The sequence below is a fragment of the Pseudomonas sp. PMCC200344 genome (assembly GCF_030053095.1).
Lineage (GTDB): Bacteria > Pseudomonadota > Gammaproteobacteria > Pseudomonadales > Pseudomonadaceae > Aquipseudomonas > Aquipseudomonas svalbardensis.
Map to the genome: position 1 here is coordinate 5,581,425 of NZ_CP125618.1, position 56,103 is coordinate 5,637,527.

Genomic DNA, 56,103 nt, shown 5'->3' on the forward strand with positions numbered 1-56,103 from the left:
TTTTTTCATGCAATACATAAGTACCCCCAAAACCAGCGCGCAGTATGGCGCACTTGGCTTTACCGCAAAACATCGACGACGATCGCAGCCATAAGCAGCCATAGCCCCACGCTGCTGGTATGATGCGCGGCTTTTTCCGACCCACAGAAAACTACCAGGCGCCAGCAGCGGTCTGTGCTTTGCTGTTGAGGTCGATACATTCACGGCGCCTGGCGCGCCACGGGGAGCAGACATGCTGGAAAGGCTGTTTCAACTCAAGGCACACAACACCAACGTGCGGACCGAGATTCTGGCGGGCGTCACGACCTTTTTGGCCATGGCCTACATTCTGTTCGTCAACCCGAGCATCCTCGGCGAGACCGGCATGGACAAGGGCGCGGTGTTCGTCGCCACGTGTCTGGCAGCCGCCATCGGCTCCACGGTGATGGGCCTGATCGCCAACTACCCGATCGCTCTCGCGCCGGGCATGGGCTTGAATGCCTTCTTTACCTACACCGTGGTCCTGCACATGGGCCACACCTGGCAAGTGGCGCTGGGAGCGGTGTTCATTTCGGCGGTGCTGTTCTTCCTGCTGTCGATCTTCCGCATCCGCGAATGGATCATCAACAGCATCCCGTTGCCGCTGCGTTCGGCGATTGCCGCCGGTATCGGCCTGTTCCTGGCCCTGATCGCCCTGCATAACGCGGGCATCGTGGTGAGCAACCCGGCCACCATGGTCGGTCTCGGCGATTTGAAACAACCGGCCCCGATCCTCGCGACCCTTGGCTTTGCCCTGATCGTGGCGCTTGAAGCACTGAAAGTGCGCGGCGCGGTACTGATCGGCATTCTGGCAGTGACCATCGCTTCAATCGTGATGGGGTTCACCCCGTTCGGCGGCGTGATGTCGATGCCACCGTCGTTGGCCCCGACCTTCCTGCAACTGGACATCAAGGGCGCCCTGGACATTGGTCTGGTCAGCGTGATCTTCGCCTTCCTGTTCGTCGATCTGTTCGACAACTCCGGCACCCTGATCGGCGTCGCCAAGCGCGCGGGCCTGATGGGCAAGGACGGCCACATGCCGAAAATGGGGCGCGCCCTGATCGCCGACAGTACCGCGGCCATGGCCGGTTCGCTGCTGGGCACTTCGACCACCACCAGCTACATCGAATCCGCAGCTGGCGTCAGTGCCGGTGGCCGCACCGGCCTGACCGCCGTTGTCGTGGCGATTCTGTTCCTGTTGGCGCTGTTTTTCTCGCCATTGGCGGCCAGTGTTCCAGCCTTCGCTACCGCACCCGCACTGCTGTTCGTCGCGGTATTGATGACATCCGGCCTGGCCGAAATAGACTGGGACGACATCACCGTCGCCGCACCGGTCGTGGTCACTGCTCTGGCCATGCCGTTCACTTATTCCATCGCCAACGGCATCGCCTTCGGTTTCATCTCCTGGACCGCAATCAAGTTGCTGTCCGGTCGCGGCCGTGAGCTGAACTCGGCACTGGTGATTCTGTCGATTCTGTTCGTGATCAAGTTGGGTTGGTTCAACGCATGACTTTTGATTCCAAGACTTACGCCGTTCAGCTCGAAGAGAAGGTCACGCGCCTGCGTGACCTGTTGGCCCCGTTCGGTGCGCCAGAACCTGCGGTATTCGACTCGCCGCTGAAAAACTTCCGCCTGCGCGCCGAATTCCGCCTGTGGCGCGAAGCCGGTGAGCGTCACTACGCGATGTTTTCCCAGGAAGACAAACGCACGCCGATCCTGATCGAAGAATTCCCGATCGCCAGCCTGCGCATCAACGAGTTGATGCCGCAGCTGAAGGCGGCGTGGCAAGCCAGCGCGGCCCTGAGCCACAAGCTGTTCCAGGTGGAGTTCCTGACCACCCTGGCCGGCGATGCGATGATCACGCTGTGCTATCACCGCCCGCTGGACGAGCACTGGCACGCGGCGGCGTCGAAACTGGCAGCCGACCTGAACGTCAGCATCATCGGCCGCTCCAAGGGCAAACGCGAAGTGATCGGCCTCGATTACGTGGTCGAGCAGATGGGCGTCGGCGGTCGCACCTTCAGCTATCGCCAGCCGGAAGGCGCGTTCACACAGCCCAACGGCACCGTGAATCAGAAGATGCTCAACTGGGCTTACGACTCACTCGGCGATCGCTCCGACGATTTGCTGGAGCTGTATTGCGGCAACGGCAACTTCACTTTGCCGCTCGCGACGCGCGTGCGCAAAGTGCTGGCCACCGAAATCAGCAAGGCGTCGGTCAACGCCGCGCTGAGCAATCTCAGCGAAAACGCTGTGGATAACGTCACCCTGGTGCGCTTGTCCGCCGAGGAGCTGACCGAAGCCCTGAACGAAGTTCGTCCGTTCCGTCGTCTGCACGGAATCGATCTGAAGAGCTACGAGTTCGGTAGCGTCTTCGTCGATCCGCCTCGCGCCGGCATGGACCCGGACACCTGCGAGCTGACCCGTCGCTTCGACAACATCCTCTACATCTCCTGCAACCCGGAAACCCTGGCGGCCAACATCGCCCAGTTGCACGACACCCACCGCATCACCCGATGCGCAATGTTCGATCAGTTCCCGTGGACCCACCACATGGAATCCGGGGTGTTGTTGACCCGTCGTTGATTGCCGTTGGCAGAAACAAATCAGCCGTCATCACGACGGCTTTTTTGTGCGTGCTTAAAGGGTGATATCTGTCTTGCGCGGACGCCCGCCCTTACGGCCATTGGCCCGCGCAGCCTCTGCTTTGGCGGCGCTGCTTTGGCGACCATTACGCGAGGCGATGACCGACGCGGCCATATCCATCAGCGGCTTGCTGGCCGAAACCATCCCGGCGATGGAGACCTGCAGATCCTTGCCCTCATGGCAAAGGGCTGTCCCGGAAAAGCCGACTTTCAGGTCTGCGAAATCCTCGACGTCGAAATCATCGAACTCCGGATAGTGCTGCACGGGCAACAGCACGCCACTGCCATCAATGAAATTGACCGCCAGGCACGGTTCCACAAAGGTCACCGAAGTCGCCCGCAGACCGCCTTTGTGGCGCACTTGGCCACGCTGGATGGCTTCATCCAGCACGGCTTCGGTTACGGGCCGATCCACCAACATTTTTGCTGTTATCGTTTTCATAGTTCGATCTCCACGCCCTCCGGAACGCCCATCAGCGCCAGTAGGGTCTTGTTCGTCTCGGGCTCATAGCAAGCCGAGCCAATCATGCAGGTCGTACTGGCGACCCTTTTTACCACTACGACTTCGCTGGTTTGCCAGTCCCATATCTGATGATCGAGGCAGACCGTGTGCAGCTTGTCCCACCAGATACACCGAGCGCGGCGCAAATGAGCGGATTGTCCGAGTGCGTGACGCAACCCTTCCAGCACCGCCACAGGTGGCCTGCGAGAATGAGGAACCACGTCCCACAGCTCGACACTGTTGTGCCAGAAGCTGAATTTAAAGCGCGCACTCCAGGTTCCGGCATCCACATGTGCATGCGGCGGGCAGTGCTCATCGCGCAACATGATCACCATTGAAAACCCTTTGTAGCTGAATAATCTCATGCTAACCCATCCGTTAGGTTAATGAGCCCGAAGACCCGACATTCCCTGGAAAATCCGATAACTGGCGCTGTGTTGAATCATCACTGCGACTTTTGAGACTAGCGCCAAGGCTCGGCTCGGGCCGGTAGATAACACCGCAAAATGGTAAGCAATCCTTTCCTCGCGCCTAAAAAAAAGCCGTCCCGAGGACGGCTGTCTTGGCTTGTCAGGAAATCAGTCCGACTGGTTTTTTCGATATTCGGTGGTGGTGATGCCCGCATACCCCCAGTTATCCGTGTCGACTTCCTCGATCACAATGTGGGTCAGCTCCGGAGGCTTACCAAGGACGCGCTTCAAGGTGTCGGTGATTTCAGCGATGACCTGGGCTTTCTGCTCCCGGGTCACACCATCGCGGGTAATACGTACGCTGACGAAAGGCATGCTGGTTCTCCTGCTTGGTGGTTAAGAAAGGCTTAGTGCTTGCCGCTGCTCATCACGAACTCACTGTATCTGTGTGCAGGCATCTGATAAATACGACTCACACACTTCATTTGATCCCCGGTGTAATCAATCATGCAGCGACAATTCGACGATCTTCAGCTGGGCAGCATCGAACTGTTTTGTCTGGCGGCCGAGGCTGGCAGCTTTACCGCCGCCGCGCTGGTGGCTGGCGTGACGCCCGCAGCCGTGAGCCGCTCGGTGTCGCGCATGGAGGAACGGCTGGGCGTGCGGTTATTCGCCCGCACCACCCGCAGCGTCAAACTGACCGACAGTGGTCGGCGGTATTACGAGGAATGTCGTCAGGCGCTGGCGCAACTGGTCGAGGCCCAGCGCGAGGTCATGGGTCAGCAGCAACAGCCTTCCGGCACCTTGCGCATCAGCATTCCCACCACCTATGCCCATCACCGGATTCTGCCGTTGTTGCCGGCTTTTCGGGCACGCTTTCCAGCGGTGAAGGTCGAGTCGCACATCAGCAATCGCAATATCGACTTCGTCGGTGAAGGCTATGACATGGCGATCCGCGTGCGGGCGATTCCGGATTCCGGCCTGATCGCCCGACAGTTGGAAGACGCCGCGCTGGTGATGATTGCCAGTCCTGACTACCTCAAGCACGCGGGCATTCCACAAACGCTGGATGATCTTAAACAGCACGAGTGCATCCAGTACGAATTGCCCAGCAGCGGTCGGCGAATTGCCTGGCTGTTCAACGACAATGGCGTGCACCGGGAGATTCTGGCCGAGGGCAATCTCAGTTGTTCCGACGACGTACTGGGCGGCGTGACCCTGGCCAAACACGGGGCGGGACTGTTTCAGACCTATCGCTTCATCGTCGAAAACGAACTGGCCGATGGCTCGCTGGTGGAAGTGCTCACGCCTTATGGCGGACGCTCGCGACCGTTCACCCTGCTCTACCCGCAAAGCCGCCATATGCCGCTGCGATTGAGGGCGTTTATCGATTTTCTGGTGGAGCATCTGCCCCGCTGAAAAGCCGCAACCGTCCGATCACCGCACACAATAACCCTGGGTTGCCGAACACGATCTTTTAAAATGAATCAGGCCTGCAGATACCGCAAAACCGACTCGCAAATCATCTCTCGATGACGCTGCTTGATGCTTTCGTCCGGCAAGTCGACCTGAAATATCTCACCGAAGGTATGGCGGTTCGACACGCGATAGAAGCAGAACGAGCTGATCAACAGATGCACATCCAGCGGTTCAAGCCCTGCACGAAACACACCGTCCTCAGCACCGCGACGCAAAATCTCGCCCAGTGAATCGAGGATGGTGTTGTTCATCGCCTTGATCGCATCGGAGCGCTTCACGTATTCAGCGTTGTGAATGTTCTCGATGCTGACGATACGCACAAAGTCCACGTTGCGATCATGGTGGTCGAAAGTGAATTCCACCAGCCGCCGAATCGCTTCCACCGGCGCCAGTTCGGCCAGGTGCAGACGGTTTTCGGTGCTGCGGATATCGCCGTAGAGTTTCTCCAGCACCTCGACGTAGAGCTGTTCCTTACTGCCGAAGTAGTAATAGATCATGCGCTTGGAGGTGTGGATACGCTCGGCGATCGCATCGACGCGAGCGCCGGAAAGCCCTTGCTGGACGAACTCGACAATCGCCTCTTGAAGGATATTCTCGCGGGTCTTTTCCGGGTTGTTCTTGCGACTCTTGCGCGGCTCGACAATCGGCTCGTCGGGCGCGGCGGAGAGTTCTGAAGATATCGTCATTGCGGGCTCACGGCCATCACTGCACAGGCTGGCGATTATGGGCCGCACCGCACAGTGAAGGAAGCCGCGCGGCAGCGGTTTGTACCCGTGCTTACGATTTTCCTACAACTTTGCCTGACGTACGGCGCCACGGGATTTGGCCATGGCCGCCAGCCGCACCGCGACCCGGCTCACTTCGGCAAAGATGTCGTCGCAATCGAAGGCGATGTGATGCACGCCAGAGCCGCGATAACTCGACAGTGCATGTGAGATTGCGGTGTTGCGGTTCTCGGAAATATTCAGCGGCAAGCGGATCGAACTGTCCCGGCTGCGCAGCGCCCGACTCTTTACCAGACCGTACGGGTCAGGCAGCACCACTTCATCGTCGGCCTCAAAATCCAATAGGCTTTTATAGAACAGCACCCAACTGTCGAGGCTGTCGGCCGGCAGCGCCATGGCCATGTGGTCGATGCGCTTGAGGCCGCCACTGGCCACGGCGGCGGATTGTAGATTGAAGTCGGTGCCGTAGACATCGGCATCCTGGTCCACCAGATAAATCAGGCTGCCATTCGGCGCGCGCACCGCGGCGAGTTCCAGTTCAGTCGGGCCAACCAGCCCGCGATACGACTGGCCTTGTCAGCCATCCAGGTCGAGAGGCCGACCTGGCGGCACTCGACGCAAATCTGGATGACGAAGACCGAACGCTGATCGCCGGTTTGTCCAAGCGCGAACGTCAGGTCAATCCAGACTTTGCGCCGGTGTGGGATGCGTTCGACCGGTGATTCCCTCGAAGCAGGCGGTCGCCTGCTCGATATAAACCCGTCGCCTGAAGGAATTAGATGGGTTGTCCGTGTTCAATACGAGTCTGGAAGACTCCCGGTCACCCACCACAGGTTGCCGGGAAGGCTGCTGTGCGCAACAAAAGATGGACGACCGGACTGGCGCCGCTCCCACTCAGCAGCAACACTCATCCCCACGGACAATCAGAGGATTCCCACATGCTATGGAAAAAAGGCCGACGCAGCGACAACGTGGTCGATGCCCGTGGTGGTGGTGTCGGCGGTGGCGGGATGCGCTTCGGTGGCGGCAAGGGTCTGGGCCTGGCGGCGATTATATTGATCGTCGGGATCGGCTGGATGACCGGCCAGGACCCGCTGCAAATCCTCGGGCAACTGACAGGTCAGATGACCGAGCAATCGGCACCGACCACCTCAGAAACTCGCAAGGCGCCGCCGGCCACTGATGAAGGAGCCGAGTTCGTGCGCTCGATCCTCGGCGATACCGAAGACACCTGGGGTCAGATTTTCCAGCAGGCCGGTCGTCAATATAAGGAGCCGACCCTGGTGCTGTTCAGCAACCGCGTCAACTCGGCCTGTGGCCTGGCGACATCGGCGACCGGTCCGTTCTATTGCCCGGCGGACCAGAAGGTCTACCTGGACATGAGTTTCTTCCAGGAAATGTCCCAACGTTTTTCCGCCGCAGGCGACTTCGCTCAGGCCTACGTGATCGCTCACGAAATCGGACACCATGTGCAGACCTTGCTCGGTGTGTCGGCGAAAATTCAGACCGCCCGCCAACAGGGCCGGCAGATGGAGGGCGACAGTGGTTTGCTGGTACGACAGGAACTGCAGGCCGATTGCCTCGCCGGAGTCTGGGCCAACAATGCGCAGAAACGGCTGAACTGGCTGGAACCCGGTGACATCGAAGAAGCCTTGAACGCCGCCAATGCCATCGGCGATGACCGCTTGCAACAGCAAGGTCAGGGGCGCGTGGTCCCGGACTCATTTACTCATGGTACGTCGGCGCAAAGGGTGCGCTGGTTCAAAACCGGATTCGCGCAAGGCCAGGTCGGCCAGTGCGATACCTTTGCAGCGAAAAACCTATAAATGAATAAGTGGCTGTTAGCTCTACTGATCACCTGCGCAAGCGCCCAGGCTGCCGAGCATGCGGTCAAGGAAGTCAGCCCCGGACGCCTGCTGCTGACTGCAGGTGAAATCGCGGTGGGCATCGGCCCGGCGCCAAAAAAAATCGAACGCGTGCTGATCATCATCCATGGTCGATTGCGCAATGCCGACACCTATCGCAAGAGCGCCATGCACGCGGCCGAACAGGCCGGGCAAAGCGCGAGCACCTTGGTGCTCGCCCCGCAATTTCTCAATGAAACCGACATCGCGACCCATCCCGTGGCTGACAGCGTATTGCGCTGGCAGGGCAATGACTGGATGGCGGGCGGTTTATCCACCGCTCCGTTTTCCCTGAGTTCCTACGCGGCGCTCGACGAAATCATCGCCCGAATCGGCGATCGAAAACAGTTTCCGGACGTGAAGCAGATTGTCATTGCCGGTCACTCCGGCGGCGCTCAGGTGGTGCAGCGATACGCGTTGCTGGGCCACGATCAGCCAGCGCTCAAGGCGGCCGACATACAGGTGCGTTACGTCATTGCCAACCCGTCGTCTTATGCGTACTTCGATGAACGACGGCCAGTGGCGTTCAGCCACGCCGGTTGCCCGAATTTCAATCGCTGGAAATATGGACTGGCGGATTTACCCGCCTATGCCGAAGGGCAAACCGCCAAGCAGTTGAAGGAAAACTACGTCAAACGCGATGTCGTTTACCTACTCGGGCAGCAGGACAGCGACCCGAAGCAGCCGGCGCTGGATAAAAGCTGTGAGGCCCAAGCCCAGGGAGCCAATCGATTGGCTCGCGGGCGCAATTATTTTGCTTCTCTGAAGCGGCTGCATCCTCAAGGATTGAGTCAGCAGCTGATTGAAGTGCCTGGGGTCGGGCATGATGGGGATGGGATGTTTAACTCGCCGCAGGGGCAGAAGGCGTTGTTCGGTCAGTGAGTTGTTGAGGCGCCTGATCTGACGCCATCGCGAGCAGGCTCGCTCCCACTTATGACCGCATTCCAATGTGGGAGCGAGCCTGCTCGCGAAGGGTCCCTCAAGCCGACAACATTTCCCGCAACGCCACGCAATCGGCGGCATGCCAATCCGCCAACTCAGGCCAGGGATTATCCGGCAGGTTCACCAACACCGTCCGCGCCCCTGCCGCCCGACCGCAATCCAGATCAAAGCGGTAGTCACCGACCATCACCATCTCACTGGCCGGTACATGCCAGGCCTGGGCCAACTTCAGCAAACCACCGGGATGCGGTTTTGGCGGTGCTTCATCACGACCCAGCACATCCTCCACCGCGAAGCAGTCGGCCAGGCCGATCGCTTCCAGCGTGACGTGCGCCAGTTCGCGAGCATTGCGCGTGAGAATGCCCAGGCGATAACCGCGCCCGGCCAGCTCACGCACCAGTTCTACCGCGCCCGGTGCTGCTTTCGACCCCAGCGCCAGGTCCCGTTCGTGTTCCAGCAACCAAGCATGTTTGGCGGCGGCTTCATCGGCCGGCAGCGCGGCGAGGTGGGTCAGGATGTCGTCTTCGGCAGGAATCGCCAACGCCACGCGGATCGCCGCGAAGTCATGCACGGCCACCGTCAGGGTGCCGTCCATGTCGAACACCCAGTGCCGCACCTCGGCCAGGCTCATGCCCAATCCTTACGGTGGCGAATCAGGCCTTCCTGAGTGACCGACGCCACCAGTTGCCCGGCACGATTGAACACGCTGCCACGGGAGAAACCGCGCGAGTTGCCCGCCCAAGGACTGTCCATCGCATACAGCAACCAATCATCGGCACGTAGATCCTGATGGAACCACAGCGCGTGATCGAGGCTGGCGACCTGCATGTCTTTCTGCCAGACCGATTTGCCATGGGGCTGCATCGACGTGGTCAGCAGGCCGAAATCCGAGGCGTAGGCCAGCAGGTATTTATGCAGCGCCGGGGAGTCGGCCAAGGCACCGTCGGCGCGAAACCAGACGTACTTGATCGGATCGGACGGCTGCGGGTTGTAGGGATCTTTCTCGGTGATCGGGCGGAACTCGATCGGTTTCGGGCACAGCAGCTTTTCACGCATGTGCTCGGGAATCAGGTGTGCACGTTGCTGAGCAAGCTCCAGCTCTGACGGCAGGTTTTCCGGGCCAACTACGGTTGGCATCTCGGACTGATGCTGGAAGCCTTCTTCGTCGTACTGGAACGAAGCACTGCAGGTGAAAATCGGGTTGCCCTTCTGGATCGCCGTCACTCGACGCGTGCTGAAACTGCCGCCGTCGCGCACCCGATCAACCTGATAAACCACAGGCAACGCGGAATCGCCGGGACGCAGGAAATAACCGTGCATCGAATGCACATGGCGCGCTTCTTCGACCGTCTGACTGGCCGCCGACAGGGACTGACCGATCACCTGACCGCCGAACAGCTGACGAAAACCCAGGTCCTGGCTGCGGCCACGGAACAGGTTTTCTTCAATCGGTTCCAGGGTCAGCAGGTCAACCAGATCATCCAACACTTGGCTCATTCAGACTCTCCTCACACAACGCATGCCGCGCAGTCTTGGCTGCGACGGTCGATTCAATTTCTGGCCAGGGCCCATGGGAGCCATTGTAAACGTCCGTGCCGGCTTATCCATGCAAGGTTTGCAGCCATTGTTCACGGGTGATGCGGTACAGCGCATGGTGACGCAGGGGATGATCGGCCGCGAGCATCGGGTGGTCGAAATCATCGGCTGAATCATTGTGCATGCCGATTGCCTGCATGACTTTCTGCGACGGCATGTTGGTTTCGGTGGTGAAGGACACGACTTCTTTTAGCGCCAACCGGTCAAACCCGCATCGCAGAGCGGTCCACGCCGCTTCACTGGCGTAGCCAAGGCCCCAGTGCTCGCGGGCCAGGCGCCAGCCGATTTCGGTGGCTGGGGTAAAACGCGCGTCGAAGCCGACCTCTGCGAGCCCGGTAAAACCGATAAATGCCCCGGTGTCCTTGCGTTCCAGCGCCCAGAGACCGAAGCCATGCTCGGCGAAATGGCCACGAATCCGTCCGATCAGCGAGGCACTTTCCAGACGACTCAAGGGCGTCGGAAAATATCGCATCACCTGTGGATCGGCGCACATCGCCGCAAACTCCGGCAAATCCTCATCGCTCCACTGCCGCAACAGCAGTCGTGCGCTCTCGAGTTCCAGTATCGGTTCCATCATCTCCCCCTTCCCATGCCGCAAGTCTACAACGCTGGTAGGATCCGTCCTTCATTCCTACAGGCTTTCTTAGATAAACCCGTCATGCCCCTGCCCCTGATCTACCACGAAGACTACAGTCCCGAGTTCCCGGCGGATCACCGCTTCCCCATGGACAAGTTTCGCCTGCTGCGCGATCACCTGGTGGACAGCGGACTGACCCGGGACGCTGACCTGCTGCGCCCCGACCTCTGCCCGCCAGAGATTCTCGCGCTCGCACATGACCCTGCGTATATCGAACGCTACATGGGCGGTGAGTTGTCCCGCGAAGACCAGCGGCGCCTCGGCCTGCCGTGGAGCGAAGCCCTGGCCCGGCGCACGGTTCGGGCAGTTGGCGGCTCTCTGCTGGCGGCCGAGCAGGCGCTGGAGCATGGTTTGGCCTGTCACTTGGCCGGCGGCACCCATCACGCGCATTACGACCATCCCGCCGGGTTTTGCATCTTCAATGACCTGGCCGTCATCAGCCATTTCCTGCTGGAAAGCGGTCGGGTGAATCGGGTGCTGATCTTCGATTGCGATGTGCATCAGGGCGACGGGACTGCACGGATCCTGCACAACACCCCGGAAGCGGTGACCGTTTCCCTGCATTGCGAGAAGAACTTTCCTGCACGCAAAGCCGAAAGTGACTGGGACATTCCACTGCCCAAGGGCATGGGCGATGCCGATTACCTGAAGGTGGTGGACGATGCGCTCAATTATTTGCTGCCGCTCTACCAACCTGACCTGGTGCTGTACGACGCCGGCGTCGATGTGCATAAAGATGACGCGCTCGGCTACCTGAAGCTGACAGATGAAGGCGTCGCCGCTCGCGATGAAAGCGTGATGCGTCACTGCCTGGGCCGGGATATCCCGGTGGTCGGGGTCATCGGCGGCGGCTACAGCAAGGACCGCAAGGCCTTGGCCCGCCGTCATGGAATCCTGCATCACAGTGCGCAACGGGTCTGGCAGTCATCAGGTTGTCATTGAGGTGTGAGTCTTTACCCACAATGCCTGTGGAACTGCCTGTGGATAACCTGAGTGAAAGCTCCTACAGGCCATGCTGCATATAGCCTGCAAAGGGGTGGTTGTTTTTTGATCAGTCACTTCAGCGACTCTCACAATGATTCGTGCTGGTAGAATGCGCGGCTTATTCCGCCACGCCGCAGCTCTCGCCATGACCCAGCCCTCACCCTCCTCCTCTTCTCACGTTGCCATCATCGGTGGTGGCCCCGCCGGTTTGATGGCGGCCGAAGTGCTGAGCCAGGCCGGGATCAAGGTTGATCTGTATGACGGCATGCCTTCAGTGGGACGAAAATTCCTGCTGGCCGGCGTGGGAGGCATGAACATCACCCATTCCGAAGCCTACCCGGCATTTCTCTCACGCTACGCCGAACGCGCACCGCAGATTGCGCCACTGCTGCGTGGCTTCGGTGCCGATGCGCTGTGCCAATGGATTCATGACCTGGGCATCGAAACCTTTGTCGGCAGTTCCGGGCGAGTCTTTCCTAAAGACATGAAAGCCGCCCCCCTGTTGCGTGCATGGCTCAAACGTCTGCGAGACAGCGGCGTCGTTATCCACACCCGCCACCGCTGGCTCGGCTGGGATGACCACGGTGGATTGCGCATCGACAGCCCCGAAGGCGAAAAAACCGTCAAACCTGACGCAACCTTACTGGCCCTCGGCGGCGGCAGCTGGTCGCGCCTCGGCTCGGACGGCGCCTGGATGCTGCCACTGGAACAACGCGGCGTAGGACTCGCGCCGCTGCAACCGAGTAATTGCGGCTTCGAGGTGCAGGCCTGGAGCGAGTTGATGGTCAGCAAATTCGCTGGCGCACCGCTGAAAAACATCGCCATCGGCCTCAATGACGACGTGCCGCGGCTCGGGGAATGTGTGATCACGGCGACCGGGATTGAAGGCAGTTTGATCTACGCCTTGTCGGCGCCGATCCGCGAAGCCATCAATCAGCACGGCTCGGCGACCATTCACCTTGACCTGTTGCCGGGCAGGCCTGTGGATAAAGTGCAGGCTGCGCTGAGCAAACCGCGGGGGTCTCGTTCCATGTCGAAACATCTGCACAGCCAGCTCGGGATCGATGGTGTGAAAGCGACGTTGCTGCGCGAACTCACTCCGGCCGAATGCTTCGCTGATCCGGCGCTGCTGGCCAAAGCGATCAAGGCGTTGCCACTGACGTTAGTGAAAACCCGTCCGCTGGATGAAGCCATCAGCAGCGCCGGTGGCGTGATGTTCGAATCGATGGATGAACGATTGATGCTCAAGCAACTGCCTGGCGTGTTCTGCGCGGGGGAAATGCTGGATTGGGAAGCGCCGACGGGGGGGTATTTGCTGACGGCGTGTTTTGCCAGTGGGAGAGCGGCGGGGTTGGGGATGGTGGAGTGGTTGAAACGTACGGCATGATTTGATTGCCATACGTTCTTCTACAGCCTTCAAGATCCACCCCTCACCCCAGCCCTCTCCCCACAGGGGAGAGGGGAAAGGGAGCAGATCTCCAAGCCTTTCAAATCCTGAGTTCGACTCAGATCTTTCAGGTCGATGCAGCTCTAAGAACAACTCGGTCAGTCCCCTCGCCCCTGTGGGGAGAGGGTTAGGGTGAGGGGCTGGATCTCAAGCCGATCACACCATCAAGGCTTGCGCTTACGCGGTCCGGTATTAAACACCGGCACCTTCCGCACAGGCTTGATCGAAGGTTCCGGCGCCGAAGCATCGCCACTCTCAACCCATTTACCCAAGTTGCGTTTACCGCCACCGGAGGTCTTCGGCTTCTTCGGTTTTTTCGGCTTTTTGACGACCTGACCGCTGGCATCGGTATCCGGCACCCGGTGCTCAGGTTCGAAGTCATGCTCCATCTGGCGAGGCAATGTCTGACGGGTCAACGTCTCGATGGCCGACAGCAGATTCACTTCATCAGCGCAGACCAGCGAAATCGCCTGCCCGGTTGCACCCGCGCGACCGGTACGACCGATCCGGTGGATGTAGTCCTCCGCCACGATTGGCAGGTCGAAGTTGACCACCAATGGCAAATCTTCGATATCCAGACCACGGGCCGCAACGTCGGTGGCCACAAGAATCTGCACTTCACTGGCCTTGAAACGGTCCAGCGCACGCTGACGGGTTGCCTGAGGTTTGTCGCCGTGGATGCCGTCGGCATTAATGCCCAGGCCCTGAAGTTTTTCCACCAATGCGTCCACGCCGTTGCGGGTCTTGGCGAACACCAGCACCTGCTTCCACTTGCCCTTGCGCAGCAAGTGGATGAACAGCTCCGGCTTGCGCTTCTTATCCACCGTCACCACCCATTGCTTGACGGTGTTGGCAGCAACGTTGCGCGGGCTGACTTCGATGCTCAGTGGATCGTTGAGCATTTGTCCGGCCAGCAAGCGGATCGCGTCGGAGAAAGTCGCGGAGAACAGCAGCGTCTGACGTTGCTTGGGCAGCACGCGGTAGATATTCCCCAGTTCCTCGGAGAAACCCAGATCAAGCATGCGATCGGCTTCGTCCAGAATCAGGGTTTGCAGCTGATTGAACTTGAGGGCCTTCTGGCGATACAGGTCGAGCAAACGACCCGGCGTCGCCACCAGCACGTCAACACCTTTGCGCAGCTTCATCATTTGCGGGTTGATGCTGACGCCGCCGTACACCGCGTAAGTGCTCAACGGCAGGTTCTCGGCGTACTGACGCACGGCTTCGTGAACCTGTTCGGCCAATTCGCGGGTCGGCACCAGGATCAGTGCGCGCACCGAGTTAGACGCCACTTTCGGCCCTTCCATGGCCAGCAATTGCAGGAGCGGCAGCGCGAAGCCGGCTGTCTTGCCCGTCCCGGTCTGGGCGGCGGCCATCAGGTCGCGACCGGCCAGCACCGCCGGAATTGCTTGCGCCTGAACCGGCGTCGGGGTCTGGTAGCCGAGCGTCTCGAGAGAGCGCAGCAAGGGTTCGATCAGGCCAAGGGAGGCGAAAGTCATGGGATTACCGTAGGAAAATTCAGCGCGGGTGTGCAAAACGAGTGTGCAATGGCGCGCAGTTTACCCTAATTCATGCTCGATTCTGTCTGCACCACCGCAGCAGGTCGTTCCGGAGCCCGGCGCCACTGCGGCAAACCGATCAACACCACGGCGCTGATGATCACCAACATGGCCAGCGCTTCTTCGATACCGATGGTCTCGCCCACAAACACGATCCCCAGCAACACCGCCACGGCCGGGTTGACGTAGGCATAACTGGTGGCCGCCGCCGGCCGCACGTTTTTCAACAGATACATATAAGCGTTGAAGGCGATGATCGAGCCGAAGAAGGTCAGATAGGCCAGGGCCGCCCAACCTTCGATCGGCGGCATGGCCTCCAGTTGCTCACCGCTCAGTGCACTGCCGATCAACAGGACCACGCCGCCCACCAGCATTTCCACAGCGCTGGCCATCGCGCCCTGAGGCAGCGGCAAGTGTTTGCTCCACACCGAACCGAATGCCCAGGAAGCTGCCGCGAATATCAGCAACGCGGCACCCAACGGGCTCGATTGCAGGTTGGAACCGAGGTTGAGCATGGCAATGCCGATCAGCCCTAGCACAATCCCGGCCCATTCGAGACGGGTATTACGCGCGCCCCAGAAATATCCGCAGAGCAAGGTAAACAGCGGCACCGTCGCCACCGCCAACGCAGCCACACCCGAGGCGACACCCATGTGTTCGGCCACGCTCACCCCGCCGTTACCGCACGCCAGCAGCAAAATCCCGATGATCCCGGCGGCTTTCCACTGCGCCCAGGTCGGTGCCGGCGCCCCGCGCCAACGCAGGAACGCGTACATCAACGTCCCGGCGATCACGAAGCGGATACCGGCGAGCAGCAACGGCGGCCAGTACTCCACGCCGATGCGAATCACCAGGTAAGTCGATCCCCAAATCACGTACAACGCGAAAAAGGCAGCGATCAACGGTAAGGGAAAACGACGTAAGCCAGGCATGGGGCAGCTCGTAGGCAAGACAAGTGAACAGCTATTCTAGAAAGGCCAGCGGCGTAAAATAAGTTACAAAACCTGTTTATACCGCGGGTACACTTTTCAAAACACGGAGATCACCGCTATAAACCGTGTTTTCGAAAGTCAGTCATTTTTCAGGAGTCCGACGATGGACAAATACGACCGCATGCTCCTCAGCGCCCTGTTGGAAAACGGTCGTGCGTCCTACGCCGACCTGGCGCGCAAGGTCAACCTGTCCGCCCCGGCCGTGGCCGAGCGCGTGGCCAAACTGGAAGCCTGCGGGGTGATCACGGGTTACCAGGCGAAAGTCGACATGGCCAAGCTTGGCTTGCCGATCCAGTGCGTGATCGAACTGCGGCTGAACCAGCACGGGAATCAGAAGGCCTACGACGACCTGATCAAAATCCCGCAACTGACCGAGTGCCACCGGGTGACGGGTGATCCGTGCGTGATCATGCAGGCTGCGGTGGGTTCAATGCCGGAGCTGGAAGAGTTGATCAACCGGATCGCCAAGTTCGGGTTCAGCAAGACGTCGATTGTGCTGTCGAGCGCCATCGAAAAGCGCGTGCCGTTGGGGCGCATCGAAGGCAATGGTAAGTAGTGAAGCGACTGACGTCTTCGCGGGCAAGCCTCGCTCCTACAGGATTTCATCGTACCTGTAGGAGCGAGGCTTGCCCGCGAAAGCGATCTCTCAAACGCCGCTGTAGCCTGCTGACAACACACTCGGCATATCCCGCAGACGAACCCAAGGCTCTTTCCGCCAATGCAACAGCCGCAGCGTTCCGCCAGCCCACTCTATCGCCCGCATATGCGGCGCTTGTGTCGAAACGGGTCCCGCCTCCTCCCGCAACATCGGCACCACATGGTGGGTCAACCAACGCCGTAAATGGCGGTTTTCCGGGCAGTAGTGATAGACCAGCATCGCGTACACACCGGACTCGCTCAGCATCAGCGTTTCCTGGGGCTCGTCGCTTCCGGACAAACACACCATCCGACGCTGGTCGGCGTCGAGCTTGAGCGCGTGTCGCCCGTTGATATCCACACCCATCAATCGGCCGATATCGCGGGCACAGAACCACGCCTCGGCATGCAGTAGCAGTGCTCTCAGTTGGATGTGATGACGGATGAATGTTTTGGGTACGAAGTGAGCTTCTCTTGAAGCTGGTTGCGCTATTTCGGACTGATCTGAGTCAGCATTGTTATCAGGGATATTGGGGGTAACTTTGACCATGGGCGAATCTCCTAACCAAGTGTGCCCCTAACGATTTTCGGGCTTGCAGTCTCGGTTACTGCATTGGCAGCGACGTCCCAGAGGTTATCGATGCCGCAGGTACGGGGCAAGACGGACAAATTCCTAATATTTGGTAGGAGCAATCATCGAATTTGAGGCGTGGTTAAACACAAGGATAGAGATCGAACACCGCCCCTGTGGGAGCGAGCCTGCTCGCGATGGCGGAGTGTCAGTCGACATCACTGTTGAAGATGAACCGCTATCGCGAGCAGGCTCGCTCCCACAGGGGATTTGTGGTGTGTCATTCAGAGGATTTGTGGTGTTTTCAGTCAGAACCCGCGATGCCGCTTGAGATGCTCATTGATCTTCGCCGCCGGCACTTTCTGCAAGCTGACCAGCAGATCATGCGACAGCTCCCGCAACCCATGCTTCTGCCGCAGTTCCTGTGCCAGGTGCGCCGTCAGATTGGCCGCCATCTCGGCATCGGCCATGGCCCTGTGAGCCTGACCGGTGTGGGGCAATTTGGCGAACGTGGTAAGCGTGCCGAGTTTGTGGTTCGGCGCGGCGGGCATCAAACGGCGGGCGAGTAGCAGCGAGCAGGCAAAGTTCTGCAAGCGTGTGCGTTTGATGCGACCGAGTTCAAAGTCCCAGAACTTCTGGTCGAACGCGGCGTTGTGGGCCAGCAGCGGTGTGATGCCGACGAATTCGTTGACTTCGTTCATCACCTGCTCGGCTGACGGCGCGGTGCGCAGCATGGCGTTGCTGATGCCGGTGAGTTGCTCGATGAAGGCCGGCACGCGCACGCCGGCATTCATCAGGCTTTGGTAACGCTCGACGATGCGCCCCTGTTCAAGGATCACCACGGCAATTTCCGTGGCCCGGCAGCTGCTGCTCGGGGAGATCCCGGTGGTTTCAAAGTCGATGACTGCTATGCGTTCCAAACCTGTTTCAACTCCGTAAAAATCAATTCTTGAGCAACAACGCGCCTTCGATCGGCACGTAGCGGCTGGCGGCGCGGATCAGCGAGTTGGCCGTCAGGCCCGGCACGCCGTAGGCCACGGCTTGCACCCCGTGCTTGGTGATGATGCGCTCCAGCAACATGTCGAAATCACCGTCACCGGAGGCCAACACCACTTCGTCGACATGATCGGCGGCGTCCATGATGTCGAGGGTGATGCCCACGTCCCAGTCGCCCTTGGCCGAGCCATCGCTGCGCTGGATGTAGGGCTTGAGCTTCACGACGAAGCCGAGGTTGCGCAGGATCTGCTGGAATTGCTGCTGTTTGCTGTCGCCGCGATCGATGGCGTAGGCATAGGCCTCGACGATATCGCCCTGCTTGCTGATATCAGCCCACAGCGCGGCATAGTTGAAGTGGCAACCATAGGCCTGACGCACGGTGTAATAGAGGTTCTGGACATCGGCGAACACTGCGATTTTTTTCACCGGTCATCCTCGTTGGCGCGCCGGAGCGCGGGCAGGATCAGGCACCAGGCCCGAAAAGTTGCCCAGTATGCCAGCCTGAAGGATTGTTCCGCGAATAATCGGTCCGAAGCGCCAGAGCGCTCCGGACGAATGGCGTATCAGACGAAGGAATCGTCGTCGCCGCCGAAGAACGATGAGCTGTCATCGCTATAGTCGGCGTCGGTAAAGCCGCCCTGATCATTGCTGTAAGAATCGTTACCAGCCACGCGCTGATCATCGCCTCCGCCATTGCCACTGTCGCTCTGATCGGCGACCTGAGCCGTTTCTTCCTTGACGACTTCAGCCACTTCCGGCTGCTGATTGTGATGGAACAGGCTGCTGATGCCTTGCGCCAGCATCACGCCACCGGCCACACCGGCTGCGGTTTTCAGCGCACCACCGAGGAAACCGCTGCCGGCAGGCTGTTGCGCAGCGTAATTCTGCTGAGGAGGCGCTGAGCCGAAGTTCTGTTGTGGCGGCTGCGAGTTGAACAACGGCCGCGCCGGTTCACGCCAACCGCCACCGCTCGATGCGGGCGGGCTTTGGGTTGGAGCAGGCTGCGAATCACGGGAGCCGCCACCGAATATGCTCGATAGAAAACCGCCGCCGCTGGTTGCCGGAGCAGCCGGCTGAGCTTTGGCTGATTGCAGTTCGGCCTGCAATTGCTGGACTTGCTGAGCGAGCTGCTTGTTCTGTTCGTCGAGGCTCTTGATGGCAACCTCTTGCACCAGAATCGCCTGGGTCATGAAATAACCTGCCGCTGGCTGGCGAGTCAGGTGTTCCTTGATCCGCGCCTCGGCCTGGGCGTCGCGCGGGGCTGAGTCCGTTTCGGCCTGTTGCAGCCGGGAAAACAGTCCATCGATCAGGGTTTGTTCTTCGCTGTTCATGGCGACCTCGTAGATTGCCGGGAATATCTGCCCTATCCACTGTGGATAAGGGACACCCCTCTAATGGAGGTTGATGCAGGATGTTTCAATGGTCTTTACCGAACGTTTACGTTTGCGCCCCAAAGCGCTTCATCGGTTAAAGTGGGCCACTGCTTTCAACCTGCGATACCGACTGATGAATTCGTTAGATGTGCTGCGTGACTCTCTGTATTTCTTCAAGCGCAATCTGGGCCAGATCGTGCGGCTGTGCCTGCCGCTGGTGATCTTCGAGGCGCTGCTGCAACAAGTGGTCGACCACTCCACCGAGCCGGACAGCTTTCCCGGTATCAGCGTGATGGTCGGCTTGCTGGTGTATCCGCTGTACACCGCCGCGCTGATCCTGTTTCTCGATGCGCGCAGCCGGGGTGAATCGCCGCGCAACCGTGACCTGCTGTCGAGGGCTGCCTACCTGTGGCCGCGCTTCGCCCTGCTCACCGCGCTCAATACCTTGCTGATCCTGATCGGCCTGTCGCTGTATTTCCTGCCGGGCATCTGGCTGATGGTGACCCTGGCGTTTGGCGAGTACCTGCTGGTGCTGCGCGGTTTCGCCCCGCTGGCGGCGATGAAGGAAAGCCTGCGCCTGACCCGCGGCAACTTCCTGCGCATTCTGGTGTGCATTCTCTGTGTGATGGGCCCGTTGTGGGTAATCAAGGGCGCGACCCTTGCGGTCTATCCCGAACCGCAGAACCCGGTGATTTCCCTGCTGATCCACAGCGCCCACAGCTTCCTGCAACTGTTCGTCAGCGTGGTGCTGTTCCGCTTGTTTATGCTGATTGACGATGTGCCCGAGAAAATTGACGGCCCGCTTTGACTGACAACCCACCCCTTGTAGCAGCTGGCGAAGCCTGCGTCCGGCTGCGCAGCAGTCGTAAAATCAGTGCTTACGGTGAACCAGGCAGACCGCGCTCGCCGGATTTACGACTGCTGCGCAGCCGGACGCAGGCTTCGCCAGCTGCTACAGGGTGCGCGTTTCGGCTAATTGATGTGCAGGCCGTTTCACCCTTGGGATTAAACCCGACGCTCGGTTATGCTCGGGGTCAACTTTTGTAACGCTATAAGCCGAGCCATGACCCGTCTACTGCGCTACACCCTGTTGGGCCTGTTGATCGTGACCGGCCTGATGGCCTTGCTGATCTACAACCTGACCTGGCGCCCCGAAACCAAGGAAGCCCTACCGGTCAGTTGCAACGCCCAGGCACCGACGCTGGTGCCCGGTCAGGCGCTGAAGGTAATGACCTGGAACGTCCAGTACCTGGCGGGAAAACGCTACGTATTCTGGAATGACCTGGCGGCCGGCAATGACGAAAAACCCACCCCCGAAGACATGGCCTTCAGCCTCGATGAAGTGGCGCGGGTGATCCGCGACGAGCAACCTGATGTCGTGCTGTTGCAGGAGCTCGATGACGGCGCCAAGGCCAGTGATTACCAACGCCAGTTCAAGCTGCTTCAGGAGCGGGTCGCGGACCTTTATCCGTGCAGCGCTCACGCCTTCGACTGGAAAGCCGATTTCGTGCCTGAGTCGCACATTTTCGGCAGCGTCGGCCGGCAACTGGCCACCCTCAGCCGCTACCAGATCGAACACGCCGACCGCCTGCAATTACCGATCGGACCGGCCAACTTTATCACCCGCCAATTCAAACCAAAAAATGCCTTGTTGGTCACGTATCTGCCGTTGAGCGGCGGCGGTCAGATAGCGGTGCTCAACACCCATCTGGACCGCGTTTTCCCGCCAGACGAAACGCTGCAATCTCAGGTGACGGCTACAGCCAAAGTCCTCGACAAGTTCGAAAGCCGCGGCACGCCGTGGTTGATCGGTGGGGACTTCAACCTCTTGCCGCTGGGGCAATATCGACGCCTGCCCGACGCGCAACGCACGCCCTACTCCGCCGACAGCGCGCTGCATGTGCTGTGGGACAAATACCCGATGATCCCGACCAACAACGAAGCCAGCGGCATCGATCGGGCGCGGTGGCTGACCCATTACCCGAACGATCCGGGCTTGAACGGCCCGGACCGGACGGTCGACTACCTGTTCTACAGTCCGCGGATCAAACGGGTCGAGGCGACGGTGAGACAGGACGACACCTTGCGGATCTCCGATCACTTGCCGGTGATCGCCCGGTTTCTCCTGCCTGCGGCCCCATAGAGCCGGATCAACGCAGAACCTGTGGGAGCGAGCCTGCTCGCGAAAGCGGTGTGCCAGGCAACATCAATGTTGAAGGTACTGCCGCCTTCGCGAGCAGGCTCGCTCCCACAGGGATAGATAGCGCACGGTCAATGCTCTTCCTCCAGTTCGTCGTGCAATAGCCCGAAGATCTTGCGCTTCATGTCGATGAACGAGCGCTCCATGACCATGTCCAGAGTCCGTGGGCGTTCGATCGGCACGTCCAGAATCTGCTTGATCCGACCCGGCCGCGCGCCCATCACGTAGACCCGGTCGCCCAGCAGAATCGCCTCGTCGATATCGTGGGTCACGAACAACACGGTCTTCTTGCTGTTACCCCAGACCCGCAACAACAGCTGCTGCATTTGCAGGCGCGTCTGGCTGTCGAGTGCACCGAAGGGCTCGTCCATCAGCAGGATTTGTGGGTCGTTGGCCAGCGCCCGAGCAATCGCCACACGCTGCATCATGCCGCCGGACAGCTGCTTGGCGTAGTTGTCGGCAAACCCGGTCAGGCCGACTTCGTTGACGTAGTAGTCGACGATTTCCTTGCGCTGAGCGGCGGCCATACCGCGACGCTTGAGGCCGAACTCGACGTTCTGGCGCACGGTCAGCCACGGGAACAGCGTGTAGCTCTGGAACACCATGCCGCGATCTGCACCCGGACCTTGAACTTGCTGGCCACCGACGTAGATCTCGCCTTCCGTGGGCTCATTCAGACCCGCAGTGAGGTACAGCAAACTCGACTTGCCGCAGCCCGAAGGCCCCACCAGCACGGCGAATTGCTGATCCGGCACTTCGAATGACACCTGATCCAACGCTGTGAACACTCCACCGTCGGGCTTTTGATAGCGAAGGCTGACCTTGTCCACTTGCAGCCGTGGCGCGGCGTGTACCGGCGAGGCTTGTGGCGTGACGAAACGAGGGTTGACGGCGCTTACTGAGCCCATGCGGCGATCCTCAGACGGAGAAAACGGAACAGTTGATCGGTGACCAGGCCCAGCAGGCCGATGATCGCGATGGCCAGGAAAATCACATCCACCTGAAAGCCGCGCATGGCTTTAAGGCTCAAGTAACCCAGACCACTGGAAGCCGCGACCAGTTCGGCGACCACCAGGTAAGTCCAGGCCCAGCCCATGGTCACGCGCAAAGTGTCGAGCACACCCGGCAACGACGCCGGGGCGATCACATGCAGCACCGCATCGCGGCGGTTCGAACCCAAGGTGTAAGACGCGTTGATCAGGTCCTTGGAGATGCCTTTGGACACGTCCGCGATCATCACCAGTTGCTGGAAGAACACGCCGAAGATGATCACCGAAACCCGCTGCTCCAGACCGATGCCGATCCACAAAATGAACAGCGGCACGAACGAAGTTACCGGCAGGTAACGGATGAAATTCACCATCGGCTCAAGGAACGCCTGGACGATGCGAAAGCTGCCCATCAGCAACCCCAGCGGCACGGCCACCAGCGACGACACGATGAAGCCGACCATTACCACTTCGAGGCTGGCCCATACATGCAGGCCGAGCGTGCCGTCGCGGCTCAGGCGCACGGCGGCCTCGACCACCGCGCCCGGTGTCGGCAAGAACATGCCCGGCACCACGCCACCGTAAGACAATCCGGCCCACAGGCCGACCAACAACACCCAGGCCAGACCGCTCGCGCTCCAGATCACCGAAACCGGCAAACCGGTCTTGGGCGTGATGCAGCGGCTCAGCCATGAATTGCGCTTGAACATGCAAACCTCCTAGAGCGGGCTGACGAAGCGGTTATCGATCAGGTCGTCATTGCTGACGTTGTAGGGTTTGCCCTGCAACTCACTGGCGGTCTCGTTGGCCAGTTTGATCAGCCGTTCGCTGTCACCCGGTTTGCCTGGCGAGCCGAGGAGTTTTTCGCTCATGGCCTGATCGTAGAAGCGCACGCCTTGCGCGGCAGCGGCCAGTTCCTTCGGATCGGCGAGGTAACCGCCGACGCCTTTGGCCATTATTTTGTAAGCTTCTTCCGGGTGGTCCTTGGTGTACTGGACCGCTTTGTACAGACCGGCCACCAACGCCTTCACATCTTCCGGCTGCTTTTCGATGACCGTGCAGTTGAGCGCGACCACGTCGACAATCACTCCCGGCGTACTGCTGCTGTCGATCAGCACCTTGCCTTGTTGCTTGTTGCGGACCATCGACAGGTGCGGTTCCCAGGTCACGGCGGCCGGCACGCGACCGGCGATGAACGCGGTGGCGGCATCGTCGGCGGTCATGTTCTGCACGGTGATGTCGCTCATTTTCATGCCGTGTTTTTTCAGCAGGTAAGACAGCCAGAACTGCGAGGTCGAACCTTCGTTCACCGCCACGGCTTTGCCTTTCAGCTCCTGCAGACTTTTGACGTCCTTGCCGACCAGAACACCGTCGCCACCATGGCTGTCGTCCAGTGCAGCTACAGCCTTGAAGCAGAATTGCGGACGGTACTTGAGCACTTCGTCGATGGTCGACGCCGAGCCCGACAATTCACCCGAGGCTTGCGCGGCCATGTACATCGAAGCTTCTTCGACGACGGGCAATTCGACGGTCAAACCGTTTTCCTTGAAATAGCCCAGGTCCCGAGCCAGGTAGAGCGTGCCGTAACCGACCCACGTGGTGTGGCCGATAGAGAGGGTGCCGGCCTGGGCGCTGGTAGCGACCGTCGCGACGATGGCGGTGACCGCCAGTGGATGTGCGAAGCTGGTAAGCAAGGACTTGATCATGGAGCACTCCCAAAGCTGTTGATTTAGTTTTGTCATGGGCAGTACGGCCAGCGGCCTTGGAGAAGTGCTGACACCTGAGGTCTCTGGTGGACCTTTCGGCGAGCAGCGTTTGGCTGACTGGCGAGGTCGATGTTGGACCAAGGCCGGGATTAGGAAAATTAGGAAATATGTCGAGGCGAGCGATGAAAAAACTGGGTAGCGTGCACTGCGAAAGGGCGCTGTGGGCGGGGATGCCCAAGGTGGGTGCAAAAGCCGGGAGAGGTGTGTTGGATGTGCCATAGCAATCGCGAGCAGGCTCGCTCCCACAGGGGATCTGTGTCGATCACAAATCCAATGTGGGAGCGAGCCTGCTCCGGGCGGCGTTCCGACGATAAGGTCCGCAGGACCTTCAGACAATCTCAGAGCCGGCCGTACTCCTGCGCCGTACGATCAACCGCTTTCAAGGTTTTGCCGACCAGTTCATCAACCTCTTCACGACTGGCAATCAACGCCGGCGCCATGATCATCCGCCCCAGCGTCGAACGAATAATCACCCCCTCTTCAAAGCCAATCGTGCGGCAACGCCAGGCAATGTCGTTCTCGTTGGCAAAGCGCTTGCGACTGGTTTGGTCTTCAGCCAATTGCAGCGCCGCCACCATGCCGACACCCTGAATATCGCCCACCAACGGGTGCTTGCCGAACACCTCGCGCAAGCACTGTTGCAGGTACGGCCCGATGTCATCCTTGACTCGCGTCACCACCCCTTCATCGCGCAATGCCGTGAGGTTGGCGATGGCCACCGCCGCCGCCACCGGGTGCCCGGAGTAGGTCAAGCCGTGGGCAAACACCCCGCCCTGCTCCACCAGCACCTGAGCCATTTTCTTCGACAAAATCAACCCGCCCATGGGGATGTAACCCGAGGTCAAACCCTTGGCGATCGACAGCGTGTCCGGCTCGAAACCGAAGTGCTCGTGGGCGAACCATTCGCCGGTGCGACCGAAGCCGCCGATCACTTCGTCAGCGCACAACAGCACATCGTACTTGCGGCAGATCCGCTGAATTTCTGGCCAGTAACTCTCTGGGGGAAAGATCATCCCGCCCGCGCCCTGGAACGGCTCGGCGATAAACCCGGCGACCTTGTCCGCGCCCAGTTCGAGAATCTTCACTTCCAGTTGCTGCGCCGCCCGCAGGCCAAATTCAGCCGGGGTCAGGTTGCCCTCGTGGGCGAAAAAGTACGGCTCGTCGATGTGTTCGATGTCGGGAATCATGCCGCCCATTTCGTGCATGAACTTCATGCCACCGAGCGCCGTCGCCGCCAGGGTCGAGCCGTGGTAACCGTTCCAGCGACCGATCATGATTTTCTTCTCAGGCTTGCCAAGAACCTGCCAGTAACGCCGTACGGTGCGGATCAGCACCTCGTTGGCCTCGGAGCCGGAGTTGGTGTAGATCGCGTGGCTGTAGTGCCCCGGCAACAGGCTGAACAGCAGCTCTGACAGCTCGATCACCTGCGGGTGGGTGGTGTGGAAAAACATGTTGTAGTACGGCAATTGCTCCAGCTGCCGAGTCGCGGCGGCGGCCAGGTCCTTGCGCCCGTAACCGAGGTTGGTGCACCACAGCCCGGACATGCCGTCGAGGTAACGCCGACCATCGTTGTCCCACAGGTGCAGGCGCTCGCCACGAACCATCACCCGAGGTCCTTCATTGTTGAGCGCTTTCTGATCGACGAATGCGTGGATGTGGTGCGCAGCATCGGCGGCCTGGTAGTCGCGGGTTTCACGTGGTGTGGTCATCGCCAGTTCTCCGTTTTGTTATTAGCGGCTGTTATGAGCGCAGCTGAAACCAGGTGGTCTTCAACTGGGTGTATTTATCGAATGAATGCAGCGACAGGTCGCGGCCGAAACCGGATTGCTTGCCGCCGCCGAAAGGCACGGTCACGTCCAGCGCATCGACGCTGTTGACCGACACCGTGCCGGCTCGCAATTGCCGCGCCACGCGGTGGGCGCGATTGAGGTCGTCGGTCCACAGCGACGCGGCCAAACCGTAGACGCTGTCGTTGGCCAGTTGCAAGGCGTGGGCCTCGTCATCGAACGCCGTGACCGCCAGCACCGGGCCGAACACTTCATCGCGAAACAGCGGCATGTCCGGGCTCACGCCGGTGAAAATCGTCGGCTGAATGAAGTTGTCGGAACCGTTGAAAATCGACTGTCGGCCACCACAAAGTTTCGTTGCGCCTTGGCGTTCTGCCTGCTGGATAAACGTCATGATGCGCGCGGTCTGGCGGCTGTCGACAATCGCCCCGGCGCGGCTCGACGGGTCCAGCGGATCGCCCGGTTGCCAGCATTCAGCGTGCGCCTTGAGGCGCTCGACGAACTCGTCATGAATCGAACGCTGCACCAGCAACCGCGAGTTGGCCGAGCAGACTTCACCCTGATTGAAGAAGATCCCGAACGCGGCTTTCTCTGCGGCGAGGTCGAGGTCCTGACAATCGGCGAACACCAGATTGGCGCTCTTGCCGCCGCACTCCAGCCACACCTGTTTCAGGTTCGATTGCGCGGAGTACTGCATGAAATATTTGCCGACTTCGGTAGAGCCGGTGAACACCAGGCAATCGACGTCCGGGTGCAAACCGAGAGCTTTGCCGGTCTGTTCGCCGAGCCCCGGCAACACGTTCAACACGCCTGCTGGCAGGCCGGCTTCCAGCGCCAGCTCGGCCAGACGCAGGGCGGAAAACGGTGACTGCTCGGCAGGTTTGAGGATCACCGAATTACCCGCCGCCAACGCGGGTGCGAGTTTCCACGCGGCCATGTCCAGCGGAAAGTTCCACGGCACCACCGCAGCGACCACGCCCAGCGCTTCGCGGGTGATGGTCGCCAGCACGTTCTGCGCACTGGGGGCGATCTGGTCGTAGAGTTTGTCGAGGCTTTCGGCGTACCAGCGAAACACCCCGGCGGCGCCCGGCACGTCGATGTTGTAGGCGTCCATCACCGGTTTGCCCATGTTCAGCGAATCGAGCAGCGCCAGTTCTTCGCGATGGGTCATGATCAGATCGGCCAGGCGCAACAGCACTTGCTTGCGCTCACTCGGCGAACGCGCCGACCAGGTGCCGGCCTCGAACACTTGCCGCGCATTGCGCACCGCGGCGTCCACGTCTTCATCGCCGCACGCGGCCACGTTGGCCAGGCACTGGCCGGTGGCGGGGTTGATCGCGGCGAAGGTCTGCCCCGACTGCGCCGCGCGGGGTTTGCCGTCGATCACGGCTTGATCGGGAAACTGCAGCGCAGCGGCTTTGTTTTGCCAGAATGTAAGCTCGAACACGTTCAGATGCTCCATGGGCTTTCTTGTGGATTGGATGGTGGCCCAGGCCTGTGTCCAGGAAAAATAGTAAAAATGTGTTCGCAGACCATGAAAAAACTGGGCAGCCGATCTCCCCGGTGGCGCGGTATGTGGTTATTGTTCAGGCATAACAACACCGTCGTCAGAACGGATGCGGGCGGCTCGCAATTTGCCTGGATGTCGAAATCATCCACCCCGAGGTTTGCCGTGGCTGCCTACAACCTGCGTCAATTGAAGTATTTCATCACCACCGTCGAATGCGGCAGCGTCGCCGAGGCCTCGCGCAAGCTGTACATCGCGCAACCAGCGATCTCCACGGCGATCAAAGGCCTGGAAGACAGCTTCGGCGTGCAACTGCTGATCCGTCATCACGCCCAAGGCGTGTCCTTGACCCCCAGCGGCGCACGCTTCTACCGCAAGGCCCAGGAACTGCTGCGCATGGCCAAGGAGTTCGAACAGAACGCCCTCGCCGACAACGACGTGGTGGCCGGGCAAATCGATATCGGTTGCTTCGAAACGGTCGCGCCGCTGTACCTGCCGCAGTTGATTGCCGGGTTCTCGGCGCTGTATCCGGGGGTGAAAATCCGTATCCGCGACGGCGAACAGCAAGAGCTGGTGCAAGGCCTGACCTCAGGCACCTTCGACCTGGCGATCCTGTATGAACACGACCTCGACGCCACCATCCAGACCGAACCCTTGATGCCGGCGCAACGGCCTTATGCGTTGCTGCCGGCGGATCATCGCTTTGCCCAGCTCAAGCAAGTGTCGCTGCGTGATCTGTGCCTGGAGCCGATGATTCTGCTGGACGTGCAACCGAGCCGGACCTACTTCGTCAGCCTGTTCGAAGAGTTGGGACTGACGCCGAACATTGCCTTCAGTTCACCGTCGATCGAGATGGTCCGGGGCATGGTTGGGCAAGGGTTCGGCTTCTCGATCCTGGTCACCCGGCCGCATTCGGAATGCACCTATGACGGCCAGAAAGTGGTGTGCGTGGACATCGTCGAAGACGTCACCGGCTCAGGGCTGGTGGCGGCGTGGCTCAAGCGCGGGCAACTGACCAAACCGGCGCAGCTGTTTGCCGATTATTGTCGGGAGCAGCTGACCGCGAAGGCCGCCTCTTGAACATCTTCAGCTTTTACGCGGTTTGATTCGAGCGGTCGCCTCGGCCACCAGCGGATCATCCGGCCAGTAGTGCTTCGGGTAGCGGCCTTTCAAATCCTTCTTCACCTCGGCGTAGGTGCTGCGCCAGAAGTTCGCCAGGTCCTGGGTCACCTGCACCGGCCGCCGCGCCGGCGACAGCAGATGCAACTTGACCACCTGCCGGCCACCGGCAATACGCGGGGTCTCGGCCAGGCCGAACAACTCCTGCAACCGCACCGCCAGAATCGGCGGCTGCTCGCTGTAGTCCAGACGAATCGATGATCCCGATGGCACGCTCAAATGATGCGGCGCCAGTTCATCGAGCCGTTGCGGCAGCGGCCACGGCAACAGGTTATGGACGATGCTCGACAGGTCCAGATTGGCGAAGTGACTAAGGCGCGAGACTTTGCCCAGATACGGCATCAGCCAATGTTCGAGGCTTTTGAGCAGAGCAGCGTCGCTGACATCTGGCCATTCGCTCTGCTCCTTACTGCCGAGATCCAGCTGCCGCAACAACGCAACCCGCGCCTGCCACTGACGCAGCTCCGGAGTCCACGGCAACAGCTCCAGACCTTTGCGCCGCACCAGATTCACCAACGCCTGACTGCGGGCGGTCTCATCGAGTCCGGTCAACGGCTCGCGGCTGAGGATCAATTCGCCAACCTTGCGCTGCCGCTCGGCGCGCAACACGCCTTCGCGCTCGTCCCAATCCAGTTGATCGACGCAGCGCACCTGTTCGGCCAGCACTGAATCGAACAGCGCCGGATCGAAATCCGCCGCCAGATAAATGCGCTCTTCACGCTGGCCCTGACGACTGCCGAGATCGGCGATCACCAGCCACGGTTGCTTCATCAAACTGTCGGCTTCGGCGAACAGCGCTGCGCGACCGTTAGCCAGGCGATACTCCGCGCCACCGGCCCGTCGCTGTTGGGCAACGCGGTCGGGATAGGCCAACGCCAACAGCGCGCCGAGCCAGCGCGGATGATCCGGATCGCTGACCGGTTCCGACGCCTTGTTCCGCAGATAACCGCGATACTGCCGCGCCAGTTGCCGAGCACGTTGCACGCCACCCTGAGCGCCGCGAGCAGCACGTTCTTCGCCGGACAACAGCACCAACCGACTGTGCAAATCAGCCCCGGCACCGCGCAAAATATCTCGCTCGCCGAGCAAGGCCGCGACATCGCAGGCCATGTCGGCCAAACCGAGCGCCTGACCGCGCAACAGCAAATGTGCGATGCGCGGATGGGCCGGCAGTTCGGCCATCGCCTGACCGTGTCGGGTCAGCGCTTCGCCGTCCAATGCGCCCAGGCGATCAAGCAAGTCCTGAGCCTGTGCATAAGCGGCCGCGGGCGGTACGTCGAGCCACACCAATTGCTCCGGTGTCACGCCCCAGCGACCAAGCTGCAACGCTAATCCGGCAAGATCCGCCGAGAGAATTTCCGCGCTGGCGTAGGCCGCCAGTTGTTCATGCTGATCTTGCGACCACAAGCGATAACACACGCCCGGTTCCAACCGCCCTGCCCGGCCGGCGCGCTGAGTCGCGCTGGCTTTGGAAATACGCTGAGTATCGAGGCGGGCCATGCCACTGCCCGGATCGAAACGCGGCACTCGCGCCAACCCGGCATCGATCACCACGCGCACGCCGTCGATGGTCAGGCTGGTCTCGGCGATGTTGGTCGCCAGCACCACTTTGCGTTTGCCGGCGGGGGCCGGATCGATTGCGGCGCGTTGGGCGGCGAGGTCCAGTTCACCGTGCAACGGGCAGAGCAAAACCTGTGTGCTATCGCCCAGTGCATCGGCGAGTTGCTGATGCACCCGACGGATTTCCGCTTGCCCCGGCAGGAACACCAGCACGCTGCCGGTTTCATCATTCAAGGCTTCGAGAATGGTCTGCACCAGACGCGGCTCGATGAATTCACCCGGTTGAAACGGTCGGCCCCAGCGCATCGCCACCGGGTACATGCGGCCTTCGCTGCGCAGGATCGGCGCGTCATCGAGCAACCCGGCCAGGCGTTCGCCTTCCAGCGTGGCCGACATCAGCAGGATTTTCAGCGGTTGATCGTCACGAAACAGCTCGCGGCCATTCAGGCTCAAGGCCAGCGCCAGATCGGCATCGAGACTGCGCTCGTGGAATTCGTCGAAGATCAGCAAACCCACGCCTTCGAGCGCCGGGTCGTCCTGCAAGCGTCGGGTCAGAATCCCTTCGGTGACCACTTCGATACGGGTTTTGGGGCCTACTTTGCTGTCGAGACGAATGCGATAGCCGACGGTTTCGCCGACCTTCTCGCCCAGCTCACTGGCCAGACGTTCCGCTGCTGCCCGAGCGGCCAAGCGGCGCGGTTCGAGCATGAGAAGGGTCTGCCCGGCCAACCAGGGCTCGTTGAGCAAGGCCAGCGGCACGCGGGTGGTTTTACCGGCACCGGGCGGTGCTTCGAGCACGGCTTCGTGGCGTGTAGCCAAGGCTTCACGCAGGGCGGGTAAAACTTCATCAATCGGCAAAGAAATCATGCTGGCTCCAAAACAGAGCGGCGAGTATAACGGCGAACTGCTCGGCGTTAATGACGGTCCTAATTCATACAGGCGTCCTTTCGTTTTGAAATTACCCAGGAGATTTCATATGCGTGTTCCCTTTCGCTTGATTGGCGGTGTATTGGTCGCGACGTTGCTGACCCAGGTGACCGCTTGCGGATCGATTTTCTACCCTGACCGTCGCGGTCAGATCGACGGCAAGATCGACCCGGCCATCGCCGCGCTCGATGCCGTGGGCCTGCTGTTCTACATCATTCCCGGCCTGATCGCGTTTGCCGTGGACTTCGCCACTGGCGCGATTTACTACGCGCCCGGCGAGACCGCACAGGTGGCCCCGGAAAAACTCAAGGAAGCCATCGGCGCCGACGGCAAGGTCGATAACCACAAGCTGCAGACTATTCTCGAAACCGAACTGGGCCGCAGCTTCCCGCTGGATGACCCGCGTCTGATCCAGCACAAGGGCAGCGCCCAGCAACTGGCCATGTTCGGCCTGCAACCTGCCGCGTAACCCGTGCATAAGAAGGAACGACAGCACCTATGATCTCCAGCTCCGAACATGCCCGTCTGCTGCGGCTGGCGACCCGTGCCTCGGTGGCGGTGGCGTGTACGCTGATCGTCGCCAAAGCCATCGCCTGGTGGTTGAGCGGTTCGGTGAGCATGCTCGCCGGGCTGACCGACTCAGCCCTCGACGGCGTCACGTCGCTGCTCAACCTGCTCGCGGTGCATTACGCCTTGCGCCCGGCCGACGATGATCATCGGTACGGGCACGGCAAGGCCGAGTCGCTGGCGGGCATGGCTCAGGCGTTGTTCATTGGTGGCAGTGCGGTGCTGATTGCCTTGCAGGCGATCGATCGACTGAAACACCCGGAACCGGTGGGGGCGCCATGGATCAGCATCGGGGTGATTGTGTTTTCCCTGGCGCTGACCCTGGCCCTGCTGATGTTGCAACATCGAGTCGTCAAGGCAACCGGCTCCAACGCGGTGCGCGCCGACTCTCTGCATTACCGCTCGGACATGTTGCTCAACGGCAGCATTCTGCTGGCGCTGGTGCTCGCCGGGTTTGGCTGGCATCAGGTCGACCCTTGGTTTGGATTGGCGATCGCTGTCTACATTCTCTGGAGCGCGATTCAGATCGGCCGCGAAAGTTTTACCGTGCTGATGGATGAGGAACTGCCGTCGGACGTCAGCCAGCACATGCTCGAACTGGCCTGCAGCGTACCGGGAGTATTGGGGGCGCACGACCTGCGTACGCGGGTTTCCGGCAACCAGTGGTTCGTGCAGTTGCACCTGGAATTGCCGGGGGATTTGACCCTGTCAGTCGCTCACGGCATCAGCGACCAAGCCGCCGATGCCATTCATGCCGCCTACCCGCGAGCCGAAGTACTGGTGCACGCCGACCCGCAGGAAGTGGTACTGGCTGGCAGGACTCAGAAAGAAACCTGATAGCCGCGACTGCTCAGGCAGTTGCCCTGGGCCTGACGGTAGGCTTGCACCACCGACGGGGCTGGCTGGTAGGTGGCCGTTCGCGGATCGAAGCCACTCTGCTGCACCGCGTATTGATAGCACTCGTAACCGTCCTGGTTGACCTGCTCTGGCGACTGACCGTTGGCCGGATACGCCACCACGTCATAACCATTGCTGACCGGTTGCGGCTGCGGTTGTACGGGCGGCTCGACCACGACGTAATCCTGAGTGCTTTCCTGATAGGCGTAATAAGAGCCGGCCGCCAGGAACAGCAGCGCACCGCCGATCCACACTTCACGCGCGTAATCAGGCAAGTAGCTGACGCGAATCCCGCGTGGCGGCTGCACCACAACATAACGCGGGCCGAGCGGGCGATACCAGTAGCCGCCGGAGTAGAAGTAATCCTGACCGCGATACGGCACTCGGTAATCACGGTCCGGGAAGCGGTCGATCACATGACCGGGACGGTACTGCGGGCCAGGTCCCCAGCCATTGCCATGCCCATCCGGGCGACCGGCCCAGCGATGGTCATCGGGACGCGGACCGTTGTTCTGCCAGTGCTGGTTGTTATCGTAGCGCCGCGGCACGTCCTGGTAGTAACCACGCTGCGGCTGCTGGGTCTGGCGCACGGTGTCGGGCCGGCCCTGAATCGGCAGGTCGTTGGCCGGTAGCTGCGGCGGTGGTGGAGGTGGTCGAACCGGATTGTTGTAGTCGTGCGGCGCACGGCTCTGCCGTTGACCGTCGCTCTGATTCTGGCCGTTGTGCTCGAACTGGCGACTGTTGTCGCCACGAATGATGTCGTTATTCTGCGCACGCGGCTGGTTACTGCCGGCGTGGCCCTGATTGTTTCCCTGATGGCCATCCGAACCGCGTTGCCCGCCTTCGGAGCCACGGTTATGCGGCTCATCGGCCAGCGATTGCGCAGTGACACTGACACACAGCAAACCAACACCGGCCAAACGCCAGATGCGCGACTTCATGCTTTTCCTCACTGCGGGTTAGGGCCTGTACGTAAGACTGGGAAAGCACAGGCCGGTTCTGCAACAGGTTATCAGTCGCGTAACCTATTTATTGAGCGCCGTCGTCAAATTCCGGGCAAAAGAAAAGGGAGACCCGTCGGCCTCCCTTTGAGAACTTCGTCCGTGCTCGACGCTTATGACGTCGGCTCACCTCACGCCGTCTTCTGGACAGTGTGTAGCTCGGGGGCCGGCTCATCCCCGGTGGGGGTGGCGACCGCAGCTGGCCTGATTGGGCGAGCCGCACTGGACTGTTTGTCCGAGCAGTGATTCTGGTGATAAGAATAGGCTCGCGGCGCCGGCAGAGGATTGCGAAGATTGCTCAAATAAACATCACTTGCGCAATTTTTAACCCTGGATAGATAATCCACCGCAATAGTTATGACAAAGGCCTGATTGATGAGCAAACTCGACCGATACGACCTGAGCATTTTGGCGGAATTGCAGCGTGACGCGCGCATCTCCAACCAGGAGCTGGCCGAACGCATCGGCCTGTCCCCATCGCCATGCTCACGACGGGTCAAGCAGCTGGAAGACGACGGTTACATCTCCCGTCAGGTTGCCCTGCTGGACCGCAAGATGCTCGGCCTGAGCCTTACGGCTTACGTGTTGATCGGCATGGACCGCCATACACCGGAGCGGTTCGAGAACTTCGAAGCGGCGATTCGTACGTTGCCGCAGGTGCTGGAGTGCAGTTTGGTGACCGGGATGGATGCCGACTATCAGCTCAAGGTCGTCGTGCCGGACATGGACCATTATCAAAAATTGCTGCTGGGACACCTCACTCGGATTGAAGGGGTGACGAGTGTGCGGTCGAGTTTTGTGCTTAATCAGGTGCTCAACAGTACCGAGTTGCCGCTGACTCATCTGCGTGGCTGAGGACGTCATCGTCGGAACGCCCGCCGATGGGGCCGACACAGACGACGAATGACTGCGGCATGGTGCCGCAGGTCAATGCCCCGCCAATTCCCCATGTCGTATACTCCAGCGCCTTTTAGCCCCGCCCGCGCTGGAGATGTTCGATGGATCCTGCAGTATTCGAAGAGTGGATGATGACCGGACTGGTCAGCATTCTGATCATTTTCATGGGTTTCATCGTTTGGGACCTGGCGAAGAAGTCCAAGGCCGGGCGCTTTGGCTCGTTCATTCTGTTTTCCGTACTCGGCCTCGGCGTCGCCGCGTTCGTGATCAAAAGCGTGGTGATTGGCCTGATCGAATCCGGCTCGTTATAAACGTGCCGGCACTTCCTTCCACTGGCCCTGATCAAGTCCTTCTATGGTCCAGTCGCCAATTCTGACCCGCACCAGACGCAACGTCGGCAAGCCGACCGCTGCGGTCATGCGCCGCACCTGACGGTTACGACCTTCGCGAATCACCAGCTCCAGCCAGCTGGTCGGCACGCTTTTGCGAAACCGCACCGGCGGATTGCGTGGCCACAGCTCGGGCTCTTCCAACTGTCGCGCCTCGGCTGGCAAGGTCATACCGTCATTCAGCTCGACGCCATCGCGCAAACGCTGCAATTGCTCGGCACTCGGCTCGCCTTCCACCTGCACCCAATAGGTCTTCGCCAGTTTGTGTTTCGGGTCGGCGATCCGCGCCTGAAGCTGGCCATCATTGGTCAGCAGCAGCAAACCTTCACTGTCGCGGTCCAGTCGTCCTGCCGGGTAAATCCCGGGAATCTCGATGAAATCCTTGAGCGTCGCCCGCCCTTCGCCGTCGCTGAATTGCGTCAGCACATCGAACGGTTTGTTGAACAGAATCAGCTTCGGCTCGGCCGGCGGCGCTTTGGCAACACGGCGCGGGGCTGAGGACGATGGCACAGGTTTCACGCCAGGGCGGCGGGAAACGGGACGTTGAGGACGGGACATGGGAAAAGGAACATCTAACGGTCAGGGCTGCTAATGCTAGTGCCCTGACCGCAAAATGACCATGAGAACAATCAGCGGAACGGCGGCTCGTCGAAGCTGCGCAGTTTGCGCGAGTGCAGCGAGTTGAGTTCAGTACGCAACAGATCCACCGCCTCGATACCGATCTTCAAGTGCTGGCTGACCGCACGCTCATAGAAGGCGTTGGCCGAACCTGGCAGCTTGATTTCGCTGTGCAACGGTTTGTCCGAAACACAGAGCAACGTGCCGTACGGAACCCGCAAGCGATAACCTTGCGCCGCGATAGTGCCGCTTTCCATGTCCACCGCCACGGCGCGAGACAGGTTGATCAGCGGACGCTCCTGAGCCCAGCGCAATTCCCAGTTACGGTCGTCGTAGGTCAGTACGGTGCCGGTGCGCAGGCGTTTTTTCAGCTCGTCGCCCTTCTCACCGGTGATATTGGCCGCCGCTTGCTGCAACGCCATTTGCACTTCGGCCAGGGCCGGAATCGGAATATTCGGCGGCACGACCCGATCGAGAATCCCGTCGCGGCGCATGTAAGCATGCGCCAGCACGTAATCGCCAATCGTCTGCGACTGACGCAAACCGCCACAGTGGCCGATCATCAGCCAGCAATGCGGACGCAGCACCGCCAGGTGGTCAGTGATGTTCTTGGCGTTGGACGGGCCGACGCCGATGTTGACCAGGGTCACGCCATGGCCGTCGGTGGCGATCAGGTGATAGGCCGGCATCTGATAGCGGTGCCAAACCACACCGGCGGCAATCGCCGAGGCTTCGCCGTGGTCCATGCTCTTTTCGATGATCACATTGCCCGGCAAGACCATGCGCACGAAACGCGGATCGCTGCGCAACTGTTCCAGGCCATGGACGATGAACTGGTCGACATAACGGTGATAGTTGGTCAGCAGAATCCATGGCTGCACATGACGCCAGTCGCTGCCGGTGTAATGCACCAGACGGCGCAGGGAGAAATCCACCCGGGCGGCGTCGAACAAGGCCAACGGCAGCGGGTCGGTGTTTTCCCAATCGTACAAACCGTCGGCGATGCCATCGGTCGCGGCCGACAGGTCGGTACTCGGGAACACCCGCGCCAGCGTCGCTGCGGTGACGCCGGAGCCGGCCAGTTCATCGCCCTGCTCAACCACGTACGGATAAGGAATGTTTTGCTGGCTGATACCGACTTCCACCGTCACGGTGAAGTCGTGCATCAACGGCACCAGCTGTTCCAGCAGGTACTTACGGAACGCCGCTGGATGGGTGACGGTGACGCTGTAGGTCCCCGGCAATTGAACCTTGGCATAGGCGCGCGTGGTCTGTGGGACTTCGCCCTGGCAAAGGTAGGTCAGACGCAGCTCGGGATAACGAAACATCGCACGCTGTTCGGCGTCCGGCTCGACACGATCCTTGAGGTAACGCTTGAGCGCCTGGTTCAGCGCGGTGGTTGCACGATTGTGCAAGAGCGCAAGCCGGTCCACGGCTTGCTCGGCGGTTTGAACGACAATAAAAGCTTCGGTCACGATCAGCATCCTGTGTTCTGACTTGCAGGCCTTCATCTTGCCTGCAAGTCAGCGCGATCAGAAGCCCTGTGGTGTCGACCGGGCGACAATCGCTTCCACATCCAGCCCACGTGGCAACGCGCCATACACCCGACCGGCCGAACCGAGGCGGCTGGCGATGAAGGCATCACTGACGGCGCAGTTGCCGGCCTCCAGCAACAGCTTGGCCTGAAGGCCCAAGGCAATGTCTTCGGTGAGCTGACGGGCCCGGTATTGAATGTCGCTGGTGTCCTTGAACGCTGTCTGCAATTGAGTGATGTGTGCGGCCAGGCGTTTATCGCCATGACCATCGCCCAATTCGCTGAACAGTACGTCTAGCACACCCGGCTCCTTCGACAACGCTCGCAATACGTCGAGGCATTGCACGTTGCCGGAACCTTCCCACGTCGAATTGACCGGTGCCTCACGGTACAACCGCGGCAGGATGCTGTCTTCGACATAACCAGCGCCGCCCATGCATTCGGCAGCCTCGTTGATCATCCCGGGCGCGCGTTTGCAGATCCAGTACTTGCCCACCGCTGTGACCAGCCGAGCGAATTTGGCTTCATGCTCGTCATCCAGATGATCCAGCGCCTGGCCCATGCGCAGGCTCAAGGCCAGGGCGGCTTCGCTTTCCAGGGCCAGGTCGGCCAGTACGTTCTGCATCAAGGGTTGCTCGCTGAGCAATTTGCCGCCGACGCTGCGGTGAGCGCAGTGGTGGCTAGCCTGGGTCAGGGCCTGGCGCATCAGCGAACTGGAACCGACCATGCAATCGAAGCGGGTCATGGCGACCATTTCGATGATGGTCGGAACGCCGCGCCCCTCCTCGCCGACCATCCACGCCAGCGCACCACGGAACTCCACTTCGCTGGAAGCGTTGGAGCAATTGCCGAGTTTGTTCTTCAGGCGCTGTATGTAGAACTGATTGCGCGTGTCGTCCGGGCGATGGCGCGGCAGCAGGAAACAGGTCAAACCCTTGTCAGTCTGGGCCAGGGTCAGGAAGGCATCGCACATCGGTGCCGAACAGAACCACTTGTGGCCCACCAGTTCATACGCTTGGCCGGGACCACTGGCGCCGACCGGAAAAGCCTTGGTGGTGTTGGCCCGCACGTCGGTGCCGCCCTGTTTCTCGGTCATGGCCATGCCGATGGTGACCCCGGCCTTGTGGGCCATGCCGACGTTGCGCGGGTCGTATTCGGTAGAGAGGATTTTCGGCAGCCATTGCTCTGCCAGATCCGCTTGCAGGCGCATCGCCGGGACGCTGGCGAAGGTCATGGTCAGCGGGCAACCACTACCGGCTTCGGCCTGGCTGTGCAGGTAGGTCATGGCGGCGCGGGCGACGTGGGCGCCGGACTGCGGATGCGCCCAGGGCAACGACGTCAAACCGTGCTCGATCGCCGTGCGCATCAGTTCGTGATAGGCCGGGTGAAATTCCACCAGGTCGATGCGATGGCCATAACGGTCATGACTGCTAAAAACCGGCTTGTTCTGATTGGCCAGGAACCCCGCTTCCATCAGCGTCCCGCCGGCCAGTGCGCCGTAAGCGTCGATCCGCGACTCGGCCCACCCGGCTCCGAAACGCCGCGACCACTCCTGCAACGGCAGGTCGATGCGATACAGGTTGGCGCCGTCCAGCGACGGTGGCTGGTTGGTGACTTCGTGGGTTTCGGCGAACTGATGCAGGTTCATGACGGGGCTCCTTTGGTCAGCCAAGGGACTTCAGTTAAGCACCGCACCCCAGCCGAACAAAGTGTCATATCTGCCTAACTGTCGGCGCTTTCGCCTTGCTTTGGACACAACACCCGGCGATAGAGCGCTGCCTGCAGGTCCTCGAATTTCACCGGTTTGTTCAGGTAATCGATCAATGCACCGGTTGGGCAGCGTTCCCGATCAACGCTCAAGGCAATCACGAATACCGGCAGTTCGGTGCAGCCCGGCAACGCACGGATCTGGCAACAGAGGGACGCGCCACCCAGAGATGGAAGCTGGCAATCGAGCAATACCGCATCGAAGGTTTCGCGCTGCAAGTGATCGAGCGCGGCAGCCCCGTTGTCGACGGTGCGCACCCGGAACCCAAGCTTGAGCAACATACCGCGCATCACCAACTGATTGATGCTGTTGTCATCGACCAGCAGGACGGTGCAGTCCTGAGGCAGCCGCAGGCGAGGAAATTCCCGGGTCATCAAGGGCACTGACGGCCGCTCCACCACGGGCAGTTCGAACTCGACGTCGAGCTGGAAGCGGCTGCCACGACCAGGCTCGGAGCGGTGGGTCAGTTTTCCACCGAGCAGTTCGACCAGTTGCCGACAGATCGCCAGGCCAACGCCCAGACCGCCGTATTCACGGGTCATCGAGCCATCAAGCTGGAAGAACCGCTGATACAGGGTCGCCTCCCCCAGATCGGTGAAGCCGATGCCGGTGTCGATCACCGCAAAGGACAGGGCCAGTCGGTCGGGCGCCACGGGGTTACCCGTCACCCGCAGCGCCAGTCCGCCAATCCTAGTGAACTTGATCGCGTTATCCAGCAGGCATTCCAGGCATTGCGCCAACTTGGCGCTGTCGCCGTGCAAGCGATCCCGCAGCCCCGGCGTGACCTCGACTTTGAAGTCCAGCGACTTGCTCAACGCGTTGCCCTCGAACTGCAGGCGCAAGGCCTCGACCACGCCGCGCAAACTGAAAACGGCCGGATAGGTCTTGAGTTTGCCGGCCTGCAACTCGGTCAGGGTGAGGATGCCGTTGACCATGCGCATCATGTCTCGCGCGGAACCAGCGGCCGTTTGCTGATATTGCTCCAGCTCCGGGTCCATCTCGACGGTCTGCATCAGCTCCAGCGAGCCGATCACACCGTTCATGGGCGTGCGCAGTTCGTGGGTCAGGGTGGCGAGGAATTCGTCCTTGAGCTTGTTACTGTGAGCCAGTTGCTGGTTCAGCACTTCAAGCGTTTGACCGGCATCGAACAGGGTCTGCGCCTGTTGCTCGCGCATGGCGTTAATGCGATCGGCCAGCGCCAGGGACAGCAGTGCCACCTCTATCGCCGAGCCAATCTGGCTGGAATACATGGTCAGGAACACGTTTGGCAGGTAACCCAGCACCATCAGGGTGTTGACGATGCCGCCGAGTAAAAACGCCGACCAGGCAATGATGAAGTAACGCGCCACTCGCAGGCCACGCAGCCAGGCGAAAATCCCTGCGGCAAAAATCACCACGGTGAAGGTCAGTGCCAGCGCCGTCGCCAGGCGCAGGGCCAGGGCGTAACTGGTCATCAACGACAACCCGACCACCACCGCGCTAAACACAATCAACGCCAGCAGCAAGCGGTCGAGCCAACGACTATGGGTCGCCGTCTGCAAGAAGCTGCGCGCGAACTGGCTGCCGAACAGGCCTGAGCAACCGATGAAAAACGGCGTCGCGGCGTTGGCCCACCAGGGACTGTTCGGCCAGAAATACTCCACGGCCGCGCCGTTCACTGACAACTGATACAAGCCGAACGAGGCGATATAGAAGATGTAATAGAGGTAGCTGGTATCGCGCACGCTGAGATAGATGAACAGGTTGTACACCAGCATTCCAAGCAAAACGCCGTAAATCAGCCCCAGCACATACAGTCGGAACGGTTGCTCTTCCAGGTAGGCAGTGCTCGACCATAGGGTGACCGGCGCCTGGATCGACCCTTCACTTTGCAGGCGCAGGTACAGGGTTTGCGCTTGATCAGGGGTGAAGTTCAGATCGAACAAATAGTTGTTTTGGCGGATTTCGCGACTGTCGAACGGCAAGGCATCGCCGGTCTGACGTGCCAGTTGATAGCCACCGGCCGCATCGGGCAAATAGAGATCAATGTGATCGAGGGGCGGATAGGCCAGTTCGAGCAACCAGGTGCGTTGCACCGCGGGGTTGTTCGGGCGGTAATGCAGGTCGATTTTCAGCCAGAACACTGAACGCGAGTAACCGGCGTTGAGGGTGGCTTTGTCGTGGGGTTTGAAGTTTCCGGCCGCGGCTTGTACACGGACATCGGTGATGGTCGCCTGTCCGCCCGCGTCTTCGAACACTTGCAAGGTTCGGCCCAGGGGAAGGCTTTGAGTGAATTCGTCGAATTCGACTGCACTCGCCATGAGGGGCAAGCACAACAGCAACATCAGCAAATAGCGCATTTAAGCCCCAGCGTGGCCTGTCCGGTTATCTCAGGAAGCCCCTCATTCCTTTTGAGTAGACGTAAAACCGGTATTACCTGTTATTGGTTTGGATCCACTCTAGCATAGCCGTTGGTGGCCATTGAACACCATTGAAACTTTTCCTACAAAGGCTCTAGCACGGGCGTTCCAGCTCCACGCATTGGGCTAGAGCTGTTACGCCGGTCAGTTTGTGACAACGGCCTATCCCCTGTAGCAGCTGGCGAAGCCTGCGTTCGGCTCGGGCCGCGTTATGACTCATTGGGCAGCACCCGAAAAAAGATGTTTGGTGGTAAGCTCGCGCACCATGAATATCTACAGCTCTCGCCCCGTTGTCCTCTGTCTCTCCGGCCACGACCCAAGTGGTGGCGCCGGCTTGCAGGCAGATATCGAAGCCCTGCTCGCTCAGGGTTGTCATGCGGCCCCGGCCGTCACCGCCCTGACCGTGCAAGACACGGTCAACGTCACTGACTTCCGCGTGCTCGACCGTGAGTGGGTGTTGGCCCAGGCCAATGCCGTGCTCAACGACTCCGAAGTCGCGGCGGTGAAACTGGGCATGCTCGGCTCCCTGGAAATGGTCGACACCGTGGTCGAACTGCTGTCGGCGCACCCGCATTTACCGGTGGTCTGCGACCCGGTGCTGCGCGCCGGTGGCGGTGGACGCCTGGGCAAGGACGAAGTCGGCTACGCCATGCGCGAGCGCCTGCTGCCTCTGTCGATCATCGCCACCCCTAACCTTCCCGAAGCCCGCATCCTCGCCGAACTGCCCGAAGGCACCGCGGACGAGTGCGCTGAAAAACTCCTGCCATTCGTCAAACACCTGCTGATCACCGGCGGCCATGGCGATGAACACGAAATCCACAATCGCCTGTACAGCCGCGACGGTCACCGCGAAACCTTCACCTGCCAGCGCTTGCCCGGCAGTTATCACGGCTCCGGTTGCACGCTGGCCAGTGCGCTGGCCGGTCGTCTGGCCCTCGGTGAAAATCTCGCCAGTGCCGTGCAGACCGCGCTTAACTACACGTGGCGCACCCTGCGTGATGCGGAGCAGTTGGGCAAAGGCCAGTTCGTGCCGCGCCGCCTGCCGCTGGATTTCTGTTCGTAACTGTCCATGCGTAAAGCAAAAAGGATTGCCCGATGAAGCTACGTGGCCTGTACGCCATTACCGATAGCCAGCTACTGGCAGGTAAATTTCTTTCGTACGTGGAGGCGGCGCTGGAAGGCGGCGTCACCCTGCTGCAATACCGCGACAAGAGCAGCGACGAGGCCCGCCGTCTGCGCGAGGCCGAAGCGCTGCGCGATCTGTGTGAACGCTACAAGACCCAGTTGATCATCAACGACGATGCCGAACTCGCTGCACGCCTGAACGTCGGCGTGCACCTGGGACAGACCGACGGCCCGCTGATGCCGGTTCGGGCACTGCTCGGTCGCCAGGCGATCATCGGCTCGACCTGCCACGCGCAACTCGAACTTGCCGAGCAAGCGGCCAAGGAAGGCGCCAGTTACGTCGCTTTCGGTCGTTTCTTCAACTCCAACACCAAACCCGGCGCACCGACTTGCAGCCTCGAATTGCTCGACCAGGCGCGCAGCAAACTGCACCTGCCGATCTGCGCGATTGGCGGCATCACCCTGGAAAACGCCGCGCCACTGGTGGCCCACGGGGTCGATCTATTGGCGGTAGTCCATGGCCTGTTTGGCGCCGGGAGCACGGCTGAAGTGACACGCCGCGCCCGCGCATTCAACGCCCTGCTTTCTATTTAAGTAGCTTAAAAATCTGATTTGAGAGCCCGATCATGTCTCGTTCCGAAACGCTGTTTGCCAATGCTCAGAAACACATTCCCGGTGGCGTGAACTCGCCTGTTCGCGCATTCAAAAGCGTTGGCGGCACGCCGTTGTTCTTCAAGCACGCGGAAGGCGCCTACGTCACCGACGAAGACAACAAGCGTTATGTGGATTACGTCGGTTCCTGGGGGCCGATGATTCTCGGCCACAGCCACCCCGACGTGCTGGACGCCGTGCGCAAACAGCTTGAGCACGGACTGTCCTACGGCGCGCCGACCGAGATGGAAACCCAGATGGCTGATCTGGTCTGCTCGATCGTGCCATCGATGGAAATGGTGCGCATGGTCAGCTCCGGCACCGAAGCAACCATGAGTGCGATCCGTCTGGCCCGTGGTTTCACCGGCCGCGACAGCATCATCAAGTTCGAAGGCTGCTACCACGGACACTCCGACAGCCTGCTGGTCAAGGCCGGTTCCGGCGCCCTGACCCAAGGCGTGCCGAGCTCGGCCGGTGTGCCGGCGGCCTTTGCCAAACACACCCTGACCCTGCCGTTCAACGACATCGACGCCGTCGAAACCATGCTCGCCGAAGTCGGCCAGGACGTGGCGTGCATCATCGTCGAGCCCGTGGCCGGCAACATGAACTGCGTACCGCCGGCGCCAGGTTTCCTCGAAGGCCTGCGCACCCTGTGCGACAAGCATGGCGTGGTACTGATTTTCGACGAAGTGATGACCGGTTTCCGTGTCGCCCTCGGCGGTGCACAAGCCCACTACGGCGTGACGCCAGACCTGACCACCTTCGGCAAAATCATCGGTGGCGGCATGCCGGTTGGCTGTTTCGGCGGCAAGCGCGAAATCATGTCGCACATCGCGCCACTGGGCCCGGTCTATCAGGCGGGCACCTTGTCGGGTAATCCGCTGGCAATGGCTGCCGGCCTGACGACCCTGCGCCTGATAAGCCGCCCGGGCTTCCACGCAGAGTTGACTGACTACACCAGTCGCCTGCTCGATGGCCTGCAACAACGAGCCGATGCTGCGGGCATTCCGTTCGTGACCACACAGGCCGGCGGCATGTTCGGTCTGTACTTCAGCGGCGCCGACGACATCGTGACCTTCGATGACGTGATGGCCAGCGACGCCGCGCTGTTCGGGCGCTTCTTCCACCTGATGCTCGAAGGCGGCGTGTACCTGGCGCCGAGCGCCTTCGAAGCCGGCTTCACCTCGATCGCCCACGGCGAAACCGAGCTGAAACTGACGCTGGATGCCGCTGAACGTGCATTTGCTGCATTGAAATAACGCTGTGCCGCTGACGTTGGCGGTTGCCAGCGTCAGCTTTCACCCGCATTCCCGCCCTTATTCCTACGCTTCTGCTCAAAATCCCCAGCAAAGTGGGCGATATATTCCCCGCGCAGCAGAAAAACGAGTAAAGACTTTGTAAGGTTGGCCCTGCTTATTTCATAATGCGCGCTTATTGGATCCCTCGACGGGTCCGCGCGCCCTTCAGAGGTAAGTCGATTCCCATGAACCGCACCGGCCGCGCCCTTGCATTGGGCTGCCTGTTGCTCCTTCAGCCCCTGCTCGCGCTCGCACAAGCAGGCGGCAACTCGTTGTTAATCCCAGCGATGGGTCGTTGCACCCTCAATACTCAGCCGCAAGACCTGGCACAGGCGCTTGCCGCCTGCCAGAAAGCGTCGGATGAAGGGGATGCGCAAGCGCAATACGAGTTGGGTGAGTTCTACTACGACGGCAAAAATACGCCGCGCGACCTCAAAAAAGCCCTGGGCTACTTCGAAAAGGCCTCGCTGCAAGGCCACGCCCAGGCGCAATTCAAACTCGGCTACATGTTCTTCCACGGCGAAGGCGTACCGGCCAATAACGTCCAGGCTTATATCGTGCTGAAAATGGCTGCGGTCAATGGCGCTGAAGAAGCATTGGACACCGCCGACGAAGTCGCCGAGAAAATGCCCCGCGAAGAACTTGAAGTGGCTACCCAGGTGCTGGGGCAAATCTTCCGCAAATATCTGATGGAATTGCAGAGCGCCGATGGGCGTACGCCGTTTTCGCCGCTTCCCTGATTTCTGCGTTGTTCTGACTGTCCCCTTCGCGAGCAGGCTCGCTCCCACATTGAATCTTCTGTGAACACAATATTTCGTGCACGCCCGAGATTTACTGTGGGAGCGAGCCTGCTCGCGAATGGGGACAACTCGGTACCAAAGCTTACTTCTCAGGCATCGGCATCGGAAACGGCATGACATTGCCGACCGCGCCGCGGGCTTCGCTGATTTTCGGCGTACCGAGGCGCTCGACTTCGTCGATCCGCACGATCGAATGCATCGGCACAAAGCTGCGCACAACGCCTTCGAACTGAGCCTTGAGCTTCTCTTCGCTCGGATCGACGACCACTTGCGTGCGCTCGCCAAAGACGAACTCTTCCACTTCCAGGAAGCCCCACAGATCACTTTGATAGATCTGCTTGGCATACATTTCGTACACCTGGCCCTGATTGAGGAAAATCACCTTGTAGATTGGAGCTTCACGTTTGGTCATGGTGGGCGAGCAACACATCGGGGATAAAAATGAGGGCGCGAACTATAGCATAGCCACCGGACGCACAGCGGTAGGAACCTTGGGTCATGTTCCCTATAATGCGCGGTTCTTTGAATCACGTGATGACTCTTTCCATGGCCAAGAAGCTTTACATCGAAACCCACGGTTGCCAGATGAACGAGTACGACAGCTCGCGCATGGTCGATCTGCTGGGCGAACATCAGGCCCTGGAAGTCACCGCTCGCGCTGAAGATGCCGACGTGATCCTCCTCAATACCTGCTCGATCCGCGAACGCGCCCAGGACCGGGTGTATTCCCAGCTTGGCCGCTGGCGCGAATTGAAACTGGCCAACCCGGACATGGTGATCGCCGTTGGCGGTTGCGTGGCCAGCCAGGAAGGCGCGGCCATCCGCGATCGCGCACCGTACGTGGACGTGGTCTTCGGCCCACAGACCCTGCACCGCCTGCCGGAAATGATCGACGCCGCCCGCGCTACCAAGCTGCCGCAAGTTGACGTCTCGTTTCCGGAAATCGAAAAGTTCGACCACTTGCCCGAGCCGCGCATCGATGGCCCAAGCGCCTACGTATCGGTCATGGAAGGCTGCAGCAAGTACTGCACGTTCTGCGTGGTGCCTTACACCCGCGGCGAAGAAGTCAGCCGACCCTTCGATGACGTGATCGCCGAGATCATCCACCTGGCTGAAAACGGCGTGCGCGAAGTGACCCTGCTGGGGCAGAACGTCAATGGCTATCGCGGGACCACTCATGACGGTCGTTTGGCTGACCTGGCCGAACTGATCCGCGTCGTCGCCGCCGTCGATGGCATCGACCGCATCCGCTACACCACCTCACACCCGCTGGAATTTTCCGACAGCCTGATCCAGGCCCACGCCGACGTGCCGGAACTGGTCAAACACCTGCACTTGCCGGTGCAATCGGGTTCAGACCGGATCCTTTCGGCGATGAAGCGCAACCACACCGCGCTGGAATACAAATCCAAACTGCGCAAACTGCGTGCTGCCGTGCCGGGGATTTGCATCAGCTCGGACTTCATCGTTGGCTTCCCGGGTGAGACCGAAAAAGACTTCGAACAGACCATGAAGCTGATCGAAGACGTCGGTTTCGACTTCTCCTACTCGTTCGTCTATAGCCAGCGCCCGGGTACTCCGGCTGCCGATCTGGCCGACGAAACGCCGGAAGAGCTGAAAAAAGAACGCCTGAACGCCCTGCAACATCGCCTGAACCAGCAAGGCTTCGAGATCAGCCGACAAATGGTCGGTTCGATCCAGCGGATCCTGGTGACCGATTATTCGAAAAAAGACCCCGGCGAACTGCAAGGCCGGACCGAGAATAACCGTATCGTCAACTTCCGCTGCGACACTCCCACGCTGATTGGCCAGTTTGCCGACGTGCACATCGACGCCGCCCAGCCGCACTCGCTGCGGGGCTCGCTGCTGTAGGAGCGATGCTTGCTCGCGAAGGCCACGCCGCTGTCTGTCTTACAGATCGCGTTATCGTTCTTCGCGAGCAAGCTTCGCTCCTACAAGGACGGTGTTTGGCCTTGCGATATTTAAGACCTTTCGCACCCAGGCCACTGGCGTTATCCTTGATTTCATCTTAATTGCCCCAGGGCGGCTAAATACGACCTTGAACGCACCCATAGAACCACATCGTTTTATCCTCGAGCCCTTTGAAGCTCGCCGCTTCGCCAATCTGTGCGGGCAATTCGACGAGCATCTGCGCTTGATCGAACAGCGCCTGACCATCGAGATCCGCAACCGCGGAAACCAGTTCGAACTGATCGGTGAACCCAAACACACCACCTCCGCGGAAAACCTCCTGCGCCGCCTGTACCGGGAAACCAAGGGTACTGAGCTGTCGCCGGACATCGTTCACCTGTTCCTGCAGGAATCGGCCGTCGAAGAGCTGGACAACGTCTCCCCCGGCGAACCCTCCGTGGCCCTGCGCACCAAAAAAGGCATGATTCGCCCTCGCGGCTTGAATCAGTTGCGCTACGTGAAGGAAATCCTCGGCAACGACATCAACTTCGGCATCGGCCCGGCCGGTACCGGCAAGACTTATCTGGCCGTTGCCTGCGCAGTAGACGCGCTGGAACGCGAACAGATTCGCCGCATCCTGCTGGTACGTCCGGCGGTTGAAGCGGGCGAAAAGCTCGGCTTCCTGCCCGGTGACTTGTCGCAGAAGATCGACCCGTACCTGCGCCCGCTCTACGACGCGCTCTACGAAATGCTCGGCTTCGAACACGTCGCCAAGCTGATCGAGCGCCAGGTGATCGAAGTTGCGCCGCTGGCCTACATGCGCGGTCGCACCTTGAACAACAGTTTCATCATCCTCGACGAAAGCCAGAACACCACCGTCGAGCAAATGAAGATGTTCCTGACCCGGATCGGCTTCGGCTCTACCGCGGTCATCACCGGTGACATCACCCAGGTCGACCTGCCGAAAGGCACCAAGTCCGGGCTGCACCATGTGATCGAGGTACTTAAAGACGTGCCGGGCATCAGCTTCACCCATTTCAAGCCCAAGGACGTTGTGCGCCATCCACTGGTGCAGCGCATCGTCGAAGCCTACGAGCGCTTCGAGAATCGCGTGGCCGATGAAGCCCCGAAGGATAGCCGCCGCGATGCTTGAGCTTGATCTGCAACTGGCTACCGAAGCGCCTGCCCCTAGCGAAGCCGAGTTCCGCCAATGGTGCGAACTGGCGCTGCGCCAGCGCACAGCCGACTCCGAAATGACCATCCGTTTGGTCGATGAAGCCGAAGGTCGTGAGCTCAATCACACCTGGCGGCAAAAGGATTACGCCACTAACGTTCTGTCGTTCCCCGCAGACGTTCCCGACGAATTCCTGGATATCCCGCTACTGGGCGATCTGGTGATCTGCGTGGCGGTGGTCGAGCGCGAAGCCGCTGAACAAGGCAAGGCACTCAAGGCCCATTGGGCTCATCTGGTCATTCACGGCTGCTTGCATCTGTTGGGTTACGACCATATAGATGACGATGAAGCCGAAGAAATGGAAGCACTGGAACGAACGTTGCTTGCAGAGTTGGGCTATCCCGACCCGTATGCGGACGACGAAACAGACACATCCCCTATCGTTACAACAAAGGATTCAGAGTAATCGCTATGAGCGAAGATCGATCGAGCAACGGGCAAAAGTCATGGCTGGGTAAGCTCACCCAGGCTTTTGCCCACGAGCCGAAGAACCGCCAGGAGCTGCTGGAGCTGCTGCGCGATGCACACCAAAACAAGTTGTTGGACAGCGAAGCGCTGGCCATCGTAGAAGGCGCCATCCAGGTTGCTGACCTGCAAGTACGGGACATCATGGTCCCGCGCTCGCAGATGATCAGCATCAAGGCGACCCAGACACCCCGCGAGTTCCTGCCTGCCGTGGTCGACTCGGCCCACTCCCGCTACCCGGTGATCGGCGAAAGCCACGACGACGTGATGGGCGTGTTGCTGGCCAAGGACTTGCTGCCGTTGATCCTCAAGGAGAATGGCGACAGCTTCAACATCAAGGACCTGCTGCGTCCGGCCACCTTCGTGCCCGAGTCCAAGCGTCTGAATGTGCTGCTGCGCGAGTTCCGCGCCAACCACAATCACATGGCCATCGTCATTGACGAATACGGCGGTGTGGCGGGTCTGGTGACCATCGAAGACGTGCTGGAACAAATCGTCGGCGACATCGAAGACGAGCATGACGTCGAAGAAGACAGCTACATCAAGCCGCTGCCCAGCGGTGATTTCCTGATCAAGGCCCTGACGCCGATCGAGAACTTCAACGAGTTCTTCGACAGCCAATTCTCCGATGACGAATTCGACACCGTCGGCGGTCTGGTGATGAGCGCGTTCGGGCACCTGCCAAAACGCAACGAAATCACTGAAATCGGCCCTTATCGCTTCCGCATCCTGAACGCCGACAGCCGTCGGATTCACCTGCTGCGCCTGACACCTATCGCCCGGTAATTCTAAGGATTGAAATGCATCGTCTGACCCGCCCCGGCTGGCCCGGTAACCTGCTGGCCGTGGTGGCCGGTGCAATCACCACCCTGGCCCTGGCGCCGTTCGATATCTGGCCGTTGGCGTTGCTGGCGGTCGGTTTCTTCTATGCCGGCTTGCGTGAACTGAACCCACGTCAGGCCTTGGGCCGTGGCTGGTGTTTCGGTTTCGGCCTGTTTGGCGCTGGCACCAGTTGGATCTACTACAGCATTCACCACTTCGGCGGCGCTTCGGTGTTGCTGGCTGGTTTCCTGATGCTGATCTTCACGGCGGCGATTGCCTGGTTCTTCGCCCTGCCCGCCTGGATCTGGACGCGCTGGCTGCGCCGTAACGAGGCGCCGCTGGCCGACGCCCTGGCGTTTGCGGCGTTGTGGGTCGGCCAGGAAGCCTTTCGCGGCTGGTTCCTGACCGGTTTTCCCTGGCTTTATTCCGGCTACAGCCAGCTCGACGGCCCGCTGGCCGGGCTCGCGCCACTCGGCGGGATGTGGCTGATTTCCTTCACTCTGGCCCTGACGGCCGCGCTGATCTGTAACGCTTTGCGTCTGGTGCGCGCCGGCCGCAAAGGTTTCATCGCCGCGGGTGTGTTGCTGCTGGTCGGCCCTTGGGTGGCCGGCATGGCGCTCAAGGAACACGCCTGGACAACCCCGGCGGGAGCTCCGCTGAGTGTCGCGGCGATTCAGGGCAACATCGAACAGAGCATGAAGTGGGACCCGACGCAGCTCAACGCGCAGTTGGCGCTGTACCGCGACATGAGTTTCAGCTCGAAACCGGTCGACTTGCTGATCTGGCCGGAAACGGCCATTCCGGTGCTCAAGGAGTCCGCCGAGGGCTACCTGAACATGATGGGAAACTTCGCCGCAGAGCGTAAGTCCGCGCTGATTACCGGCGTACCGATCCGCCAGGAAGTCCATCACGAGAAGCGCTTCTTCAACGGTATTACCGTGGCGGGTGAAGGCGATGGCACTTACCTCAAGCAGAAACTTGTGCCGTTTGGCGAGTACGTTCCGTTGCAGGAAGTGTTACGGGGGCTGATCGCTTTCTTCGACCTGCCGATGTCGGACTTTGCCCGTGGCCCTGCCGATCAGCCGATGCTGCAAGCCAAGGGCTATCAGATTGCGCCATTCATCTGCTACGAAGTGGTTTACCCGGAATTCGCCGCCAGCCTCGCGGCGCGTAGCGATTTGCTGCTGACCATCAGCAATGACACCTGGTTCGGCACCTCCATCGGCCCGCTGCAACACTTGCAGATGGCGCAGATGCGCGCGCTTGAGGCCGGTCGCTGGATGATCCGCGCCACCAACAACGGCGTGACCGGTTTGATCAACCCGTTCGGCCAGATCACCGTGCAGATCCCGCAGTTCGAACGCGGCATTCTGTACGGTGAAGTGGTGCCCATGCACAACCTGACGCCTTATCTTGAATGGCGTTCGTGGCCGCTGATCATTGTTTGCGTGCTGTTGTTTGGCTGGGCGCTGGTTGCGAACCGGATGGCCAAGACTGTTTAAGTCAGCTTTTGTGGCGAGGGGATTTATCCCCTCGCCACAGGTCATCGGTAAAACAGTGAATACCCGATCTGCCCCACCGCCTCATTCAACAACTGCCCGCTTTGCCAGATCGACTTGAATTCCGGCATCCAGCCGCCCAGTGGCCGGGCGTTGTCCACGCCTAAAAACCCCACCGGCGCCGGCACCACTTCAAATCCTGCCTTGTTGAAACTCCAGACCGCTCGCGGCATGTGCCAGGCCTGAGTCACGACGACCACGCGCTTGTTCCCTTCCGGCAACAACACCTCGGCGCTGAACTGCGCGTTTTCCCAGGTCGTGCGGCTGCGCCCTTCCTGCCAACGCACGGTCACGCCGAAATCATCGCGCAACGAGTCAGCCATCAATTTCGCTTCGGTTGGCGGGGTGCCGTAATGCAGGCCTCCGCTGGTCAGAATCGGCAAACCGGAGGCCTTGGCCAGCCGCGCCGCATAGCGCTCGCGTTCCAGGCCCACGCCCGTTGGCTGATCAGCGCCCCATGCAAGATCGCCCCGCTCACGCCCCGAACCGAGCACCACGATTGCATCGGCGCGCTGACTCAGCGTTGCCCATTCATCGCGAGCCAGCGGCGCTTCACGCTCCAGCGCCTTGGCGCCCCACTGCACCACCACCGGCAGGCTCATCAGCCAGAAGCCACCCACGCCCAACGCAAAGCACAACCCGGCAAGGCGCGGTCTTGAGCGACGCAACCACCAGGCAAGCACCAACAGCAGCAAAAGAATGCCGGGCGGCAACAGGAGTTGTTTAACGAAATATCGAAAAGGCATCGAGCATCTCCAAAAAGATGCCCGAAGCCTAAGTGGGTTGACGCAATGCGACAACAAATACGGAAGGACTATGCTTCACAAATACATCAGACATTGCTTCCAGTGTCCTTACTTGAATTGCAAAGACCGGACCTTTACCGCGTCCCTGCCGGGAACCTTGTCCTTGAGCCAGATGATCTTGGCCGAACGTGGTGCGTCGAGTTGCTTCACTGCTTCTGACAAGCATCCGTGTGTCTCACGTTCACTGCGATCGAGATACGCCTTGACCAGTGCAAACTCTGCGGGGCTCAAGCCACGCAATTCCAGTTCCAGCGGACGCTCATCGCGTAACCGGCCAGCGGTTTTTGCCGCGTCCAGGGCGATTCCCAGACGATCGATCAGTCTTTCGTACAGCTCCGGTTTCGTAACTTTTTGCCGTGACTCAACCATCCCTCACCTCATTGAAGATAAGACTCACTCCCCATTTAGAGCTTAGCTTCCATGAACAAACCGGCTGAGCGCTGCGACCAACGGCCCTCGCAGCGGGTTTTGGGCGACCCGCAGCAGTAATCAGGGTTTCCCTCGGTGGAGCGCGGTCATGTATGCTACGGCGCTTCCTGTAACTCCACTTCCAGCTCGCCTGGACACCGAAACGCCGATTTGGCGTGATCACCGTCCGGCGTTGCATTGAAGAGGATTAGGCCACCCCTATTCAGTTCAAAAGTAGCCATGCACGAACAATATCAGCCCCGTGAAATCGAAGCCGCCGCCCAGTCGTTCTGGGACGAGCAAAAGTCCTTTGAAGTCAGTGAACAGCCAGGCAAAGAGACTTTCTACTGCCTGTCGATGTTCCCTTACCCCAGCGGCAAGCTACACATGGGGCATGTGCGCAACTACACCATCGGCGACGTGATCTCCCGCTACCAGCGCATGCAAGGCAAGAACGTCCTGCAACCCATGGGTTGGGACGCCTTCGGCATGCCGGCGGAAAACGCCGCGATGAAGAACAACGTAGCGCCCGCCAAGTGGACCTACGAAAACATCGCCTACATGAAAACCCAGCTGCGCAGCCTGGGCCTGGCGGTGGACTGGTCCCGCGAAGTCACCACCTGCAAGCCTGATTACTACCGCTGGGAACAATGGCTGTTCACTCGCCTGTTCGAAAAAGGCGTGATTTACAAAAAAAGCGGCACCGTGAACTGGGACCCGGTCGATCAGACCGTTCTGGCCAACGAACAGGTGATCGACGGTCGCGGCTGGCGTTCTGGCGCGCTGATCGAAAAGCGCGAAATTCCGATGTACTACTTCAAGATCACCGCCTACGCGGATGAGCTGCTGGAGAGCCTCGACGAACTGACTGGCTGGCCTGAACAGGTCAAGACCATGCAGCGCAACTGGATCGGCAAGTCCCGTGGCATGGAAGTGCAGTTCCCGTACAACGTCGATTCCATCGGCGAAGCCGGTGTTCTGAAAGTCTTCACCACCCGTCCGGACACCTTGATGGGCGCGACCTACGTTGCCGTAGCCGCCGAACACCATTTGGCGACCCTGGCCGCGCAGAACAACCCAGAGCTGCAAGCGTTCATCGCTGAATGCAAGGGCGGCAGCGTCGCCGAAGCCGACGTCGCCACTCAAGAGAAAAAAGGCCTGCCGACCTCGCTGTTCGTCGAGCACCCGCTGACCGGTGAGAAACTCCCGGTGTGGGTCGCCAACTATGTGCTGATGCACTACGGCGATGGCGCGGTAATGGCCGTCCCGGCGCACGACGAACGTGATTTCGAGTTCGCCACCCAGTACAACCTGCCGATCAAATCGGTAGTGCGTACCAGCTCCGGCGGCACTAACCCATCCCCGTGGCAAGACGCCTACGGCGAGCACGGCACGCTGATCAATTCCGGCGAGTTCGACGGCCTCGACTTCGAAGGCGCCTTCGACGCCATCGAAGTCGCGCTGATCAAGAAGAACCTTGGCGCCTCGCGCACTCAGTTCCGCCTGCGCGACTGGGGCATCAGCCGCCAGCGCTACTGGGGCTGCCCGATCCCGATCATCCACTGCGACACCTGCGGTGATGTGCCGGTCCCGGAAGATCAATTGCCAGTCGTGCTGCCGGAAGACGTCGTACCGGACGGCGCGGGTTCGCCACTGGCGCGCATGCCCGAGTTCTACGAGTGCAGCTGCCCGAAATGCGGCGCACCGGCCAAGCGTGAAACCGACACCATGGACACCTTCGTCGAGTCCTCGTGGTACTACGCCCGTTACGCCTCGCCGCACTATGAAGGCGGTCTGGTGGAAAAATCGGCGGCCGACCATTGGTTGCCGGTGGACCAGTACATCGGCGGTATCGAACACGCGATTCTTCACCTGCTCTACGCGCGCTTCTTCCACAAGCTGATGCGCGATGAAGGCCTAGTGAGCTCCAACGAGCCGTTCAAGAACCTGCTGACCCAAGGCATGGTGATCGCCGAGACTTACTATCGTCGCGAAGCCAACGGTGCCTACACGTGGTTCAACCCGGCGGACGTCGAACTCGAACGCGACAGCAAAGCCAAAGTCATAAGCGCCAAGCTGATCGCAGACGGCCTGCCGGTGGAAATCGGTGGCACCGAGAAGATGGCCAAGTCGAAGAACAACGGCGTTGACCCACAGTCGATGATCGACCAGTTCGGCGCAGACACCTGCCGCCTGTTCATGATGTTCGCCTCGCCACCCGACATGAGCGCGGAATGGTCCGACTCCGGAGTGGAAGGTTCGCACCGCTTCCTCAAGCGCGTCTGGCGCCTGGCTCAAGCCCACGTCACTCAGGGCCTGCCGGGTAAACTGGACGTCGCCAGCCTGAATGACGAACAGAAAGTCATTCGCCGTTCGATCCACCAGGCCATCAAGCAGGCCAGCCACGACGTCGGCCAGAACCACAAATTCAACACCGCCATCGCTCAGGTGATGACGCTGATGAACGTGCTGGAAAAAGCCCCGCAAAGCACCGGGCAGGATCGCGCATTGATTCACGAAGGTCTGGAAACCGTAGTCTTGCTGCTGGCACCAATCACTCCGCACATCAGCCACGAGCTGTGGCATCGCCTGGGTCACGCTGCCCCGGTGATCGACGCCGCTTGGCCGGTGCTGGACGAAAGCGCGTTGGTGCAGGACAGCCTGCAACTGGTCATCCAGGTCAACGGCAAGCTGCGCGGCCACATCGAAATGCCCGCCAGCGCCAGCCGCGAAGAAGTCGAAGCCGCCGCACGGGCCAACGAGAACGTGCTGCGTTTTGTCGACGGTCTGACCATTCGTAAAGTGATCGTAGTGCCCGGGAAACTGGTCAATATCGTCGCCAGCTAATTGGATCAGGTGCCAGGTCATGCCTGGCGCCGAGTAAAACCTTTCGGGCCGCAAGATCGGCCCACATGGTTTCAAGGGGAGCAACAAGATGATCAAACGCAATTTGCTGGTGATGGGCCTTGCGGTCCTGTTGAGCGCCTGCGGTTTCCAGCTGCGCGGCACCGGCACCAATGAACTGGCGATCAAGGAACTCGACCTGAGTGCCCGCAACGCCTACGGCGAAGTCGTGACACAACTGCGTCAGGTGCTGGAAAGCAGCGGCGTCAAGGTCTACAGCGGCGCACCTTACAAGCTGGTACTGACCGATGAGCAGGAAAGCCAACGCATCCTCAGCTACGCAGGTGCCGGTCGTACTGGCGAGTATCAGGTGAGCACAGTGCTGAACTACGACATCCGTGGTGAGAGCAACTTGACGCTGCTGAGCGACAAACTGGAAGTGCAAAAAATCTTTATCCACGACGGCAGCAACCTCGTGGGCTCCGACCAGGAAGGCAACGACGCCCGCAAGGAAACCCGTCGTGAACTGGTTCAACGGATGATGCTGCGCCTGCAACAGCTCACTCCGGCTCAGCTGGATCAGATGCAACAGACCGCCAACGCCAAAGCCAAGGCTGAAGCCGATGCATTGGAAGCGGCGCAGAAGGCTGAAGCGCAAACGCCGCGCCAGTCGCCAATCGAACTGCCGCAGCAGTAAGACTTACGGGGCGCTCAGGCGCCCCGTTCGCCCTCTTCTATGAAACTCGCCCCCGCCCAACTCGCCAAACACCTGCAAGGTG

Annotated in this window: 55 protein-coding genes and 2 pseudogenes (2 of these 57 running past the window's edge); 28 read left to right on the forward strand and 29 right to left on the reverse strand. The window is 60.3% G+C overall.

The window, feature by feature from the left end; all coding sequences use genetic code 11:
• Window positions 1-18 carry the 5' end (the start) of a DUF4879 domain-containing protein gene (locus tag QFW87_RS25560; RefSeq protein WP_283190954.1) on the reverse strand. It extends 438 nt beyond the left edge of the window, so only the first 18 of its 456 coding nucleotides appear in the window; it begins with the start codon at window positions 16-18; its stop codon lies off the left edge, out of view.
• A gap of 214 nt (window positions 19-232) precedes the next feature.
• Between QFW87_RS25560 and QFW87_RS25565 the strand changes: the two genes are divergently transcribed.
• Both QFW87_RS25565 and trmA read left to right on the forward strand, forming a co-directional pair.
• Window positions 233-1,528 (forward strand): NCS2 family permease, encoded by a 1,296-nt coding sequence (locus QFW87_RS25565; RefSeq protein WP_076029665.1) that lies wholly within the window; start codon window positions 233-235, stop codon window positions 1,526-1,528.
• Window positions 1,525-2,604 carry a tRNA (uridine(54)-C5)-methyltransferase TrmA gene (trmA, locus tag QFW87_RS25570; RefSeq protein WP_283181761.1) on the forward strand — a complete coding sequence of 360 codons (1,080 nt, stop codon included), beginning with the start codon at window positions 1,525-1,527 and terminating at the stop codon, window positions 2,602-2,604. The genes QFW87_RS25565 and trmA overlap by 4 nt, the downstream gene beginning before the upstream one ends.
• A 54-nt stretch (window positions 2,605-2,658) precedes the next feature.
• Here the strand turns inward: trmA and QFW87_RS25575 are convergent, their stop codons facing one another.
• The 3 genes from QFW87_RS25575 to QFW87_RS25585 all read right to left on the reverse strand — a co-directional run bounded on the left by QFW87_RS25575 (window position 2,659) and on the right by QFW87_RS25585 (window position 3,950).
• Window positions 2,659-3,105, reverse strand: coding sequence for a DUF2442 domain-containing protein (locus tag QFW87_RS25575; protein WP_056744646.1), 447 nt, complete (start codon window positions 3,103-3,105; stop codon window positions 2,659-2,661).
• On the reverse strand, window positions 3,102-3,530 hold the full coding sequence (locus QFW87_RS25580; RefSeq protein ID WP_283181762.1) for a DUF4160 domain-containing protein: 429 nt from the start codon (window positions 3,528-3,530) through the stop codon (window positions 3,102-3,104). Before QFW87_RS25580 ends, QFW87_RS25575 begins: the two co-directional genes overlap by 4 nt.
• Window positions 3,531-3,743: 213 nt before the next feature.
• The gene (locus QFW87_RS25585; RefSeq protein WP_283181763.1) at window positions 3,744-3,950 is read right to left on the reverse strand and encodes a 4-oxalocrotonate tautomerase family protein; all 207 of its coding nucleotides are present in this window, start codon (window positions 3,948-3,950) and stop codon (window positions 3,744-3,746) included.
• A 132-nt stretch (window positions 3,951-4,082) separates the two neighbouring features.
• On the opposite strand from QFW87_RS25585, the gene QFW87_RS25590 reads away from it, so the two are divergent.
• Window positions 4,083-4,994 carry a LysR family transcriptional regulator gene (locus QFW87_RS25590; protein ID WP_283181764.1) on the forward strand — a complete coding sequence of 304 codons (912 nt, stop codon included), beginning with the start codon at window positions 4,083-4,085 and terminating at the stop codon, window positions 4,992-4,994.
• Window positions 4,995-5,062: 68 nt separating this feature from the next.
• On the opposite strand, the gene QFW87_RS25595 is transcribed toward QFW87_RS25590, so the two are convergent.
• Window positions 5,063-5,740, reverse strand: coding sequence for a TetR family transcriptional regulator (locus QFW87_RS25595; protein WP_283181765.1), 678 nt, complete (start codon window positions 5,738-5,740; stop codon window positions 5,063-5,065).
• A gap of 102 nt (window positions 5,741-5,842) precedes the next feature.
• Window positions 5,843-6,355 (reverse strand): annotated as a pseudogene (locus QFW87_RS25600) (VOC family protein); the annotation flags it as partial.
• A 20-nt stretch (window positions 6,356-6,375) separates the two neighbouring features.
• Here QFW87_RS25600 and QFW87_RS25605 point away from each other — a divergent pair.
• The 3 genes and pseudogenes from QFW87_RS25605 to QFW87_RS25615 form a co-directional block, all read left to right on the forward strand.
• Window positions 6,376-6,501: pseudogene (locus QFW87_RS25605) on the forward strand (aldo/keto reductase); the annotation flags it as partial.
• A gap of 216 nt (window positions 6,502-6,717) precedes the next feature.
• Window positions 6,718-7,605, forward strand: coding sequence for a neutral zinc metallopeptidase (locus tag QFW87_RS25610; protein WP_283189169.1), 888 nt, complete (start codon window positions 6,718-6,720; stop codon window positions 7,603-7,605).
• On the forward strand, window positions 7,606-8,565 hold the full coding sequence (locus QFW87_RS25615) for an alpha/beta fold hydrolase (RefSeq protein WP_283189170.1): 960 nt from the start codon (window positions 7,606-7,608) through the stop codon (window positions 8,563-8,565).
• Window positions 8,566-8,662: 97 nt separating this feature from the next.
• On the opposite strand, the gene QFW87_RS25620 is transcribed toward QFW87_RS25615, so the two are convergent.
• The 3 genes from QFW87_RS25620 to QFW87_RS25630 form a co-directional block, all read right to left on the reverse strand.
• Entirely contained in the window at window positions 8,663-9,256 is a 594-nt protein-coding gene (locus tag QFW87_RS25620; protein WP_283181768.1) for an HAD family hydrolase, read from the reverse strand.
• Entirely contained in the window at window positions 9,253-10,122 is an 870-nt protein-coding gene (gene tesB, locus QFW87_RS25625) for an acyl-CoA thioesterase II (protein ID WP_129441008.1), read from the reverse strand. The genes QFW87_RS25620 and tesB overlap by 4 nt, the downstream gene beginning before the upstream one ends.
• Before the next feature lie 103 nt (window positions 10,123-10,225).
• A complete protein-coding gene (locus tag QFW87_RS25630) occupies window positions 10,226-10,795 on the reverse strand; it encodes a GNAT family N-acetyltransferase (protein ID WP_283190955.1) in 570 nt (189 codons plus the stop codon).
• Window positions 10,796-10,879: 84 nt separating this feature from the next.
• Between QFW87_RS25630 and QFW87_RS25635 the strand changes: the two genes are divergently transcribed.
• Together QFW87_RS25635 and QFW87_RS25640 are read left to right on the forward strand one after the other, a co-directional pair.
• Window positions 10,880-11,800, forward strand: a complete 921-nt coding sequence (locus tag QFW87_RS25635) for a histone deacetylase (RefSeq protein WP_033054220.1) — start codon at window positions 10,880-10,882, stop codon at window positions 11,798-11,800.
• Window positions 11,801-11,987: 187 nt separating this feature from the next.
• Window positions 11,988-13,229: a TIGR03862 family flavoprotein gene (locus QFW87_RS25640; RefSeq protein WP_283189171.1), complete on the forward strand. Its 1,242-nt coding sequence runs from the start codon at window positions 11,988-11,990 to the stop codon at window positions 13,227-13,229.
• Window positions 13,230-13,453: 224 nt separating this feature from the next.
• Here QFW87_RS25640 and QFW87_RS25645 read toward each other — a convergent pair whose 3' ends face one another.
• The gene (locus QFW87_RS25645; protein WP_283189172.1) at window positions 13,454-14,788 is read right to left on the reverse strand and encodes a DEAD/DEAH box helicase; all 1,335 of its coding nucleotides are present in this window, start codon (window positions 14,786-14,788) and stop codon (window positions 13,454-13,456) included.
• Between the two features lie 65 nt (window positions 14,789-14,853).
• Window positions 14,854-15,780 carry a drug/metabolite exporter YedA gene (gene yedA, locus QFW87_RS25650; RefSeq protein ID WP_283189173.1) on the reverse strand — a complete coding sequence of 309 codons (927 nt, stop codon included), beginning with the start codon at window positions 15,778-15,780 and terminating at the stop codon, window positions 14,854-14,856.
• Between the two features lie 163 nt (window positions 15,781-15,943).
• Here yedA and QFW87_RS25655 point away from each other — a divergent pair, with 163 nt between their 5' ends.
• Window positions 15,944-16,396, forward strand: coding sequence for an Lrp/AsnC family transcriptional regulator (locus QFW87_RS25655; protein WP_283189174.1), 453 nt, complete (start codon window positions 15,944-15,946; stop codon window positions 16,394-16,396).
• Between the two features lie 90 nt (window positions 16,397-16,486).
• Here the strand turns inward: QFW87_RS25655 and QFW87_RS25660 are convergent, their stop codons facing one another.
• From QFW87_RS25660 to QFW87_RS25675, 4 genes are all read right to left on the reverse strand, one after another.
• On the reverse strand, window positions 16,487-17,026 hold the full coding sequence (locus tag QFW87_RS25660; protein ID WP_283189175.1) for a Bro-N domain-containing protein: 540 nt from the start codon (window positions 17,024-17,026) through the stop codon (window positions 16,487-16,489).
• 329 nt (window positions 17,027-17,355) lie between these two features.
• The gene (locus QFW87_RS25665; protein WP_283189176.1) at window positions 17,356-17,967 is read right to left on the reverse strand and encodes a 3'-5' exonuclease; all 612 of its coding nucleotides are present in this window, start codon (window positions 17,965-17,967) and stop codon (window positions 17,356-17,358) included.
• A gap of 22 nt (window positions 17,968-17,989) precedes the next feature.
• Window positions 17,990-18,469 (reverse strand): NYN domain-containing protein, encoded by a 480-nt coding sequence (locus QFW87_RS25670; protein ID WP_046048735.1) that lies wholly within the window; start codon window positions 18,467-18,469, stop codon window positions 17,990-17,992.
• Between the two features lie 137 nt (window positions 18,470-18,606).
• Window positions 18,607-19,374 (reverse strand): DUF2076 domain-containing protein, encoded by a 768-nt coding sequence (locus tag QFW87_RS25675; protein WP_283189177.1) that lies wholly within the window; start codon window positions 19,372-19,374, stop codon window positions 18,607-18,609.
• Window positions 19,375-19,549: 175 nt separating this feature from the next.
• On the opposite strand from QFW87_RS25675, the gene QFW87_RS25680 reads away from it, so the two are divergent.
• Entirely contained in the window at window positions 19,550-20,224 is a 675-nt protein-coding gene (locus tag QFW87_RS25680) for a YciC family protein (protein WP_283189178.1), read from the forward strand.
• Window positions 20,225-20,479: 255 nt separating this feature from the next.
• Complete coding sequence (locus QFW87_RS25685; RefSeq protein WP_283189179.1) at window positions 20,480-21,559, forward strand: endonuclease/exonuclease/phosphatase family protein; 1,080 nt, start codon at window positions 20,480-20,482, stop codon at window positions 21,557-21,559.
• 128 nt (window positions 21,560-21,687) lie between these two features.
• Here QFW87_RS25685 and QFW87_RS25690 read toward each other — a convergent pair whose 3' ends face one another.
• From QFW87_RS25690 to QFW87_RS25710, 5 genes are all read right to left on the reverse strand, one after another.
• Window positions 21,688-22,524 carry an ABC transporter ATP-binding protein gene (locus QFW87_RS25690; RefSeq protein WP_283189180.1) on the reverse strand — a complete coding sequence of 279 codons (837 nt, stop codon included), beginning with the start codon at window positions 22,522-22,524 and terminating at the stop codon, window positions 21,688-21,690.
• Complete coding sequence (locus QFW87_RS25695) at window positions 22,512-23,315, reverse strand: ABC transporter permease (protein WP_008149230.1); 804 nt, start codon at window positions 23,313-23,315, stop codon at window positions 22,512-22,514. Before QFW87_RS25695 ends, QFW87_RS25690 begins: the two co-directional genes overlap by 13 nt.
• A gap of 9 nt (window positions 23,316-23,324) precedes the next feature.
• Window positions 23,325-24,311: an ABC transporter substrate-binding protein gene (locus QFW87_RS25700; RefSeq protein ID WP_283189181.1), complete on the reverse strand. Its 987-nt coding sequence runs from the start codon at window positions 24,309-24,311 to the stop codon at window positions 23,325-23,327.
• 398 nt (window positions 24,312-24,709) lie between these two features.
• Window positions 24,710-26,080: an aspartate aminotransferase family protein gene (locus QFW87_RS25705; protein ID WP_283189182.1), complete on the reverse strand. Its 1,371-nt coding sequence runs from the start codon at window positions 26,078-26,080 to the stop codon at window positions 24,710-24,712.
• 31 nt (window positions 26,081-26,111) lie between these two features.
• The gene (locus QFW87_RS25710; RefSeq protein ID WP_283189183.1) at window positions 26,112-27,605 is read right to left on the reverse strand and encodes an aldehyde dehydrogenase; all 1,494 of its coding nucleotides are present in this window, start codon (window positions 27,603-27,605) and stop codon (window positions 26,112-26,114) included.
• A gap of 225 nt (window positions 27,606-27,830) precedes the next feature.
• Here QFW87_RS25710 and QFW87_RS25715 point away from each other — a divergent pair, with 225 nt between their 5' ends.
• Entirely contained in the window at window positions 27,831-28,745 is a 915-nt protein-coding gene (locus tag QFW87_RS25715; protein WP_095130716.1) for a LysR substrate-binding domain-containing protein, read from the forward strand.
• A gap of 6 nt (window positions 28,746-28,751) precedes the next feature.
• Here QFW87_RS25715 and hrpB read toward each other — a convergent pair whose 3' ends face one another.
• A complete protein-coding gene (gene hrpB / locus QFW87_RS25720; RefSeq protein ID WP_283181780.1) occupies window positions 28,752-31,271 on the reverse strand; it encodes an ATP-dependent helicase HrpB in 2,520 nt (839 codons plus the stop codon).
• Window positions 31,272-31,380: 109 nt separating this feature from the next.
• Between hrpB and QFW87_RS25725 the strand changes: the two genes are divergently transcribed.
• Window positions 31,381-31,800: a hypothetical protein gene (locus tag QFW87_RS25725; protein WP_008152885.1), complete on the forward strand. Its 420-nt coding sequence runs from the start codon at window positions 31,381-31,383 to the stop codon at window positions 31,798-31,800.
• Between the two features lie 29 nt (window positions 31,801-31,829).
• Window positions 31,830-32,735, forward strand: coding sequence for a cation diffusion facilitator family transporter (locus QFW87_RS25730; RefSeq protein ID WP_283189184.1), 906 nt, complete (start codon window positions 31,830-31,832; stop codon window positions 32,733-32,735).
• Here the strand turns inward: QFW87_RS25730 and QFW87_RS25735 are convergent.
• Entirely contained in the window at window positions 32,720-33,736 is a 1,017-nt protein-coding gene (locus tag QFW87_RS25735; protein WP_283189185.1) for a DUF6515 family protein, read from the reverse strand. The two genes, QFW87_RS25730 and QFW87_RS25735, sit on opposite strands and share 16 nt — an antisense overlap.
• A gap of 435 nt (window positions 33,737-34,171) precedes the next feature.
• Between QFW87_RS25735 and QFW87_RS25740 the strand changes: the two genes are divergently transcribed.
• Together QFW87_RS25740 and QFW87_RS25745 are read left to right on the forward strand one after the other, a co-directional pair.
• Complete coding sequence (locus QFW87_RS25740; RefSeq protein WP_054052470.1) at window positions 34,172-34,651, forward strand: Lrp/AsnC family transcriptional regulator; 480 nt, start codon at window positions 34,172-34,174, stop codon at window positions 34,649-34,651.
• A 143-nt stretch (window positions 34,652-34,794) separates the two neighbouring features.
• Window positions 34,795-35,004 carry a DUF2788 domain-containing protein gene (locus QFW87_RS25745; RefSeq protein WP_283181783.1) on the forward strand — a complete coding sequence of 70 codons (210 nt, stop codon included), beginning with the start codon at window positions 34,795-34,797 and terminating at the stop codon, window positions 35,002-35,004.
• Here QFW87_RS25745 and QFW87_RS25750 read toward each other — a convergent pair.
• From QFW87_RS25750 to QFW87_RS25765, 4 genes are all read right to left on the reverse strand, one after another.
• On the reverse strand, window positions 34,999-35,640 hold the full coding sequence (locus QFW87_RS25750; RefSeq protein ID WP_283181784.1) for a pseudouridine synthase: 642 nt from the start codon (window positions 35,638-35,640) through the stop codon (window positions 34,999-35,001). The two genes, QFW87_RS25745 and QFW87_RS25750, sit on opposite strands and share 6 nt — an antisense overlap.
• A 71-nt stretch (window positions 35,641-35,711) precedes the next feature.
• Entirely contained in the window at window positions 35,712-37,211 is a 1,500-nt protein-coding gene (amn, locus tag QFW87_RS25755) for an AMP nucleosidase (protein ID WP_178082705.1), read from the reverse strand.
• Between the two features lie 21 nt (window positions 37,212-37,232).
• Window positions 37,233-38,882: an acyl-CoA dehydrogenase family protein gene (locus QFW87_RS25760; RefSeq protein ID WP_283189186.1), complete on the reverse strand. Its 1,650-nt coding sequence runs from the start codon at window positions 38,880-38,882 to the stop codon at window positions 37,233-37,235.
• A gap of 74 nt (window positions 38,883-38,956) precedes the next feature.
• On the reverse strand, window positions 38,957-41,341 hold the full coding sequence (locus tag QFW87_RS25765) for a hybrid sensor histidine kinase/response regulator (RefSeq protein WP_283189187.1): 2,385 nt from the start codon (window positions 41,339-41,341) through the stop codon (window positions 38,957-38,959).
• A gap of 325 nt (window positions 41,342-41,666) precedes the next feature.
• Here QFW87_RS25765 and QFW87_RS25770 point away from each other — a divergent pair, with 325 nt between their 5' ends.
• The 4 genes from QFW87_RS25770 (at window position 41,667) to QFW87_RS25785 (ending at window position 45,215) form a co-directional block, all read left to right on the forward strand.
• Window positions 41,667-42,464, forward strand: a complete 798-nt coding sequence (locus QFW87_RS25770; protein ID WP_033054181.1) for a hydroxymethylpyrimidine/phosphomethylpyrimidine kinase — start codon at window positions 41,667-41,669, stop codon at window positions 42,462-42,464.
• Between the two features lie 32 nt (window positions 42,465-42,496).
• Window positions 42,497-43,120: a thiamine phosphate synthase gene (gene thiE / locus QFW87_RS25775; protein ID WP_283189188.1), complete on the forward strand. Its 624-nt coding sequence runs from the start codon at window positions 42,497-42,499 to the stop codon at window positions 43,118-43,120.
• A 32-nt stretch (window positions 43,121-43,152) separates the two neighbouring features.
• Window positions 43,153-44,436: a glutamate-1-semialdehyde 2,1-aminomutase gene (gene hemL / locus QFW87_RS25780; protein WP_134422446.1), complete on the forward strand. Its 1,284-nt coding sequence runs from the start codon at window positions 43,153-43,155 to the stop codon at window positions 44,434-44,436.
• A gap of 224 nt (window positions 44,437-44,660) precedes the next feature.
• A complete protein-coding gene (locus QFW87_RS25785; RefSeq protein WP_283181789.1) occupies window positions 44,661-45,215 on the forward strand; it encodes a tetratricopeptide repeat protein in 555 nt (184 codons plus the stop codon).
• A gap of 142 nt (window positions 45,216-45,357) precedes the next feature.
• Here QFW87_RS25785 and QFW87_RS25790 read toward each other — a convergent pair whose 3' ends face one another.
• Window positions 45,358-45,687, reverse strand: a complete 330-nt coding sequence (locus tag QFW87_RS25790) for a DUF1820 family protein (RefSeq protein ID WP_007894425.1) — start codon at window positions 45,685-45,687, stop codon at window positions 45,358-45,360.
• A gap of 134 nt (window positions 45,688-45,821) precedes the next feature.
• Here QFW87_RS25790 and miaB point away from each other — a divergent pair, with 134 nt between their 5' ends.
• The 5 genes from miaB to lnt all read left to right on the forward strand — a co-directional run bounded on the left by miaB (window position 45,822) and on the right by lnt (window position 51,209).
• Window positions 45,822-47,147, forward strand: a complete 1,326-nt coding sequence (gene miaB / locus QFW87_RS25795; RefSeq protein WP_283181790.1) for a tRNA (N6-isopentenyl adenosine(37)-C2)-methylthiotransferase MiaB — start codon at window positions 45,822-45,824, stop codon at window positions 47,145-47,147.
• 187 nt (window positions 47,148-47,334) lie between these two features.
• Window positions 47,335-48,339, forward strand: a complete 1,005-nt coding sequence (locus QFW87_RS25800) for a PhoH family protein (RefSeq protein WP_283181791.1) — start codon at window positions 47,335-47,337, stop codon at window positions 48,337-48,339.
• Window positions 48,332-48,826: an rRNA maturation RNase YbeY gene (gene ybeY / locus QFW87_RS25805; protein ID WP_149628103.1), complete on the forward strand. Its 495-nt coding sequence runs from the start codon at window positions 48,332-48,334 to the stop codon at window positions 48,824-48,826. Before QFW87_RS25800 ends, ybeY begins: the two co-directional genes overlap by 8 nt.
• 5 nt (window positions 48,827-48,831) lie before the next feature.
• Entirely contained in the window at window positions 48,832-49,671 is an 840-nt protein-coding gene (locus QFW87_RS25810; protein ID WP_008152854.1) for an HlyC/CorC family transporter, read from the forward strand.
• A gap of 14 nt (window positions 49,672-49,685) precedes the next feature.
• Window positions 49,686-51,209, forward strand: a complete 1,524-nt coding sequence (lnt, locus tag QFW87_RS25815; protein WP_283189189.1) for an apolipoprotein N-acyltransferase — start codon at window positions 49,686-49,688, stop codon at window positions 51,207-51,209.
• Window positions 51,210-51,250: 41 nt separating this feature from the next.
• On the opposite strand, the gene QFW87_RS25820 is transcribed toward lnt, so the two are convergent.
• Together QFW87_RS25820 and QFW87_RS25825 are read right to left on the reverse strand one after the other, a co-directional pair.
• Complete coding sequence (locus QFW87_RS25820; RefSeq protein WP_283181793.1) at window positions 51,251-52,012, reverse strand: YdcF family protein; 762 nt, start codon at window positions 52,010-52,012, stop codon at window positions 51,251-51,253.
• A 108-nt stretch (window positions 52,013-52,120) separates the two neighbouring features.
• Complete coding sequence (locus QFW87_RS25825) at window positions 52,121-52,441, reverse strand: hypothetical protein (protein WP_008152848.1); 321 nt, start codon at window positions 52,439-52,441, stop codon at window positions 52,121-52,123.
• Window positions 52,442-52,720: 279 nt separating this feature from the next.
• Here QFW87_RS25825 and leuS point away from each other — a divergent pair, with 279 nt between their 5' ends.
• The 3 genes from leuS to holA form a co-directional block, all read left to right on the forward strand.
• A complete protein-coding gene (gene leuS / locus QFW87_RS25830; RefSeq protein ID WP_283189190.1) occupies window positions 52,721-55,327 on the forward strand; it encodes a leucine--tRNA ligase in 2,607 nt (868 codons plus the stop codon).
• A gap of 88 nt (window positions 55,328-55,415) precedes the next feature.
• Window positions 55,416-56,021: an LPS assembly lipoprotein LptE gene (gene lptE, locus QFW87_RS25835; RefSeq protein WP_283181795.1), complete on the forward strand. Its 606-nt coding sequence runs from the start codon at window positions 55,416-55,418 to the stop codon at window positions 56,019-56,021.
• Window positions 56,022-56,060: 39 nt separating this feature from the next.
• Window positions 56,061-56,103, forward strand: partial view of a DNA polymerase III subunit delta gene (gene holA / locus QFW87_RS25840; RefSeq protein WP_046055544.1) — the beginning only. 995 nt of this gene lie beyond the right edge of the window; only the first 43 of its 1,038 coding nucleotides appear in the window; its start codon is at window positions 56,061-56,063; its stop codon lies off the right edge, out of view.

Bases quoted from the DNA above. Each gene is read 5' to 3' on its own strand.
- QFW87_RS25565 (WP_076029665.1), top strand. From the start codon at position 233: ATGCTGGAAAGGCTGTTTCAACTCAAGGCACACAACACCAACGTGCGG.
- trmA (WP_283181761.1), top strand. From the start codon at position 1,525: ATGACTTTTGATTCCAAGACTTACGCCGTTCAGCTCGAAGAGAAGGTC.
- QFW87_RS25575 (WP_056744646.1), bottom strand. From the start codon at position 3,105: ATGAAAACGATAACAGCAAAAATGTTGGTGGATCGGCCCGTAACCGAA.
- QFW87_RS25580 (WP_283181762.1), bottom strand. From the start codon at position 3,530: ATGAGATTATTCAGCTACAAAGGGTTTTCAATGGTGATCATGTTGCGC.
- QFW87_RS25585 (WP_283181763.1), bottom strand. From the start codon at position 3,950: ATGCCTTTCGTCAGCGTACGTATTACCCGCGATGGTGTGACCCGGGAG.
- QFW87_RS25590 (WP_283181764.1), top strand. From the start codon at position 4,083: ATGCAGCGACAATTCGACGATCTTCAGCTGGGCAGCATCGAACTGTTT.
- QFW87_RS25595 (WP_283181765.1), bottom strand. From the start codon at position 5,740: ATGACGATATCTTCAGAACTCTCCGCCGCGCCCGACGAGCCGATTGTC.
- QFW87_RS25610 (WP_283189169.1), top strand. From the start codon at position 6,718: ATGCTATGGAAAAAAGGCCGACGCAGCGACAACGTGGTCGATGCCCGT.
- QFW87_RS25615 (WP_283189170.1), top strand. From the start codon at position 7,606: ATGAATAAGTGGCTGTTAGCTCTACTGATCACCTGCGCAAGCGCCCAG.
- QFW87_RS25620 (WP_283181768.1), bottom strand. From the start codon at position 9,256: ATGAGCCTGGCCGAGGTGCGGCACTGGGTGTTCGACATGGACGGCACC.
- tesB (WP_129441008.1), bottom strand. From the start codon at position 10,122: ATGAGCCAAGTGTTGGATGATCTGGTTGACCTGCTGACCCTGGAACCG.
- QFW87_RS25630 (WP_283190955.1), bottom strand. From the start codon at position 10,795: ATGGAACCGATACTGGAACTCGAGAGCGCACGACTGCTGTTGCGGCAG.
- QFW87_RS25635 (WP_033054220.1), top strand. From the start codon at position 10,880: ATGCCCCTGCCCCTGATCTACCACGAAGACTACAGTCCCGAGTTCCCG.
- QFW87_RS25640 (WP_283189171.1), top strand. From the start codon at position 11,988: ATGACCCAGCCCTCACCCTCCTCCTCTTCTCACGTTGCCATCATCGGT.
- QFW87_RS25645 (WP_283189172.1), bottom strand. From the start codon at position 14,788: ATGACTTTCGCCTCCCTTGGCCTGATCGAACCCTTGCTGCGCTCTCTC.
- yedA (WP_283189173.1), bottom strand. From the start codon at position 15,780: ATGCCTGGCTTACGTCGTTTTCCCTTACCGTTGATCGCTGCCTTTTTC.
- QFW87_RS25655 (WP_283189174.1), top strand. From the start codon at position 15,944: ATGGACAAATACGACCGCATGCTCCTCAGCGCCCTGTTGGAAAACGGT.
- QFW87_RS25660 (WP_283189175.1), bottom strand. From the start codon at position 17,026: ATGGTCAAAGTTACCCCCAATATCCCTGATAACAATGCTGACTCAGAT.
- QFW87_RS25675 (WP_283189177.1), bottom strand. From the start codon at position 19,374: ATGAACAGCGAAGAACAAACCCTGATCGATGGACTGTTTTCCCGGCTG.
- QFW87_RS25680 (WP_283189178.1), top strand. From the start codon at position 19,550: ATGAATTCGTTAGATGTGCTGCGTGACTCTCTGTATTTCTTCAAGCGC.
- QFW87_RS25685 (WP_283189179.1), top strand. From the start codon at position 20,480: ATGACCCGTCTACTGCGCTACACCCTGTTGGGCCTGTTGATCGTGACC.
- QFW87_RS25690 (WP_283189180.1), bottom strand. From the start codon at position 22,524: ATGGGCTCAGTAAGCGCCGTCAACCCTCGTTTCGTCACGCCACAAGCC.
- QFW87_RS25695 (WP_008149230.1), bottom strand. From the start codon at position 23,315: ATGTTCAAGCGCAATTCATGGCTGAGCCGCTGCATCACGCCCAAGACC.
- QFW87_RS25700 (WP_283189181.1), bottom strand. From the start codon at position 24,311: ATGATCAAGTCCTTGCTTACCAGCTTCGCACATCCACTGGCGGTCACC.
- QFW87_RS25705 (WP_283189182.1), bottom strand. From the start codon at position 26,080: ATGACCACACCACGTGAAACCCGCGACTACCAGGCCGCCGATGCTGCG.
- hrpB (WP_283181780.1), bottom strand. From the start codon at position 31,271: ATGATTTCTTTGCCGATTGATGAAGTTTTACCCGCCCTGCGTGAAGCC.
- QFW87_RS25725 (WP_008152885.1), top strand. From the start codon at position 31,381: ATGCGTGTTCCCTTTCGCTTGATTGGCGGTGTATTGGTCGCGACGTTG.
- QFW87_RS25730 (WP_283189184.1), top strand. From the start codon at position 31,830: ATGATCTCCAGCTCCGAACATGCCCGTCTGCTGCGGCTGGCGACCCGT.
- QFW87_RS25735 (WP_283189185.1), bottom strand. From the start codon at position 33,736: ATGAAGTCGCGCATCTGGCGTTTGGCCGGTGTTGGTTTGCTGTGTGTC.
- QFW87_RS25740 (WP_054052470.1), top strand. From the start codon at position 34,172: ATGAGCAAACTCGACCGATACGACCTGAGCATTTTGGCGGAATTGCAG.
- QFW87_RS25745 (WP_283181783.1), top strand. From the start codon at position 34,795: ATGGATCCTGCAGTATTCGAAGAGTGGATGATGACCGGACTGGTCAGC.
- QFW87_RS25750 (WP_283181784.1), bottom strand. From the start codon at position 35,640: ATGTCCCGTCCTCAACGTCCCGTTTCCCGCCGCCCTGGCGTGAAACCT.
- amn (WP_178082705.1), bottom strand. From the start codon at position 37,211: ATGAAGGCCTGCAAGTCAGAACACAGGATGCTGATCGTGACCGAAGCT.
- QFW87_RS25760 (WP_283189186.1), bottom strand. From the start codon at position 38,882: ATGAACCTGCATCAGTTCGCCGAAACCCACGAAGTCACCAACCAGCCA.
- QFW87_RS25765 (WP_283189187.1), bottom strand. From the start codon at position 41,341: ATGCGCTATTTGCTGATGTTGCTGTTGTGCTTGCCCCTCATGGCGAGT.
- QFW87_RS25770 (WP_033054181.1), top strand. From the start codon at position 41,667: ATGAATATCTACAGCTCTCGCCCCGTTGTCCTCTGTCTCTCCGGCCAC.
- thiE (WP_283189188.1), top strand. From the start codon at position 42,497: ATGAAGCTACGTGGCCTGTACGCCATTACCGATAGCCAGCTACTGGCA.
- hemL (WP_134422446.1), top strand. From the start codon at position 43,153: ATGTCTCGTTCCGAAACGCTGTTTGCCAATGCTCAGAAACACATTCCC.
- QFW87_RS25785 (WP_283181789.1), top strand. From the start codon at position 44,661: ATGAACCGCACCGGCCGCGCCCTTGCATTGGGCTGCCTGTTGCTCCTT.
- QFW87_RS25790 (WP_007894425.1), bottom strand. From the start codon at position 45,687: ATGACCAAACGTGAAGCTCCAATCTACAAGGTGATTTTCCTCAATCAG.
- miaB (WP_283181790.1), top strand. From the start codon at position 45,822: ATGGCCAAGAAGCTTTACATCGAAACCCACGGTTGCCAGATGAACGAG.
- ybeY (WP_149628103.1), top strand. From the start codon at position 48,332: ATGCTTGAGCTTGATCTGCAACTGGCTACCGAAGCGCCTGCCCCTAGC.
- QFW87_RS25810 (WP_008152854.1), top strand. From the start codon at position 48,832: ATGAGCGAAGATCGATCGAGCAACGGGCAAAAGTCATGGCTGGGTAAG.
- lnt (WP_283189189.1), top strand. From the start codon at position 49,686: ATGCATCGTCTGACCCGCCCCGGCTGGCCCGGTAACCTGCTGGCCGTG.
- QFW87_RS25820 (WP_283181793.1), bottom strand. From the start codon at position 52,012: ATGCCTTTTCGATATTTCGTTAAACAACTCCTGTTGCCGCCCGGCATT.
- QFW87_RS25825 (WP_008152848.1), bottom strand. From the start codon at position 52,441: ATGGTTGAGTCACGGCAAAAAGTTACGAAACCGGAGCTGTACGAAAGA.
- leuS (WP_283189190.1), top strand. From the start codon at position 52,721: ATGCACGAACAATATCAGCCCCGTGAAATCGAAGCCGCCGCCCAGTCG.
- lptE (WP_283181795.1), top strand. From the start codon at position 55,416: ATGATCAAACGCAATTTGCTGGTGATGGGCCTTGCGGTCCTGTTGAGC.